Origin of the sequence: Nonomuraea sp. MTCD27 (assembly GCF_041950495.1) — a bacterium.
GTDB lineage: Bacteria > Actinomycetota > Actinomycetes > Streptosporangiales > Streptosporangiaceae > Nonomuraea.
The window spans coordinates 1-57,671 of the sequence record NZ_JBGNUW010000041.1; the positions used below are offsets into that span (position 1 = coordinate 1).

46 protein-coding genes (1 of these 46 running past the window's edge) are annotated in these 57,671 nt (G+C 72.8%); 27 read left to right on the forward strand and 19 right to left on the reverse strand.

Going from position 1 to position 57,671, the window contains the following annotated elements:
* The coding region (locus tag ACBJ59_RS59450) for a VWA domain-containing protein (protein WP_375118781.1) at positions 1–1,018 on the forward strand (1,018 nt) is incomplete at its 5' end.
* 3 nt (positions 1,019–1,021) lie between these two features.
* Here the strand turns inward: ACBJ59_RS59450 and ACBJ59_RS59455 are convergent.
* A complete protein-coding gene (locus tag ACBJ59_RS59455) occupies positions 1,022–2,467 on the reverse strand; it encodes an MFS transporter (protein WP_375118782.1) in 1,446 nt (481 codons plus the stop codon).
* Between the two features lie 98 nt (positions 2,468–2,565).
* On the opposite strand from ACBJ59_RS59455, the gene ACBJ59_RS59460 reads away from it, so the two are divergent.
* The 3 genes from ACBJ59_RS59460 (at position 2,566) to ACBJ59_RS59470 (ending at position 5,789) form a co-directional block, all read left to right on the forward strand.
* Positions 2,566–3,312: a TetR/AcrR family transcriptional regulator gene (locus ACBJ59_RS59460; protein WP_375118783.1), complete on the forward strand. Its 747-nt coding sequence runs from the start codon at positions 2,566–2,568 to the stop codon at positions 3,310–3,312.
* Positions 3,313–3,396: 84 nt separating this feature from the next.
* Complete coding sequence (locus tag ACBJ59_RS59465; RefSeq protein ID WP_375118784.1) at positions 3,397–4,773, forward strand: MFS transporter; 1,377 nt, start codon at positions 3,397–3,399, stop codon at positions 4,771–4,773.
* Between the two features lie 11 nt (positions 4,774–4,784).
* Positions 4,785–5,789, forward strand: coding sequence for an enolase C-terminal domain-like protein (locus ACBJ59_RS59470; RefSeq protein WP_375118785.1), 1,005 nt, complete (start codon positions 4,785–4,787; stop codon positions 5,787–5,789).
* Positions 5,790–5,949: 160 nt separating this feature from the next.
* Here ACBJ59_RS59470 and ACBJ59_RS59475 read toward each other — a convergent pair whose 3' ends face one another.
* From ACBJ59_RS59475 to ACBJ59_RS59495, 5 genes are all read right to left on the reverse strand, one after another.
* Positions 5,950–6,426: a hypothetical protein gene (locus ACBJ59_RS59475; protein WP_375118786.1), complete on the reverse strand. Its 477-nt coding sequence runs from the start codon at positions 6,424–6,426 to the stop codon at positions 5,950–5,952.
* A gap of 13 nt (positions 6,427–6,439) precedes the next feature.
* Positions 6,440–6,781, reverse strand: a complete 342-nt coding sequence (locus ACBJ59_RS59480) for a toxin-antitoxin system YwqK family antitoxin (RefSeq protein ID WP_375118787.1) — start codon at positions 6,779–6,781, stop codon at positions 6,440–6,442.
* Positions 6,778–8,424, reverse strand: coding sequence for a hypothetical protein (locus ACBJ59_RS59485; protein ID WP_375118788.1), 1,647 nt, complete (start codon positions 8,422–8,424; stop codon positions 6,778–6,780). The genes ACBJ59_RS59480 and ACBJ59_RS59485 overlap by 4 nt, the downstream gene beginning before the upstream one ends.
* A gap of 90 nt (positions 8,425–8,514) precedes the next feature.
* Entirely contained in the window at positions 8,515–8,712 is a 198-nt protein-coding gene (locus tag ACBJ59_RS59490; protein ID WP_375118789.1) for a hypothetical protein, read from the reverse strand.
* A 276-nt stretch (positions 8,713–8,988) separates the two neighbouring features.
* Complete coding sequence (locus ACBJ59_RS59495) at positions 8,989–10,125, reverse strand: ROK family protein (protein ID WP_375118790.1); 1,137 nt, start codon at positions 10,123–10,125, stop codon at positions 8,989–8,991.
* A gap of 107 nt (positions 10,126–10,232) precedes the next feature.
* Here ACBJ59_RS59495 and ACBJ59_RS59500 point away from each other — a divergent pair, with 107 nt between their 5' ends.
* Genes ACBJ59_RS59500 through ACBJ59_RS59515 form a run of 4 tightly spaced genes read left to right on the forward strand, consistent with a single transcriptional unit; the run spans position 10,233 to position 13,531 of the window.
* Positions 10,233–11,138 carry a glutamate ABC transporter substrate-binding protein gene (locus tag ACBJ59_RS59500; RefSeq protein ID WP_364117494.1) on the forward strand — a complete coding sequence of 302 codons (906 nt, stop codon included), beginning with the start codon at positions 10,233–10,235 and terminating at the stop codon, positions 11,136–11,138.
* On the forward strand, positions 11,138–11,782 hold the full coding sequence (locus ACBJ59_RS59505; protein ID WP_364117495.1) for an amino acid ABC transporter permease: 645 nt from the start codon (positions 11,138–11,140) through the stop codon (positions 11,780–11,782). The genes ACBJ59_RS59500 and ACBJ59_RS59505 overlap by 1 nt, the downstream gene beginning before the upstream one ends.
* Positions 11,779–12,594: an amino acid ABC transporter permease gene (locus tag ACBJ59_RS59510; RefSeq protein WP_375118791.1), complete on the forward strand. Its 816-nt coding sequence runs from the start codon at positions 11,779–11,781 to the stop codon at positions 12,592–12,594. The genes ACBJ59_RS59505 and ACBJ59_RS59510 overlap by 4 nt, the downstream gene beginning before the upstream one ends.
* Positions 12,587–13,531 carry an asparaginase gene (locus tag ACBJ59_RS59515; protein WP_375118792.1) on the forward strand — a complete coding sequence of 315 codons (945 nt, stop codon included), beginning with the start codon at positions 12,587–12,589 and terminating at the stop codon, positions 13,529–13,531. Before ACBJ59_RS59510 ends, ACBJ59_RS59515 begins: the two co-directional genes overlap by 8 nt.
* Before the next feature lie 19 nt (positions 13,532–13,550).
* Here the strand turns inward: ACBJ59_RS59515 and ACBJ59_RS59520 are convergent, their stop codons facing one another.
* Positions 13,551–15,008 (reverse strand): LCP family protein, encoded by a 1,458-nt coding sequence (locus tag ACBJ59_RS59520; protein WP_375118793.1) that lies wholly within the window; start codon positions 15,006–15,008, stop codon positions 13,551–13,553.
* A gap of 191 nt (positions 15,009–15,199) precedes the next feature.
* Here ACBJ59_RS59520 and ACBJ59_RS59525 point away from each other — a divergent pair, with 191 nt between their 5' ends.
* Both ACBJ59_RS59525 and ACBJ59_RS59530 read left to right on the forward strand, forming a co-directional pair.
* Positions 15,200–16,087, forward strand: a complete 888-nt coding sequence (locus tag ACBJ59_RS59525) for an enoyl-CoA hydratase-related protein (protein WP_375118794.1) — start codon at positions 15,200–15,202, stop codon at positions 16,085–16,087.
* A 1-nt stretch (position 16,088) separates the two neighbouring features.
* On the forward strand, positions 16,089–17,018 hold the full coding sequence (locus ACBJ59_RS59530) for an alpha/beta hydrolase (RefSeq protein WP_375118795.1): 930 nt from the start codon (positions 16,089–16,091) through the stop codon (positions 17,016–17,018).
* Here the strand turns inward: ACBJ59_RS59530 and ACBJ59_RS59535 are convergent.
* A complete protein-coding gene (locus ACBJ59_RS59535) occupies positions 16,991–18,484 on the reverse strand; it encodes an alpha/beta hydrolase family protein (RefSeq protein WP_375118796.1) in 1,494 nt (497 codons plus the stop codon). The genes ACBJ59_RS59530 and ACBJ59_RS59535 overlap by 28 nt on opposite strands.
* A 107-nt stretch (positions 18,485–18,591) precedes the next feature.
* On the opposite strand from ACBJ59_RS59535, the gene ACBJ59_RS59540 reads away from it, so the two are divergent.
* From ACBJ59_RS59540 to ACBJ59_RS59550, 3 genes are read left to right on the forward strand one after another with little or no spacing between them, the layout of a single operon-like run.
* A complete protein-coding gene (locus tag ACBJ59_RS59540) occupies positions 18,592–19,701 on the forward strand; it encodes an exonuclease SbcCD subunit D (RefSeq protein WP_375118797.1) in 1,110 nt (369 codons plus the stop codon).
* Entirely contained in the window at positions 19,702–23,589 is a 3,888-nt protein-coding gene (locus tag ACBJ59_RS59545; RefSeq protein WP_375118798.1) for an AAA family ATPase, read from the forward strand.
* Positions 23,590–23,642: 53 nt separating this feature from the next.
* Positions 23,643–24,527 carry an NAD-dependent epimerase/dehydratase family protein gene (locus tag ACBJ59_RS59550; protein WP_375118799.1) on the forward strand — a complete coding sequence of 295 codons (885 nt, stop codon included), beginning with the start codon at positions 23,643–23,645 and terminating at the stop codon, positions 24,525–24,527.
* Positions 24,528–24,530: 3 nt separating this feature from the next.
* On the opposite strand, the gene ACBJ59_RS59555 is transcribed toward ACBJ59_RS59550, so the two are convergent.
* On the reverse strand, positions 24,531–25,166 hold the full coding sequence (locus ACBJ59_RS59555; RefSeq protein WP_375118800.1) for a dihydrofolate reductase family protein: 636 nt from the start codon (positions 25,164–25,166) through the stop codon (positions 24,531–24,533).
* Between the two features lie 26 nt (positions 25,167–25,192).
* Entirely contained in the window at positions 25,193–25,825 is a 633-nt protein-coding gene (locus ACBJ59_RS59560; RefSeq protein WP_375118801.1) for an HAD family hydrolase, read from the reverse strand.
* A gap of 96 nt (positions 25,826–25,921) precedes the next feature.
* Here ACBJ59_RS59560 and ACBJ59_RS59565 point away from each other — a divergent pair, with 96 nt between their 5' ends.
* Both ACBJ59_RS59565 and ACBJ59_RS59570 read left to right on the forward strand, forming a co-directional pair.
* Positions 25,922–27,208, forward strand: a complete 1,287-nt coding sequence (locus ACBJ59_RS59565) for an MFS transporter (protein WP_375118802.1) — start codon at positions 25,922–25,924, stop codon at positions 27,206–27,208.
* A gap of 123 nt (positions 27,209–27,331) precedes the next feature.
* The gene (locus ACBJ59_RS59570; RefSeq protein WP_375118803.1) at positions 27,332–28,807 is read left to right on the forward strand and encodes an FAD-dependent oxidoreductase; all 1,476 of its coding nucleotides are present in this window, start codon (positions 27,332–27,334) and stop codon (positions 28,805–28,807) included.
* Between the two features lie 3 nt (positions 28,808–28,810).
* Here ACBJ59_RS59570 and ACBJ59_RS59575 read toward each other — a convergent pair whose 3' ends face one another.
* Positions 28,811–30,028: a LeuA family protein gene (locus tag ACBJ59_RS59575; RefSeq protein ID WP_375118804.1), complete on the reverse strand. Its 1,218-nt coding sequence runs from the start codon at positions 30,026–30,028 to the stop codon at positions 28,811–28,813.
* Between the two features lie 70 nt (positions 30,029–30,098).
* Here ACBJ59_RS59575 and ACBJ59_RS59580 point away from each other — a divergent pair, with 70 nt between their 5' ends.
* Positions 30,099–31,706 (forward strand): citrate/2-methylcitrate synthase, encoded by a 1,608-nt coding sequence (locus ACBJ59_RS59580; RefSeq protein WP_375118805.1) that lies wholly within the window; start codon positions 30,099–30,101, stop codon positions 31,704–31,706.
* A gap of 38 nt (positions 31,707–31,744) precedes the next feature.
* Here the strand turns inward: ACBJ59_RS59580 and ACBJ59_RS59585 are convergent, their stop codons facing one another.
* From ACBJ59_RS59585 to ACBJ59_RS59595, 3 genes are read right to left on the reverse strand one after another with little or no spacing between them, the layout of a single operon-like run.
* Positions 31,745–34,984 carry a chromosome partitioning protein ParA gene (locus ACBJ59_RS59585; RefSeq protein WP_375118806.1) on the reverse strand — a complete coding sequence of 1,080 codons (3,240 nt, stop codon included), beginning with the start codon at positions 34,982–34,984 and terminating at the stop codon, positions 31,745–31,747.
* A gap of 57 nt (positions 34,985–35,041) precedes the next feature.
* Positions 35,042–36,508, reverse strand: a complete 1,467-nt coding sequence (locus tag ACBJ59_RS59590; RefSeq protein ID WP_375118807.1) for a hypothetical protein — start codon at positions 36,506–36,508, stop codon at positions 35,042–35,044.
* On the reverse strand, positions 36,508–37,704 hold the full coding sequence (locus ACBJ59_RS59595) for a hypothetical protein (protein WP_375118808.1): 1,197 nt from the start codon (positions 37,702–37,704) through the stop codon (positions 36,508–36,510). Before ACBJ59_RS59595 ends, ACBJ59_RS59590 begins: the two co-directional genes overlap by 1 nt.
* A gap of 163 nt (positions 37,705–37,867) precedes the next feature.
* Between ACBJ59_RS59595 and ACBJ59_RS59600 the strand changes: the two genes are divergently transcribed.
* The 8 genes from ACBJ59_RS59600 to ACBJ59_RS59635 all read left to right on the forward strand — a co-directional run bounded on the left by ACBJ59_RS59600 (position 37,868) and on the right by ACBJ59_RS59635 (position 48,209).
* Positions 37,868–39,985: a fibronectin type III domain-containing protein gene (locus ACBJ59_RS59600; RefSeq protein WP_375118809.1), complete on the forward strand. Its 2,118-nt coding sequence runs from the start codon at positions 37,868–37,870 to the stop codon at positions 39,983–39,985.
* A 13-nt stretch (positions 39,986–39,998) separates the two neighbouring features.
* The gene (locus tag ACBJ59_RS59605; RefSeq protein WP_375118810.1) at positions 39,999–40,997 is read left to right on the forward strand and encodes an AAA family ATPase; all 999 of its coding nucleotides are present in this window, start codon (positions 39,999–40,001) and stop codon (positions 40,995–40,997) included.
* Positions 40,998–42,149: a DUF58 domain-containing protein gene (locus ACBJ59_RS59610; RefSeq protein ID WP_375118811.1), complete on the forward strand. Its 1,152-nt coding sequence runs from the start codon at positions 40,998–41,000 to the stop codon at positions 42,147–42,149.
* Positions 42,146–44,257: a DUF3488 and transglutaminase-like domain-containing protein gene (locus ACBJ59_RS59615; RefSeq protein WP_375118812.1), complete on the forward strand. Its 2,112-nt coding sequence runs from the start codon at positions 42,146–42,148 to the stop codon at positions 44,255–44,257. The genes ACBJ59_RS59610 and ACBJ59_RS59615 overlap by 4 nt, the downstream gene beginning before the upstream one ends.
* A 7-nt stretch (positions 44,258–44,264) precedes the next feature.
* A complete protein-coding gene (locus tag ACBJ59_RS59620) occupies positions 44,265–45,206 on the forward strand; it encodes a winged helix DNA-binding domain-containing protein (RefSeq protein ID WP_375118813.1) in 942 nt (313 codons plus the stop codon).
* Between the two features lie 58 nt (positions 45,207–45,264).
* Complete coding sequence (locus ACBJ59_RS59625) at positions 45,265–45,900, forward strand: RNA polymerase sigma factor (protein WP_375118814.1); 636 nt, start codon at positions 45,265–45,267, stop codon at positions 45,898–45,900.
* A complete protein-coding gene (locus ACBJ59_RS59630) occupies positions 45,893–46,657 on the forward strand; it encodes a hypothetical protein (RefSeq protein ID WP_375118815.1) in 765 nt (254 codons plus the stop codon). The genes ACBJ59_RS59625 and ACBJ59_RS59630 overlap by 8 nt, the downstream gene beginning before the upstream one ends.
* Positions 46,658–46,724: 67 nt before the next feature.
* Positions 46,725–48,209, forward strand: coding sequence for a heparinase II/III family protein (locus tag ACBJ59_RS59635; protein ID WP_375118816.1), 1,485 nt, complete (start codon positions 46,725–46,727; stop codon positions 48,207–48,209).
* Positions 48,210–48,228: 19 nt separating this feature from the next.
* On the opposite strand, the gene corA is transcribed toward ACBJ59_RS59635, so the two are convergent.
* From corA to ACBJ59_RS59650, 3 genes are read right to left on the reverse strand one after another with little or no spacing between them, the layout of a single operon-like run.
* Positions 48,229–49,347, reverse strand: coding sequence for a magnesium/cobalt transporter CorA (gene corA / locus ACBJ59_RS59640; protein WP_375118817.1), 1,119 nt, complete (start codon positions 49,345–49,347; stop codon positions 48,229–48,231).
* 21 nt (positions 49,348–49,368) lie between these two features.
* The gene (locus ACBJ59_RS59645; RefSeq protein ID WP_375118818.1) at positions 49,369–49,842 is read right to left on the reverse strand and encodes a nuclear transport factor 2 family protein; all 474 of its coding nucleotides are present in this window, start codon (positions 49,840–49,842) and stop codon (positions 49,369–49,371) included.
* A 7-nt stretch (positions 49,843–49,849) separates the two neighbouring features.
* Complete coding sequence (locus tag ACBJ59_RS59650) at positions 49,850–50,731, reverse strand: amidohydrolase family protein (RefSeq protein WP_375118834.1); 882 nt, start codon at positions 50,729–50,731, stop codon at positions 49,850–49,852.
* A gap of 99 nt (positions 50,732–50,830) precedes the next feature.
* Between ACBJ59_RS59650 and ACBJ59_RS59655 the strand changes: the two genes are divergently transcribed.
* Complete coding sequence (locus tag ACBJ59_RS59655) at positions 50,831–51,529, forward strand: M50 family metallopeptidase (RefSeq protein ID WP_364117543.1); 699 nt, start codon at positions 50,831–50,833, stop codon at positions 51,527–51,529.
* A 46-nt stretch (positions 51,530–51,575) separates the two neighbouring features.
* A complete protein-coding gene (locus ACBJ59_RS59660) occupies positions 51,576–53,285 on the forward strand; it encodes a serine/threonine-protein kinase (protein ID WP_375118819.1) in 1,710 nt (569 codons plus the stop codon).
* Here the strand turns inward: ACBJ59_RS59660 and ACBJ59_RS59665 are convergent.
* Positions 53,274–55,493 carry a thiamine pyrophosphate-dependent enzyme gene (locus tag ACBJ59_RS59665; protein WP_375118820.1) on the reverse strand — a complete coding sequence of 740 codons (2,220 nt, stop codon included), beginning with the start codon at positions 55,491–55,493 and terminating at the stop codon, positions 53,274–53,276. The two genes, ACBJ59_RS59660 and ACBJ59_RS59665, sit on opposite strands and share 12 nt — an antisense overlap.
* Positions 55,494–55,690: 197 nt before the next feature.
* On the opposite strand from ACBJ59_RS59665, the gene ACBJ59_RS59670 reads away from it, so the two are divergent.
* Positions 55,691–57,022 carry a hypothetical protein gene (locus ACBJ59_RS59670; protein ID WP_375118821.1) on the forward strand — a complete coding sequence of 444 codons (1,332 nt, stop codon included), beginning with the start codon at positions 55,691–55,693 and terminating at the stop codon, positions 57,020–57,022.
* 181 nt (positions 57,023–57,203) lie between these two features.
* Here ACBJ59_RS59670 and ACBJ59_RS59675 read toward each other — a convergent pair whose 3' ends face one another.
* Positions 57,204–57,671: the 3' portion of an ABC transporter permease gene (locus ACBJ59_RS59675; RefSeq protein ID WP_375118822.1), read on the reverse strand. It continues 387 nt past the right edge of the window; only the last 468 of its 855 coding nucleotides appear in the window; the start codon falls outside the window, past its right edge; its stop codon occupies positions 57,204–57,206.

Sequence of the window (57,671 nt, forward strand, 5' to 3'; positions counted from 1 at the left end):
GGGGGGGGGGGGGGGGGGGCGGGCCCTTGGCGCGTCGGCCCCGCGGGTGGCGCGCTGGCTGGGCGACATCCGTACCTACTTCCCCTCCACCGTCGTCCAGGTCATGCAGAAGGACGCGATCGAGCTGCTGAACCTCACCAGGCTCCTGTTGGAGCCCGAGATGCTCGAGGCGGTGGAGCCGGACGTGCACCTGGTCGGCACCCTGCTGGCGCTCAACAAGGTGATGCCCGACCAGGCCCGCGAATCCGCCCGGGCCCTGGTGCGCAAGGTGGTGACGGAGCTGGAGCGCCGGCTGACCCAGAAGACCAGGGCGGCCGTGACCGGCGCGCTCGACCGCTCGGCCAGGACCCACCGCCCCAAGCGGGTGGCCGACATCGACTGGGACCGGACGATCAGGGCGAACCTCAAGAACTACCTGCCCGAGCGGAACACCGTGGTCCCCTCCCGGCTCGTCGGCTACGCGCGCAGGCAGCGGTCGGTGCAGCGCGAGGTGGTGCTGTGCATCGACCAGAGCGGGTCGATGGCGGCCTCGGTGGTCTATTCGAGCGTGTTCGGGGCGGTGCTGGCGTCGATGCGGTCGCTGAAGACGTCGCTCGTGGTGTTCGACACGGCGGTGGTGGACCTCACCGACCGGCTGCACGATCCGGTGGAGCTGCTGTTCGGGACCCAGCTCGGCGGCGGCACCGACATCAACCGGGCCATCGCCTACGGCCAGGGGCTCATCACCCGGCCGGCCGACTCGATCTTCATCCTGATCAGCGACCTGTACGAGGGCGGCGTCAGGCAGGAGATGCTGCGCAGGGTGGCGGCGATGACGCAGGCCGGCGTACAGGTGATCGTGCTGCTCGCGCTGTCCGACGAGGGCGCGCCGTTCTACGACCACGAGAACGCGGCCGCGCTGGCCGCGATGGGCGTGCCCGCGTTCGCGTGCACGCCCGACGCCTTCCCCGACCTGATGGCGGCCGCCATCGAGCGGCGCGACATCGCCCGGTGGGCCGAACGCCACACCGCTCCCTGACCGTCAGGCACCCTGCTGTTCCGGCCTGGCCCGCCGGGGCAGCAGGTACGACAGCGCGAACGTCAGGGCCAGCAGTCCCACCTCGACCCACACCGTGGCCTGCATCGAGGCGCCGAAGCTCCATTCGCTGCCGAGCAGGTTGAAGAACAGCGTGCCGAGCACGGCGGTGCCGAGCGCGCCGCCGAGCTGCTGGACGCCGGTCAGCGTGCCCGAGGCGGAGCCCGACTCGTGCGGCTCGACCCCGGCCAGCACGATGTCGAAGAACGGCGCCATGGTCAGGCCCATCCCGATGCCGACCAGGGCCAGGCCTGGGGCGAGCTGCCAGCTGCCGACCTCCATCCCGGCCAGGTGGATGGTCATCGCCAGCACGGCGGCGCCGGCGGCCATCACGACGGTGCCGATCTGCAGCAGGCCGCGGCCGAGCTTCTCCTGCAGCCCCGCCATGGCCAGGCCGAACCCGACGACGCCGCCCAGCGCCTGCGGCAGCCCGGTCAGGCCGGCCTCGAGCGGGGTGAAGCCGAGCCCCGCCTGCGTGTAGAGGCTGAAGACCAGGCCGAAGCCCATGATGCCGGAGAAGAAGGCCAGGCCGGCCACCATCCCGCCGGTGAAGGCCCGCTTGCGGAACAGGGTGGGCGTGATCAGCGGGTCGCGGCCGGAGGCGGCGCGGCGGGACTCGTACCGGCCGAAGACGGCGAACATCACGATCGAGGCGGCCATCGAGGCGAACGTCCAGGCCGGCCAGCCCAGCTCGCGGCCCTGGATCAGCGGGAAGACCAGCAGGAACGCGGCCGCCGAGACGAGCGCCACGCCGGGCAGGTCGAGCCTGGTGGCGTTGGCCAGGCGGTGTTCAGGCAGGAAGCGCAGCGCGGCGAGCACGGCGGCCAGGCCGATCGGCAGGTTGATCAGGAAGATCATGCGCCAGCCCGTGCCGAAGAAGTCGGCGTCCACCAGCCAGCCGGCCAGGACGGGCCCGCCGACGGAGGAGATGGTCATCACCGGCCCGAACATGCCGAACGCCTTGCCCAGCTCCTGCGGCGGGAACATCTCCTTGATCAGCCCCAGGCCCTGCGGGATCAGCACGGCCCCGAACAGGCCCTGCAACACCCGGCTGGCGATCAGCATCTCGGGGGTGACCGACACGCCGCACAGCAGGGAGGCGACGGTGAAGCCGCAGGCGCCGATCACGAACATGCGCTTCCTGCCGTACAGGTCGCCGAGCCGGCCACCGGTGATCAGGCCGACGGCCATGGCCAGGGTGTAGCCGGCGCCGAGCCACTGCACGAGGCTCTCGGAGCCGCCCAGCTCCTTCTGGATCGTGGGGGCGGCGATGGTGGTCACGAGCGCGTCGAGCAGATCCATGACCTCGGCGGCCAGGATCACGAACAGGGCGACCCAGCGCCAGCGATAGGGCTGGACCTCGGTCGTCGCCGCTGAGGCGGTGACTGTCATCGGCAAACTCCTTCATAACGGTGTTCTATGGACGAACGGTGTTCGTCACGAACACTGTTTTAGTGACGAACAGTGTTCGTGTCAAGTACAGTGTTCGTATGGCGGATGGCAAGGAAGACGGTCGGAGCGAGGTGCCCGCGCCCCCGTGGCGCAAGGCGCGCCGGACGGCGCAGCCCAAGCGGCAGCTCAGCCAGGACCTGATCATCGAGACCGGCCTGCGGATCCTCGACGCCGAGGGCCTCGACGCGCTGAGCATGAGACGGGTGGCCCAGGAGCTCGACACCGGCCCCGCCTCGCTCTACGCGCACGTGGCCGGCAAGGACGAGCTGCTCGAGCTGGTCTACGACCGCGTGCTCGGCGAGATCCGGCTGCCCGAGCGCGACGCGGGCCGCTGGAAGGAGCAGCTGCGGACGTACGCCATGGAGGTGCACCGCGTGCTGGCCGCGCACGCCGACGTGGCCAGGGCGGCGCTGGCCAACATCCCGTCGGGGGAGAACTCCGTCCGCGCCGGCGAGTTCCTCTTCGGGCTGCTGATCGAGGCCGGGATGCCCCCGAGCGAGGCGTCCCTGGCGATGGACCGGCTCTCCCTCTACATCGTCGGCGACGCCTACGAGGGCTCCCTGCACTACGCGCGGATGCGCGCGGCCGGGCTGCAGAGCAAGCAGGAATACTTCGAGGCGTTCGTCGGCCAGATCGCCGGCTACTACCGCGCGCTGCCCTCGGATCGGTTCCCGCACGTGAGCAAATACGTGGACGACCTGGTCGCCGGCGACGGTGAAGATCGCTTCCGCTACGGCCTCGAACTGCTGCTGGACGGCATCCAGGCCCGCATGCCCACGTCCTAGACCCGCCTTGGGGCCCGCCTTAGGCCCAATTCCCTAGGCCCCGCGCCCGATGTGCCGGGCCGGGCCCGGCCATAGCTTTCGGTCATGACAACGACGACTGTTGAGAAAGCCGCGGCGGGCGTGGTGTCCCCGCAGTACCGGGCGCTGAGCATCGGCCTGGTCGCCCTGGTCATGTTGCAGGCATTCGAGGCGATGGCGGTGGCCACGGCGATGCCCGTGGTGGCGCGCGATCTCGACGGCATGCCGCTGTACAACCTGGCCTTCAGCGCCACCTTGGCAGCCAGTGTGATCGCGACGGTGCTGGGCGGGCGGTGGAGCGACGTACGGGGGCCGCTCCAGCCCATCGTGGCCGGCGTGGCGGCGTTCGTGGCCGGGTTGCTGCTGGCCGGGTTCGCGCCGAACATGGAGCTGTTCGTGGCGGGCAGGTTCGTGCAGGGCATCGGCACCGGATTCACGCAGGTCGCCCTGTACGTGCTGGTCGCCAGGGTGTATCCACCGGCGATGCATCCCAAGGTGTTCGCCCTGTTCTCGGCGGCCTGGGTGGTGCCCTCCATGATCGGCCCCGCCATCGCCGGTTTCGTGGTCGAGAACCTCGACTGGCGGTGGATCTTCCTGGGCGTCACGTTCATCGTCATCCCGGCGGCGGTGCTGCTCTGGCACGGCACCGCCGGCAAGGTCGACGGCAGCATCGCCACGGAGCCCGCCTCCGGCCTCGGCCGCAAGCTCGTCTACGCCACGCTGACCGCTGTCGCCGCCGCCCTGATCCAGTACGGCAGCGCGCTCGGGCTGGCCGGCCTGCCCCTGCTCGTCATCGGCGCGGCCCTGCTGGTCACGGCCCTGCCCAAGCTGCTGCTGCCCGGCTCGCTCCGGGCCGCCCGCGGCCTGCCGACGGGGCCCGTGCTGCGCGGCCTGGCGTTCGGCTCGTACACGGCGGCCGAGGTGCTCATCCCGCTCATGCTGATGAACGAGCGCGGCCTGAGCGCCACCGCCGCGGGCGTGGTGCTGACCGTCGGGGCGCTCGGCTGGTCCACCGGCTCCTGGATCAAGGGGCGCGGCCTGATCAGCGACATGACGGCCATCCGGGGCGGCGCCGCCATGATCGCCCTCGGGATCGCGATGGTGAGCCTGGTCCTCGTCGACTTCGTGCCGCTCGCGGTGGCGTACGTGGCGATGGCCATCGTCGGCCTCGGCATCGGCGCGCTGCACCCCACCGTGTCGGTGCTGGTGCTGGAGATGTCCAAGGAGGGCGAGGAGGGCAACAACAGCGCGGCCGTGGGCGTGGGTGAGTCGGTGTTCACCGTCATGGCCGTCGCGGTCAGCGGCGCCCTGTTCACCGCCGCCGCGCAGAACTACGCGGCCGGTCTCGCCTTCAGCGTCGCGCTGGCCGTTCTGGGCGTCATCCTGGCCCCGCGTTTTGTGCACTCCCCGGCAGCGGGCACTATGGAGGAAACCGCGTCATAAAAGGGGGGTACATGCCGCGAGTGCGGGAGCTTGAGGTTTTCCGGCTGGTCCTGCCGTTCGGCAGGAGGTCGGAGAGCCTGCTCGTCAAGCTCACCGACCACGGCGGGATGACGGGCTGGGGTGAGGCCACCGCCCCCCAGGCGAAGACCTGGTCCAGACTGGAGGAGTCGCTGGCCGCGCTGCTGATCGGCGTCGACTGGGAGCATCCCGACCAGGTGCCGAGCGGTGACTCCGCGGTGGACATGGCCTGCTGGGACCTGTGGACGCGGATGCGCGGGGTGCCGCTCGCCGAGGCGATCGGCGGCACCCGTACGTCGCTCATCGCGACCGTGCGGCTGGCGCCCGACCCGTCCGTGGAGAGCCTCGTGGCCCGGGTCAACCAGCAGGTCTGCGCCGGCTACGGGCACGTCACGCTGGACGTCCGGCCCGGCTGGGACGTGGAGCCCGTACGCGCGGTGCGGCAGGCGTACCCTGCCCTGACGCTGGCCGTCGACGGCGGCAACGCCTACACCGACCTCGAACAGCTCGTCGCCCTCGACTCCTACGGCCTCGAGGTCATCGAGCGGCCCTTCCCGGTCGCCGACACCTGCTCCCACGCCTCGCTCCAGGACCAGGTGGCCGCCTCGGTGGCGGTCGAGGCCGGCTCGACCGCCGAGCTGGACGACTACCTGACGCTGCGGGCGGCGCGGGTCCTGCTGCTGCGGCCGTCCTCGTTCCCGTCGTTGTCGGAGGCCAGGCGCGCGCACGACCGGGCCGCCGCGGCGGGCTGGGACATCCAGTGCACGGGCGGCCAGGGGGCCGGGCTGGCCCGGGCGGCGACGGTGGCGGTCGCCAGCCTGCCCGGCTGCACGCTGCCGTGCGACGTCACGCAGCCGCCGCGGCAGAACCAGATCGTCACGCCGATCGTGGGGGCGAACGCCGGGGTCATCGCGGTCCCGCTGACGCAGTCGGGGCTCGGGCACGACATCGACGAGACGCGGCTGCGGCGGATGTCCCGGGAGTCCTTCCACGCGTGACGCCCGCGCGATCGGGCCCGCCTGCCGTCGACCCCGGACTTCGGGATCTCAAGGGGGCGGGCCTTGGAGCTGACCCGAGGGCGGATCACACGCGTCCTGCTGACGAAGGACCTGTCCTGCTTCCTGCCCGAACGGGGGAAGATGGCCGTCGGGTCGGTCCTCATCTGCGGTGTGGCGGTCGCTGCCCGCCCCTTCCGCCGAAGAGCTGGGCCGAGAGATGGTCGCAGGCGACGACCTCGTCGGTGAACCGCCGGAGGTCGCGCTTGCCGCCGCGTTCGAAGAAGAAGACCTGCCAGACCTGGCCCTGCCTCCGGATGCGCCAGGTGCTCTCGCCGGGCTGCTCCATGACCCGGAAGTCGCAGGGGCTGGCGCCTCGCCGCAGGAGCGCCGCCCGCAACCCGGCCGCCGTGCCGTCGGCGGGGCGGGTCAGCTGGTCGTAGAGGTGGTGGCAGGCCGTGCTCTCGTCCTTGAACCGCCGCGGGTAGAACGTCTGGCCGCGGTGGCGATAGAACACCTTCCACGCCTGCTTGGTTCGGGTGAGACACCAGGCGTCGTCGGCCGGGCGGTCCAGGATGCGGTACCGGTCCGGGGGGATGCCGGCTGTGGCGAGCGCGCGGCGCAGGCCCTCGACGTTCATGGACGCGAGACGTTCATGGGCGGGAGATGGGGTTCCCGGCCTCGTCCCACCACTCCTGGCTCACCAGCCGTCCGCGATCGAGGTGGACCTCGTGGGCGAGTTGTCCGTTGGCGTGCCATTCCCGCTCGTGAACGGGGAGCCCATAGTCGTAGACGCGCTCCAGCCGCAGCCCGCCGCCGGGCCACCATGCGCGTTCCGGTCCGTCCTGGATCCCGTTCTTGAAAGTCGTCTCGCCGAGCAGTGTGCCGTCGTCCCTGGTCTCGACGGCGACACCCGTGAGCCACACCCCGTTGTAGGTCACACGGTCTTCCTCGGACTCGTACGTGTCATCGAGCGGCACACGAAGCATGATCATGTCGCCTTGCCTGGAATCGAGTCGATCGGGCCCAGAATAGCCGTGCAGTTCGGACAGCAGGGGGCGGGTGATCCGGCGCCGCCGCCGAACAGTCGCCGGTTGTCGATGACGATCTCGGACAGATGGGCCTCGCTGGTGGGGGCGCCGATTGCCTCCCTGGCCCAGAGCGCCTTGTTCGTCGCCACCACCTCCGAGTGCGTGCCGAGTGTGTCCGGATGCGGCAAGCCGCCCTGAGTTCCGTCCCTGTAGGTGTAGGCCGTCGGATTGCGGTCGGCGTAGTCCTGAAGCTCGCCGACCCTGCGCTGCAGTGTTGGGTGCAGGTCGGTGGGGATGTTGTGAGCGATCGTCCCATTGTCGGCTTCGAAGAGCAGTCCGGTCCGCCGATCGAAGGCGAGGGAGTGCATCCTCCCGGTCGCGGAGCGGCGGAAGTTGTCCGGGTCCGTGTGCCGCAGCTCTCGGTAGAGCGCATTGCGCTGATCGATGACCTGCTGCACGTATTCGTGGACCGGCTGTCCGTTCACCCGGTTGATCAGTACACCGAGCCGGGGACGTATCAGCGGCGTGGGTAAGGGATGCTCGGTTCGTTGCAAGGCCGAGGGAGCCTCCGCCAGCCGCCGAGCGGCCCGGTCCGGTCGGAGGCGTGGGGCCCCTGTCAGCGGGCGGCCCATGAGGCGGCCGGCGCCGTGGCGGATCGCCGTCGCGGCGCCCCGGAGGCCGCCGGCCAGCACCATTCCCTGGGCCAGCAGCCCCGCGCTCTTGCCGCCGGGAAACATGCCGATCCCGTCCAGGATGACCTGACCGAGGCCCGCCTTGCCCTGGCGGTACTTGTTCAGCGAGTCGGCGAACACGATCGCGCCCGCGACCACCACCGCGCCCACCAGGAACGCCCCGGCGAGCCCGCCGGTGCCGATGACCAGCAGGGCGATCCCGGCGACCATGGCGACGTTGCGGGCCAGGTTGACGAAGTCGTCCCAGGAGCGGAACGGGGTCGAGACCGTGTCCCATGCCTTGGCCAGCCACGACTTGTTCTGGATGCCGCTCCCGGCCAGCGCCCGCTCGATCTCGTCGACCGCCCGGGACTCGGCGTCCGCGCGCAGGGCGGCGGCCTCGTCGGCCACCCTGCGGGCCCGCGTACGGTCCGCGTCGGCGTTCCTGGCCCGCTGCACCGCCGGTCGTACCGTGGCCTGGACGGCGGGGTCGGCGGCGGTGACGGCCTGCTCGACGTCGGTGAGCGTGCGCAGACCGGCGGCGGCCGGGAGGCGGGCGGAGACCTCGCGCAGCGCCCCCTGATACTGCTCGTGGGCCGCCGCGCCCTGCCGCAGCGCGACACCCGAGCGCGCCTTGGCCTGCTCCAGGCTGCCCGCGTACGTCATCAGCGCGTCCCCCGCGCCCCGGTAGGCCTTGCCCAGCTTGGCCAGCTCGGCCGGCAGCACGGCCAGCGCCTCGGTGTAGGCGGCCGCGTAGTCGCCGCGCATCCGCAGGGCGGAGCTGCCGCCCGATACCGTGTTCAGCCGGGCCGTGTTGGTGTCGGCCAGTTCGGCCTGGTCGAGCAGGCCGCGGGCGAGCGTGCGCACTTGCCCGGGGTCGCCCGGGGCGGGGTCGTCGGCGAGCCCCAGCACCTGCCATCCCGTCGGCATCCCCATGACGCCCCCTCCACGTGGCCGCGCCTATGGAGGGGTGTACGCGTTCGCGGCCACGCCGGGTTCAACGCCGGTGCGAGCAGGTATGGGGCCTCAGGACGGCAGCGAGCGCAGGCTGACGCCCCCGATGATGTCGGTCAGGCCGTAGAGGCGGGCGCCCACATCGAGGAAGGCGTCGTGGACGTGGTGCACGCGCTCCAGCAGCCCACCTGTGGGCGTGCTCGCGGCGGCGATCGGCGCGAGGGCGGTGATGAGGGCGGCGGTGGCGAGCAGGTGAGCTCGGCGGCGCATGTTCGGACCTCCTGAGTAGCGTACGGTGACGACGTCGCCCAGGAGATCACGTTCCGTCGCGACCCCGGCGGGTACGCCACAGCGCCAAGGCCCGTTCTTTACGCACGGACACGCGCCCGCCGCTGTGCCACCTTGGCGGACGAGGCCGTCCAGGTGTTGCACGAGGCGGAGTCGCCGGTGCCGAAGCCCTGCTTGAGCCAGTGGCGCGTGGAGGACGCCTTGCCCCGGAAGCGATCGCCCGCACACCGCCCGGCCTCCCCTGCCGGGAGACCCGCGTCAGGTCAGGGCGGCCTCCAGGAGCAGCGTGCCGGCTCCTTGCAGGGCCGCGTCCCGGCCCGCCCTGGCCGGCGCTATCTCCAGGTCCCTCGTCGCCAGCGGGAGGCAGCGCTCCCACACGGCCGCCCTGATCGAGGTGAGCAGGGGTTCGGCGGCCGAGAGGCTGCCGCCCACCGCCACCACGTCCGGGTTGAAGAAGTTCACCAGGACCGTCAGGACCTCACCCATGCGGCGGCCCGCGTTGCGCACCAGGCTGGTGGCCTCCGGGACGGCGTCGTTGACCAGGGTGACGATGTCGGCGGGGCGGGTCACCTCGATGCCGGCCTCCGCCAGGGCGGACATGAGGGCGGCGCCGCTGGCGTACGCCTCCAGGCAGTCGGGGTGGCCGCAGGCGCACAGGATCGAGGAGTCCGAGCGCACCCGTACGTGGCTGATGTCCCCGGCCGCGCCCCTGCCCCTGTGCAGGTGGCCGTTGACGATGACGCCGCAGCCGATGCCGGTGCCGGCCTTGACGACCATCAGGTTCTCGCTGCCGGGCCACCATCTGGCCTCGCCGGCGGCCATCAGGTTGGCGTCGTTCTCCACGAGGACGGGCAGGTCGTAGCGGGTGGCCAGGTGTTCGGCGACCGGGAACTCGTTCCAGCCGGGCATGCGGGACGGGGTGACGACCCGCAGGGTGGCGGGGTCCACGGGGCCGGGGATGCCGGTGCCCACCCCGCGCAGCGGGACGTCGGCCGGGACGTGCTCGGCCAGCAGGGCGTCGAACGCGTCGGCGATGCGGTCGAGGGTGCGGCGGGGGCCCTCGGCGATCTCGCAGCGGCGTTCCTCGATGACGATGGGGACGCCGCTGAGGTCGAGCAGGCCGAGGCGTACGTGATGCGCCCCCAGGTCGGCCACGGCCAGCACGCCCGCGCCGGGGGACAGGCGCAGGCGGCGGGGGCGGCGGCCGCCCCGCGAGGTGCCCGCGCCCTCCTCGGCCAGGAGGCCCGCGTCGATGAGCTCCTCGACGCGGAGCGAGACGCTGGAGGCCGCCAGACCCGATAAGCGGGCCAGGTCGGCGCGGGACTCGGCCCTGCCGGTGGCGACGAGTCGCAGCAGGTCGCCCTGTGCCCCCTGCACGGGCAGCCGCTGGTTCATGTGAGATAACTACCATGTCCAGACTTCCGCCGACAACGTATTGACTTGCTACGAAATTTCCCACTACGGTCCCGCTTATCTTCGAAATCGAAGGAAGTGAGCTGTTCATGAAGAGATTCGTCGCCGTCGCCGCCGTCTCCCTGTTAGCCCTGGCGGCCTGCGGGGAGTCGAGCAGCCCAGCCGTACCGGGAGAGCCGAAGCAGCAGAGTGACGTGCTCGCCAAGGCACCCGTCGCGGCGGCCGCCGACATCCTGCCGGGCTCGACCATGGAGAAGATCAAGCAGCGTGGCGAGCTCCTCGTGGGCGGCTCGCTGGACGCGCCCCTGCTCTCCCAGCAGAACCCCGTCACCGGCGAGGTCGAGGGGTTCGACGCGGAGATGGGCAAGGCGCTGGCCAAGTACATCCTGGGCGAGCCCAAGGTCAAGATCGTCAACTCGGCGTCGGAGACCCGGGAGGCGCTGCTGGCCAACGGCACCGTGGACGTCGTCTTCCAGACGTACACGATCACCGAGGAACGCGCGAAGCAGGTCGCGTTCGCGGGCCCGTACTACACCTCGGGCCTGACGATCGCGGTGAAGAAGGGCACGACCGGCATCGCCAAGCCGGAGGACCTCAACGGCAAGAAGGTCCTGGCGGGCGCGAACACCCCGGCCATCCCGGCGATCAAGAAGCTGGCGCCGCAGGCGGAGATCATCACGTTCGGCAGCGACCCCGAGTGCGTCCAGGCGCTCAAGCAGGACCGGGGCGTGGCGTACGTGCAGGACGAGACGATCCTCATCGCCGACGCGAAGAAGGACCCGTCGATCGAGATCGTGACGAAGCCGTTCACCGTGGACCCGTACGGGATCGGCCTCAAGCACGGCGACGACCAGTTCAAGAAGTTCGTCAACGACTGGCTGAAGAAGACCCAGGACACCGGCGTCTGGCAGGAGATCTGGAAGAAGTCCATCGGCACCGTGGTCACCGGTGAGGCTCCACAGCCGCCGCAGATCGGCTCCGTGCCGGGATCCTGATGTCCGTCCTCCTCGAACACCTGCCGGAGCTGTGGCAGGGACTGATCGTGACGTTCCAGCTCACCGCCGCGTCGTTCGCCGGCGCGGCGGTGCTGGGCGTGCTGGTCTGCGCCCTGCGCGTGAGCCCGGTCGGGGTGCTGCGCGCGATCGGCACGGCGTACGTGGAGACGTTCCAGAACCTCCCGCTGCTCGTGCTGCTGGTCCTGGCCTTCTTCGGCCTGCCGGAGATCGGGATCAAGGCCGAGCCGCTGGTGACGGCGTTCGTGGTCATCGCCGTGTACGAGGCCGCCTACATCGGCGAGGCCCTGCGCTCGGGCGTGAACTCGGTGTCGAAGGGGCAGGGCGAGGCGGCCAGGGCGATCGGGCTGACGTTCGGCCAGTCACTGCGGCACGTCATCCTGCCCCAGGCGCTGCGCACGGTCGTGCAGCCGCTCGGCAACATCTTCATCGCGACCACCATGAACACCGCCCTGGCGGCGGCCGTCGGCGTGGTCGACCTGACGGCGGCCGCGCACCGCGTGAACCTGGTCGAGGCCCAGCCCATCCCGATCTTCGTGGGCGCGGGCGTGGCCTACGCGCTGATCGCCGCCGCCGCCGGGTTCGTGACCGGCCGGCTCGAACGCAGGCTGGTGATCCTGCGATGAGCGTGCTCTTCGACGAGCCGGGGCCGAAGGCGCGCGGGCGCATCCGGATGGCCACCGTGCTCGGCACGCTGGCCGCCGTGGTGCTCGTCGTGCTGGCCGTGCGGCAGTTCGCGGCGAACGGGCAGCTCGACGCGGCTCGTTGGCAGCCGTACGGGACCTGGCCGATGTGGCGCTACCTGCTGGACGGGTTGTGGTCCACGTTCCTGGCGGCGGTCGTCTCGGCGGCGCTGTCCATGGCGCTGGGCGTGGCCCTGGCGCTGGGGCGGCTGTCGCCGCGGGCGTGGGTGCGCCTGCCGTCGGCCGCGTACGTCGAGGTGGTCCGGGTCGTCCCGGCGCTGCTGCTGGTGTACGTGGTGCTGTTCGCGCTGCCGCGCTACGGGCTCGACCTGCCGCTGTTCTGGAAGCTGGTGGTGCCGCTGACGGTCTCGAACGCGGCCGCGTACGCCGAGATCTTCCGCGCCGGCATCGGCTCGATCGAGCGCGGCCAGACGGAGGCGGGCCTGGCCGTCGGCCTGACGCGGTTCCAGGCGATGCGCCTGATCGTGCTGCCGCAGGCGGCCCGCCGCGTGCTGCCGTCGATCGTCAGCCAGTCGGTGGGCCTGCTCAAGGACACCTCGCTCGGTTTCGTCGTCAGCTACGGCGAGCTGCTCTACAGCGGCAAGGTCCTGGCCGCCTACAACGGCCTGCTCATCCAGACGTATCTGGTCGTCGCGCTGATATACCTGGTGGTCAACGCGTCGCTGTCCAAGCTGGCCCGCACGCTGGAGGCCCGCCAGCCCGTCACGCTCAGAAGGAGAACCGCAGGTGCCTGACCTAGCCGTGCTCGCCGAGGTGGTCCGCTCGGGATTCGTGGAGAGCGTCCACTACGGCAGCGCCGTCGGCCTGGATCCGTCGGGACGCGCCGAGGTGGCGCTCGGCCGGGTGGAGGCGCCGGTGCTGCCGCGCTCGTCGGCCAAGCCGTTCCAGGCGCTGGCCTGCCTGAAGGCGGGCGCGGCGCTGGCGGGCCCGCGGCTGGCGATCGCGGCCGGCAGCCACACCGGCGAGGACTTCCACGTGAGCCTGGTTCGCGAGCTGCTCGCGGACTACGGCCTCGACACCGGCGCGCTGGCCTGCCCGCCGTCGTGGCCGGAGGACCGGGCCACCATGGAGGAGCTCATCAGGCGGGGCCAGGACGTCTCCCGCGAGCGTATGAACTGCTCCGGCAAGCACGCCGCCATGCTGGCCGCCAGCGTGGCCAACGACTGGGACGTGCCCGGCTACCTCTCGCCCGACCACCCCCTGCAGCTCGGCGTGCGGTCGGTCACCGAGGAGCTGGCCGGGGAGAAGGCCGCGCACGTGGCGGTGGACGGCTGCGGGGCGCCGCTGTTCGGCCTGTCGCTCACCGGGCTGGCGCGGGCCGTGCAGGCGCTGGTGCTGGCCGCGCCGGGCAGCGCGCCGCGCCAGGTCGCCGACGCGATGCGCGAGCACCCCGAGTACGTCGGCGGCACCGGCCACCAGAACACCGAGCTGATGCGGGCCCTGCCCGGCGCCGTGGTCAAGGGCGGCGCGGAGGGCGTGCTGGTGGCGGCGCTGGAGTCGGGTCACACGGTCGCCGTCAAGGTCATCGACGGCAGCCCGCGCGCCACCACGGCCGTCGCGCTGTCCGTGCTGCGCCTGATGGGGTGCGACGTGAGCGGGGCGGCGGCGTACGAGCAGGTGGACGTGCTGGGCGGCGGCGTCCCGGTGGGACGGATCGTCACCCGTCTCTGACGCCCTTCGGGCCCGGTTTCTAGCCCTTGGCCGACGAGGGGCCGCACCCCTCCGTGAGCCCCTTCGTCGGGTCGTCCTCGCCGGGCTGCTTCTCCTGCTTCTTCGCGGTCCTCCGCGGTGAGGGAGAGACCGACGGCGAGGACGAGGGGCTGGCTGAGGCGGCGACGGGCGCCTTGGGACGGGCCGAGTCTCGCACCGCCTTCTCCGCGATGTCCCGGATCTTGTCCCAGTCGGGATAGCCGGTGTTGATCACCGGCGGTACGAACTGCACGCTCGACACCTCGGCGTTCTTGACCTTGAGCGCCAGCGGCACGAGGTGCTTGAGCATCGGCCGCGGGATGTCGGTCCTGATCAGCTCCTTGGTGGCCAGCGCGATCTGGTTGAACCTGGTCAGCACCGTCGCCGGGTCCGCCTGGGTGAGGATGGCGCCGAGCACGCACCGCTGGCGGCGCATGCGGGTGTAGTCGTCGCTGTAGGTGCGCGAGCGGGCGTACCACATGGCGTCGGCGCCCTTGAGCTTGCGCGTGCCGGCCTTGACCAGGCCCTCGTTGTACTTGCCGAACACGACGTCCTGCTCGACGGTGATCGTGACGCCGCCGATGGCGTCGATGAGGCGGGCGAAGCCCCACATGTTGACCAGGGCGTACCAGTCGACCTTGAGGCCGAGCGTGTAGCCGATCGTGTCCATCAGCACCTTGGGGCCCTGGTGCTGCTTGCCGCCGAAGATCTCCGGGTGCGCGTCGGCGTACTCCCAGACGCTGTTGAGCAGGTCGCTGCTGCCGCCGTTGGCGTCCTTGGGCAGGTCGAAGCCGTTGGGGAAGTGCCGTGCCATCGGCGTGCCGGGGCGGAAGCGGACGTCCTCCAGGTTGCGCGGCAGGCTGAACAGCACGGTGTTGCCGGTCTTCACGTCGACGCTGGCCAGGTTCATGCTGTCGGTACGCACGCCGATCCGGTTGTCGTCGGCGTCGCCGCCCAGCAGCAGGATGTTGACCCGCTCCCGCCCCGCCCAGGGGTCCTCGGGCTTGGGCTCGGGCGCCGGGCTCTCCCCCTCGTTCTCGGGCGTCTGGAAGATGTCGTTGAGGGCCTGCCGCGACGCGGAGGCGGTCTGCGCGGCCCACCCGAACGGCACCACCACCACGACGGCGAGCAGCCCCGCCATGGTGCCGGTGAGGATCTGCCCCGACTGCGGCAGCCGGCCGGGCCGCAGCACGACGAACGAGTGCACGATCAGCCCGAACCAGAGCAACCCCAGCACGATGGTGCCGACCATGATGGAGGTGAGCCAGGAGTCCTGGGTCGCCGAGCCGGCCAGGGCGCCGATGTCGTTCATCAGGACGAACGCGAGCAGGCCCAGCAGCGCGGCGGCGTAGCAGGAGATGAGGACGAGGCCGGTCCTGCGCCAGCCGGCGCGCAGATGAGCGGCCCCAGGCACGAGTGCCGCCAGCACCAGCCACCCGAGGACCGCTCCGGCGCCCATCGGTTCCTTACCCTGCCGCACGCCTTCCCCGTTTCCCCGCGAATTCCACCATAGGCGCAAACTCCGCAACCTGCGGTGAACCGCACGGGTGCGGTCGCCTCAGGCCGCCATAGAGGCGGCAGCCTACGCATCAGATACGAAATATGTCTTTATCAGAGGGTGAACATCAGTAACCGAATAAGATTCGGGGCATGGCCTTCTCTGAGATCGAGTACGGGGTGACCGATCGCATCGCCACCGTCACATTGAAGCGTCCGGAACGGCTCAACGCGTTCACCTTTACGATGCGTGGAGAGTTGATCGAGGCGTTCGACCTGGCCGACGCCGACGACGACGTACGCGCGGTGGTGGTCACCGGGGCCGGCCGCGCGTTCTGCGCCGGGGCCGACCTGGGCGGCGGCGGGGGCACGTTCGGGCACCGGGGCGGGCACCGGGGCGGGCACCCGGGCGGCGAGGGCGAGACCGTGGACGGCGCTCCGCGCGACGGCGGCGGCACGGTCGCGCTCAGGATCGCCCGCTCGCTGAAGCCCGTCATCGGCGCGATCAACGGCCCGGCCGTGGGCGTCGGGGTGACGATGACCCTGCCCATGGACGTCCGGCTGGCCTCCGAGACGGCCAAGTTCGGGTTCGTGTTCGCCCGGCGCGGCATCGTCGCCGAGGCCGCCTCCAGCTGGTTCCTGCCCAGGATCGTGGGCATCGCCCAGGCCATGGAGTGGGCCACGACCGGCCGCGTCTTCCCCGCCTCCGAGGCGCTCGAAGGGCGGCTGGTCTCGCGCGTCCACCCGGCGGAGGAGCTGCTGCCGGCCGCGTACGCGCTGGCCCGCGAGATCGCCGACAACACCTCGGCCGTCTCCGTGGCCGCCATCCGCCGGCTGATGTGGTCGGGCCTGTCGGCGTCCTCGCCCTGGGAGGCGCACGCGGCCGACTCCCGGCTCATGGCCGAGCTGGGCGGGGCGCCCGACTCCATCGAGGGCGTGACGGCGTTCCTGGAGAAGCGGCCGGCCGACTTCCCGATGAAGGTCGGCAAGGACCTGCCGCCCGGTGTGCCGTCGTGGCCGGACGATCCCTATGGTGTCTGACATGTACGAGATCACCGTGCTGCCGATGCCCGACGACTTCGAGGGCGAGGTCGTGGCCACGCTGGTGTCCAGGAGAGCCGCGGCCCCTTCCCGCAGGGCGGTCCTCTACCTGCACGGATTCACCGACTACTTCTTCCAGGACCACCTGGCCGAGCACTACGTCCAGCGCGGCATCGACTTCTACGCCCTCGACCTGCGCAAATACGGCCGCTCGCTGCTCCCGCACCAGACCAGGGGCCTGATCAGGAGCGTCACCGACTACTTCCCCGAGATCGACGAGGCCGTCCGCCTCATCCGCGCCGGCCACGACGAGCTGACGATCAACGCCCACTCGACCGGCGGGCTGATCGCGCCCCTGTGGGCCGACCGGGTCCGGGGGCGGGGCCTGGTGCAGGGGCTCGTGCTCAACAGCCCGTTCTTCGACCTCAACGTGTCCACGCCGCTGCGGCTGGCCACCGACCTGCTCAGGACGCCGCTGTCGTACACGCGCCGGGTGCTCCCGCTCGGCGTCAGCACCGTCTACGGGCAGACGCTGCACCGCAGCGAGCAGGGCGAGTGGGACTACGACCTCGAGCTCAAGCCGCTGGGCGGCTTCTCGGTGCACGCCATGTGGCTGGCCGCCATCCGGCGGGCGCAGCGGCGGCTGCACGCGGGCCTGTCGGTGGACGTGCCGGTCCTCGTCCTCGCCTCCGCCAGCGGGCTGCAGGTGAGCGACTTCGTGCCGGAGGCGCGCTCGGCCGACGTCGTGCTCGACCCCCGCCAGATCGCCCGCTGGTCCACCGCGCTCGGGCCCCACGTGACCTGCGTACGCATCCCGGACGGCCTGCACGACCTGGTGCTGTCGGCCGAGCCCGCGCGCAAGCAGGTGTTCGCCGAGATCGACCGCTGGATGAGCGCCTATGTCTACCAGGGGAACGAGAACAACCCGTAGTAGGCCGCCGCCACCAGCAGCAGCCCGTTGCCGCCGAGCACGCCCGCGACCGCCACGTGCTGCCACCGGCTCGGCTGCATGCCCTCGCGCAGCGCCGACACGAACGCCGCCACCGCCGTGACCTCCTGGATCAGCATCAGCACCGCCAGCACGCGCACGACCAGCCAGCCGGCCAGCACGGCGGGCCAGGCCCCGGCCTGGTTGACCGAGAACAGCACCAGCACCGTGATGAACGCCACCACCGAGGCCAGCAGGCCCAGGCCGGTCCACGCCATCCGGCTCAGCCGGCGCCTGATCGGCCGCCACAGCCTGGCGTTGGTCTCGACGGGGGTCTGCTTGCGGTGGCGCAGGCGTACGACCATGGCCGCGACCGGGCCGGCCACGTAGCCGACGGCGGCCAGGCAGATCGTCAGCCCGAGCATGGTGCCGCCGGCGTACCAGGGGGCGGCGGGCACGTCGCTGGCCTCGAACCGCTGGACGGGAGTGGCGCCCGCCATGTGCACCGCGGGCCGGGCCGTGTCCGGCAGTCCCTTGATCCAGTTGGCCAGGGTCTCCAGGTAGCCCTTGGTGAAGGGACCGCCGTGGACCCGCATGGCGTGGTCGCCGTCGGCCATGAAGCGGATCGTGTAGTTGTCGTTGCCCGCCTTGCCGAGCGCCGTGATGAGCGCCTTGGTCGACTCGACGAAGGGGATCGAGGGGTCGGTGGTGCCGTAGAACGCCAGGACCGGCTGCTTGACCTGGCTTAAGGCGGGCATCGCGTCGTAGCGCAGGAAGTGGAAGCCGACCCCGCCCATCGCCCTGGTCAGCAGGTCACGGGCACCGATCGGGGCCCGCAGCCGCAGGAGCTGCTCGTTCAGCGCCCAGGCGACCTGGCGCAGCGGGGAGACGTTCGGGGACGACACCAGCACCATGAAGCCCACGGCCGAGCTCTTGGCCGCCGCGATCGGCACCACCCAGCCGCCCTCGGACACGCCCCACAGGCCGACGCGCGTGGGGTCGACCTCCGGACGCGTACGCAGGTATTCCACCATCCGCAGCGCGTCGTCGGCGAGCAGCCCGAAGTCCCGCTCGCGGAAGTTGTAGCCGATCGTGCGCTTGTCGAACGCGATCGTCACCACGCCCGCCTTGGCCAGGAACTCCGCCTGCGGCGTGAACTCCGTACGGGAGCCGTTGCCCGACCCCGACACGAACACCATCGCCGGATGCCGCCCGGGAGTGAGGGGCGCCCGGAGCGTGCCTTCCAGGCGCTGGCCCTCTCCCTGGAGGGAGATCTCCTCGCGGCGGATCGGATCGACGGCCACCACCGGCTTCAGCTCGCCCGCCGGCTGCGCCGGGATGGCCTGGAAGGCTGGATCGGCCTTGAGCGGCGGCGGGTCGAACGCGGGTGGCAGGACGTAACCGACCGACGCGAGAGCCACCAGCACCAGACCGGCGGCCACGCTCAAGGTGCCACGGCCAGTGCGCATTGGCCTCCCCATGTGCGTTGGTTTGCCCGCTGATCTTCCAGCGTACTCCCGGCGCGTGGGACAGGAGAGACCGTATTTGTCGGTGAGAGCTGTTAGCTTGCTGCGACATGCGGATCCTGCACACCTCCGACTGGCATCTGGGGCGCTCCTTCCATCGCGAGAGCCTGCTCGCGGCGCAGGCGGCGTTCGTCGACCACCTGGTGGAGACGGTGCGGGCCGAGCGGGTCGACGTGGTGGCGGTGGCCGGCGACGTCTACGACCGGGCGCTGCCCCCGGTGGACGCGGTGGCCCTGCTCGACGAGGCGCTCGGGCGGCTGCGCGGGGCCGGGGCTCGGGTGGTGCTGATCAGCGGCAACCACGACTCGGCGCTGCGGCTGCGGTTCGGCTCGGCGCTGTTCGAGGCCGCCGGGGTGCACGTGCGCACCACGCCGGACCAGTCCTGGGAGCCGGTGCTGGTCGACGACGTGGCCTTCTACGGCATCCCCTACCTGGAGCCGGAGCTGGTGCGGGCGGCCTGGGAGCTGCCCGACCGCGGCCACACCGCCGCGATCACGCACGCGATGACGCGCATCAGGGCCGACGCGGCCCGCCACCGCGCCTCCGTGGTGCTGTCCCACTGCTTCGTGACGGGCGGGCAGGCCAGCGACAGCGAGCGCGACATCAGCGTGGGCGGGGTGGCCCACGTGCCGCTGACGGCCTTCGACGGGGTCGACTACGTCGCGCTCGGGCACCTGCACGGCCGGCAGCGCATGTCGGAGACCGTGCGCTACTCGGGCTCGCCGCTGGCCTACTCCTTCTCCGAGGTGGGCCACGTCAAGGGCTCGTGGCTGGTCACGCTGGGGGAGGAGGCCGACTTCGTGCCCGCCCCCGTGCCCCGCCCGGTCGGCCGGCTGCGCGGAGACCTCGACGACCTCCTGGCCGACCCCGCATACACCCGCTACGAGGACCACTGGCTCCAGGTGATCCTGACCGACGCCGTCCGCCCCAAGTCCGCCATGGACCGGCTGCGCGCCCGCTTCCCCCACACCCTCGCCCTCTCCTTCGACCCGGTCGGCGCCGCCCCCGCCGCCCAGCCGGTGGCCGTCAGCGGGCGGCCGGAGGCGGAGGTCGCCCTCGATTTCGTCCGGGAGGTGCGCGGCGAGCCTGCCGCACCTGAGGAGGAAGACCTGCTAAGACAGGCCATCGAGGCATCGAGGGTGAAGGAGACGATGGCGTAGATGCGGCCGCACCGGCTTTCGCTGACGGCGTTCGGGTCGTTCCCGGGCACCGAGACGGTCGACTTCGACGCCCTGGCCGAGGCGGGCCTCTTCCTCGTCCACGGCCCCACCGGGGCCGGCAAGACCACGATCCTCGACGCGCTGTGCTTCGCGCTCTACGGCCAGGTGCCCGGGCAGCGCAACAGCGCCCGCAGCCTGCGCTGCGACCACGCCCCGCCCTCGGCCGGGCCGTCGGTCACGCTTGAGGTGACGATCCGCGGCCGTTTACTGCGCATCCAGCGTTCCCCGGCCTGGCAGCGGCCGAAGCTGCGGGGGTCGGGGTTCACGGAGGAGAAGTCCAAGGTCGTCCTGTCGGAATGGCGGGGCGCTGACTGGCACGGGCTGACCACCCGCCTCGACGAGGCCGGCGACCTGGTGGGCGGGCTGCTCGGCATGAACGCCGCCCAGTTCTGCCAGGTGGCGATGCTGCCGCAGGGAGACTTCGCCAAGTTCCTGCGCGCCGACGGGGACGAGCGGTCGAAACTGCTGGAGCGGCTGTTCACGGTCAAGATCTTCACCCAGGCCGAGTCGTGGCTGGCCGAGCACCGCAAGCTGGCCTGGCGGGAGGCGCAGGAGCTGCGGCAGCAGGTGGACTTCGCCATCAAGCGGGTGGAGGAGGTCGCGGGCACCGACCTGCCCACCGCCCTGCCCACCGCCCTGGCCCGTCCCACGGAGACCCCTTCCGGCCCGCCCCCACCTGAGACACCGTCGGCCCTCTTCGACTGGCCTGCCTCAGCGGGCAGCGGTCCCGGCCCGCGCGACGGCACCTCCGCCACATCGCATGCCGCGTCCGCCGGCCGGCAGACCGCCATGACCTCGGATGGCGGCGGCGCGCGGGCCGGTGGGCCTGCCACCGGGCTGACAGCCGATGAAGGCGACGGAGACCCCGGCGACGTGCCGACGCCCGACTCCGATCCGTTGCGGTGGGCGGGAGCGCTGCTCGACGCCGCGCGGGCCGTCGTGGCGCGGATGGACGAGGAGCACGCCGCGGCCGGTCAGGCGGTGCGCGGGGCGCGCATGCGCTTCGAGGCCGCCGCCGCCCTGGCCGAGCGTCAGCGCCGCCACGCCGAGGCGCTCACCCTGCGCCGGACCCTCGACGAGCGCTCCGACGAGCGCGCCGACCTGCAGGCCATCCTCGACGACGCGGCCAGGGCGGACCGCGTGGTCCCGCTCATCACGGCGGCCCGGCAGCGCGCGGAGGCCGCCACGAAGGCCCGCACCATGGCCGCCGACGCCCTCGCCCGAGCCCGCCCCCTGCTGACCGCCACCCGCACGACCCCGCAACGCCATGCGGACACCCCCGCCACCGGCCCGGCCACGAGCCCCGGCTCACCTGCCGCGGGCCCCGGTCGGCCCACCGCGGGCCCCGGTTCGCCCACTGCGGGCACCGGCTCGCCGGCCACGGGCATCGGTTCGCCGGCCACGGGCATCGGTTCGCCGGTGGGGAAGGAGCCGTCCGTCGCGGAGCTCGCGGCGTTGGAGCGGCAGCGGCAGGACGAGATCGCGCGCCTGTCGGAGCTGCTCACCGAGGAGGCCCGGCTGTCCGTCGTACGCCGTGACCTGCTCCGCGTCGAGGCCGAGCTGGCCGAGCTGGTCGGTGCCGACGAGGCCGTGGCCGCGCGGCTGGCCCAGCTGCCCGAGCTCATCGAGCGGGCCGAGGCCAGGCTCGCCGAGGCGCGGCTGGACGCCGCCAGGATCCCGGCCGCCCGCACCGTACGCGACGCCGCCGCCCACCTGATCGAGATCGACGAGGAGCTGGCCCGGCTGGCGGTGGAGCTCGACGCGCTGGCACAGCGCGAGGCCGAGGTGGCCGCCGCCGAGGCCGAGCTGCCCGAACGCATCGCCGACGCCGGAGCCGCCCTGGCCGAGGTGCGCGCGCAGGCGGCGGCCATCCCCGCGGCGGCCGCCGGTCTCGACGCCGCCAGGGCCGCCCTCGACGCCGCCCACCGCCGCGACGCCCTGGCCGCCGAGCTGGAGGTGGCCGTCGCCACCCACCAGGTGCTCGTCGACCAGGCACAGAGCCTGCGGGAGCGCTGGCTCGACCTGCGGCAGGCCCGCATCGACGGCATGGCGGCGGAGCTGGCCCGCGACCTGTCCGACGGGCAGCCGTGCGCGGTCTGCGGCTCCGAGCACCACCCCCACCCGGCCTCCCCGGCGCCGAGCGCCCCTTCCCCCGACGACGAGCACGAGGCCGAGACCGCCCACGAAGCCGCCCTCGCCGAGCGCGAGGCCGCCGAGCGGGGCCTCGCCTCGCTGGAGTCCCGGCACGCCGCCGCCGTCGAGACCGCCGGTGACCTCGACGTGGACACGGCCGGGGCGAGGGTGGAGCAGGCCGAGGAGGAGGTGGCCCGCCTCCGGGCGGTGGCCGACCGCGAGCCCGCCCTCACGGCCGCGCTCGAACGCGTGGAGACCGAGCGGGAGCAGGTCCGCGACCAGGCCAAGGAGCTCGCCGAGACCCTGGCCGCCCACCGCGCCCACCACCGCCACCTGCGGTCGGAGCGCGCCCGCGGCCACGCCCAGCTCGCCCAGGCGGGTGCGGCCGGGGACGCCCGGTTCGCCGCCGAGGGCGCGAGCGGCGCCGAGGTGGACGGGGCCGCGGTGCTGGCGGCGGCGGAGCGGGAGCTGCGGAGGCTGGAGGGGTCGGCGGGCCAGGAGCCGGCGCTGGCCCAGGCGGCGGCCGGGCTCAGTCGGGAGCGGCAGGAGCTGGAGGAGCGCGGTCGCCGGGTGGCCGCGCGGCTGGCGGCGTGCCGCACCCGGCACGAGGAGCTGAGCGGGGACGCCGGGCGGCTCACCGCGCGGCTCGACGCGGCGCGCGGCGGCGACGACACGCTGACCGCCCGTCTGTCCAGGCTCAACGACGAGGCCGAGCTGCTGCGCGAGGCGCTGGAGGCCACGCAGGCGGCGGTGGCGGCCCGGGACGAGCTGGCCAGGGCCAGGGCAGTGGCCGAGGAGGCGGCGGCCGAGGTGGGGTTCGGGGACGTGCGGGAGGCGGAGGCCGCCTACCGGAGCGTGGCCGAGCGGGAGGGCAAGGCGGAGCTGCTGCGCAGGCTGGACGACGAGCATGCCGCCGTCAGCGGCGTGCTGGCCGATCCCGAGCTGGTGGCCGCCGCCGCGGAGCCCGCGCCGGACCTGGCGGCGGTCCAGGCCGAGCGCGACGTGCTGGAGGAGACGTACACGCGGTTGTCGAGCGCCCGCGACCGGGCGGCGGCCAGGGCGCGGCGGCTGGAGGAGCTGCACGCCGAGCTGTCGGCCCACATCGAGCGCTGGCGGCCGGCGGCCGACCGGCACCGGCTGGCCGAGCGGATGGCGGCGCTGGCCAGCGGCACCTCCGGCGACAACCAGTGGAGCATGAGCCTGTCGTCGTTCGTGCTGGGCGAGCGGCTGCGGCAGGTGGTGGACGCCGCGAACGAGCGGCTCGACCACATGTCGGCCGGCCGCTACCTGCTGCGGCACGACCTGCGGAAGACGGCGGGCTCCCGGGGGCGCGCGGGCGGCGGGCTGGGGCTGCGTGTGGCCGACGGCTGGACCGGCGTCGACCGCGACCCGGCGACCCTGTCCGGGGGCGAGAGCTTCGTCACCTCCCTGGCCCTGGCGCTCGGGCTGGCCGACGTGGTCACGGCCGAGGCGGGCGGCGCGGAGCTGGGCACGCTGTTCGTGGACGAGGGGTTCGGCACGCTCGACGAGGACACGCTCGACAGCGTGCTGGACATCCTCGACGGGCTGCGGGACGGCGGGCGCGCCGTGGGCATCGTCAGCCACGTGGCCGAGCTGCGGTCGAGGATCACGGCGCAGCTCAGGGTCACCAAGACCCGTACGGGATCGACGGTGAGCGCGGTGGGAGTCGGCTGAGCGGCTTGGCGCTACCCTGGACCGCGCCGAGATCTACGAAGGAGCTGGCCGAAATGCGCGTCGTCGTCACCGGAGCCCATGGCAAGGTCGGCAGGGCGGCCGTCAACGCCCTGGTCGAGGCGGGTCACGAGGTGACCGCCACGGACCTCACACGTCCGGTCTGGGAGCGGCACGACCCGGGCACCCCCCGCTACGTGCAGGCCGACCTGACCGACGCGGGAGAGGCGTTCGCCGTGACGCGCGGGGCCGAGGCGGTGGTGCACGCCGCGGCCATCCCCGACCCCACCGCCCACCCGCCGCAGGTGGTGTTCCAGAACAACCTGATGGCCACGTTCAACATGATCGAGGCCGCGGTGCGGTTCGGCGTCCCGCGGTTCGTGAACATCTCCAGCGAGACCGTGCCCGGGTTCTTCTTCCCGGAGCGGCCGTTCCTGCCCGACTACGCGCCGGTGGACGAGGAGCACCCGATCCGGCCGCAGGACCCGTACGCGCTGGCCAAGCACTTCGGCGAGCAGCTCATGGACGCCGCGGTGCGCCGCTCCGACATCAGGTGCATCTCGCTGCGGCCGAGCTGGGTGCAGCACGAGGGCAACTACGAGCGCAATCTAGGCCCGCAGATCCGCGACGCCGCCCAGATCGGGGCGGGGCTGTGGAGCTACATCGACGTGTACGACCTGGCGGACGCGATCGTGCTGGCCGCCGAGTCCGACCTGCCCGGCCACGAGGTGTTCTACATCGCCTCGCCGGACAACGCGGGCGGGCACGACTTCGCCGAGGCGCTGCGCCGATACCACGGCGACCGGATCGAGCTGCGGCCGCTGGCCCGCCCCGACGCCTCGGGCATCTCCTGCGCCAAGGCCCACCGCCTGCTGGGCTGGGCTCCGAAGCGGTCGTGGCGCGACTACCTCGACGAGGACGGCCACGCCCGCCAGAGGTGAGCGTCAGGGGCAGGGGTGGTAGCGCAGCCAGACCAGGCCGTCGGGCAGGCTCTGCGCGGCGACCAGGGTGAGCGGCGCGGCGGCGGGGTGATCGCCCCACCAGCGGCGGGTGGCACCGTCGCCGGCCAGGCACGGGTGGACGAGCAGGCTGACCTCGTCCACCAGCCCGTCCGCCATGAGAGCGCCGATGAGCCCGCCGCCGCTGTCCACCCGTACGACGCCGATCCGGTCCTCGCGGCCGAGCGTGCGCAGTGCCCCGCCCAGATCGACGCGTTCGGCGCCCGTGACGAGCTCCCGCACCTCCCGGCCGGGCGGGCGCGGGGGAGTGTCGCGGCAGTGCAGGGCCACGACGCCGGACCAGTGGCCGGCCGCACGCAGCGCGTCCCAAGCGCTGACCCGGCCGCGGCCGTCCACGACGGCCAGCAGCGGTCCGTCCGCGGCCGGTCCGGGCCGCTCGGCCGTGGCCAGGGCCGGCTCCTGGGCGAGGATGGTGTCGGCCCCGGCCAGGGTGAGGTCTTCCTCCCAGGTCCGGGCGAGCTGGTAGAAGCCGGCGACATCCGGCTGGAATCCCGTGGTCGCTCCGTCCAGGGAAACAGCGACGTGCGCTACCACGTAGGGGCGTTCCGTACCTGAAGGCATGGCCTCACGCTACTCAACGCGGCCGATCAGTCGAGGGAGCCGATCAGGTCGGGCAGTGCGGCGGGGTGGTGGAAGAGCGTCGCGCCCAGGCCCGTCAGGCGGGAGGCGGGGGTGAGGCCGCCGGCGAAGGCCAGGCAGCGCATGCCCGCGCTCACCGCCGCCGCCACCCCGAACGGGCTGTCCTCCACCACCACGCAACGCTCCGGCTCGGCCCCCATCGTGGCCGCGGCGTGCAGGAACAGGTCGGGCGCGGGCTTGCCCCTGGCCACGTCCTCGGCGCTGAACACCCGCCCGGCGAACCGGTGAGCCAGCCCGGTCAGCTCCAGGCTGCGGCGGATCGTGGTGTGGCGGCCGTTGGAGGCCACGCAGGAGGGGATGTCGAGGGCGTCGAGCGCGTCCTCGATGCCCTCGATCGCGCACAGCTCGGCCTTGACGGCGGCCGCGAAGTCGAGATTGACCTGCTCGCGCCAGCCCGGCGGCGTCTGGCCGACCTGCTCCTCCCAGTATTCGGGAGTGCAGCCGACGAAGCGCTCGGCGTACTCGGCCTCGTCGATCGTCCAGCCCAGGCGGCGCAGCGCGGCTGTGCCCACGCGTACGGCGATGGGCTCGCTGTCCACGAGCACCCCGTCACAGTCGAAGATCACCAGTTCGACGGCCAAGTCATGTTCCCTCCAGGTATGTGAAACGTAACATTGCGCAGGTGGTAGCGTCTTCGTACCACTTCACAAGACGCTAGTCCGCATAGTGAGACCTGTATGACGACCTCCCCCCTGACCGCGGCGCCGAGCAGGACGAGGATCGCGGCCGCCAGCCTCATCGGCACCGCGATCGAATTCTATGATTTCTACATCTACGGCACCGCGGCGGCCCTGGTGCTCAACACCGCGTTCTTCCCCGGCATGGACCCGGTGGCGGGCAGCCTGGCGTCGTTCTCGACGTTCGCCGTGGCGTTCATCTCCCGGCCGCTCGGCTCGGCCGTGTTCGGGCACTGGGGCGACCGGGTCGGCCGCAAGTCCATGCTGGTCGTGTCGCTGCTGGTGATGGGGCTGTCCACGGTCGCGATCGGGCTGCTGCCCGGCTACGCGGCGATCGGCGTGCTCGCGCCGGTGCTGCTCGTGCTGCTGCGCTTCACGCAGGGCATCGGCCTCGGCGGCGAGTGGGGCGGCGCGGCGCTGCTGGCCACGGAGCACGCGCCGCCGGGCAAGCGCGGCCTGTACGCGATGTTCCCGCAGCTCGGCCCGTCGGCCGGGTTCATCGTGGCCAACGGACTGTTCCTCATCCTCGGCGAGGTGCTGAGCGACGAGCAGTTCCAGGGGTGGGGCTGGCGGCTGCCGTTCGTGGCGAGCCTGCTGCTGGTGATCGTCGGCCTGTACGTACGGCTGAAGATCTCCGAGACCCCCGTCTTCAAGGAGGCCATGGACCAGCACCGGATCGCCAAGGTGCCGTTCGCCGGGCTCATGCGGCACCAGTGGCGGCGCGTGCTGCTCGGCGCCGGCGCCATGACCATCGCCTACACCCTCTTCTACACCGCCACCACCTACTGCCTGGCCTACGGCACCACGACGCTGGAGATCCCGCGGACCACGATGCTCGGCCTGACCATGGTCGGGGTGCTGTTCATGGCGGCGGGCACGGTGGTCTCCGCCATGGTGTCCGACCGGCTGGGCCGCCGCCGCACGCTGATCGCCGGGACGGCCGTGGCCATCGCGTGGGGGCTGGTGATGTTCCCGCTGATGGAGACGCGCTCGGTCGCCCTGGTCGGGCTGGCGCTGACCGGGGCGCTCGCGCTGATGGGGTTGATCTTCGGGCCGATGGGGGCGTACCTGCCGGAGCTGTTCAGGACCGAGTACCGCTACAGCGGCGCGTCCGTCGCCTACAGCCTCGGCGGCGTGCTCGGCGGCGCGGTGCCGCCGCTGGTGGCCACGAGCATGCAGGCGAGCGGGCTCGGCGTAACGGCGGTCGGCGGGTACGTCTCCGCGATGGCCCTGCTGAGCCTGCTCTGCCTGCTCGCCCTGCCGGAGACGGGCGACCGGACGTTGTGACCACGTCCGGCCCTTCCGGCTGGACCTGCCGCGGAAATCTTCCTCGGCGGTTTCCCGGCAGATGTCACAAAACGCTGGCCCTGTCGTGTCCTTGTGGCGGAAAGCCCGAAAGGAGACAGGGCAATGAGGAAGCACATTCTGATCGTCGGTGGCGGATATGTCGGCATGTACGCCGCCAGGGGGCTGCGCAGGCTCATCCGTTCCGGTGAGGCGCGCGTCACTGTGGTGGATCCCCGCGGCTACATGACCTACCAGCCGTTCCTCGCCGAGGCGGTCGGCGGCTCGATCGAGCCGCGCCACGTGGCCGCCCCGCTCGGACAGGTGCTCAAGGGCGTGCGGGTGCTGACCGGGCGCGTCACGCGGGTGGACCACGGGGAGCGCACTGCCGAGTTCCAGCCGCCGCAGGGCCCGGCCAGGACGATCCCGTACGACATCGTCGTCATGGCGGCCGGCTCGATCACCCGCGCGCTGCCCATCCCGGGGCTGGCCGAGCACGCGGTCGGCTTCAAGACCATCGGCGAGGCCGTGCACCTGCGCAACCACGTGCTGGCCCAGCTCGCCGCGGCCACCTCCACCGACGACGAGCGGGTGCGGCGCAGGGCGCTGACGTTCGTGGTGGTCGGGGGCGGGTTCGCCGGCGTCGAGGCGCTGGCCGAGATGCAGGGGCTGGCCGACGAGGCCCTGCGCTACCAGGACGGGATCGAGCCCGGCGACCTGAGCTGGACCCTGGTCGAGGCCAACAACGGCATCCTGCCCGAGCTGCACGGGAACCTCGGCCGCTGGACCGTGGACGCGCTGCGCAAGCGCGCCGTGGACGTGCGGCTCGGCGCCCGGCTGACCTCGGCGGCCGGCGGGGTGGCGGTGCTCTCGGACGGGACCGAGCTCGACGCCGGCACCCTGGTGTGGGCGGCGGGCGGGCGGCCGAGCCCGCTCGCGGCGGCCAGCGGGCTGCCGGTGGACCGCATCGGGCGGATCACCGCGACCGAGTACCTCACGGTGGCGGGCGTCGCCGACGCGTTCGCGGCCGGTGACGGCGCCGCCGTGCCGGACCTGACCCGGCCGGGGGAGTTCACCGCGCCCAACGCCCAGCACGCGGTACGGCAGGGCAAGCTGCTGGGCCGCAACCTGGTCGCGTACGTGCGGGGCCAGCGGCTCAAGGCGTACCGGCACGTCTACCTCGGCTCGGTCGCCGGGCTCGGCCACCGCCAGGGGGTGGCCCAGGTGCACCGGATCAAGCTCACCGGCTTCCTCGGGTGGCTGGCGCACCGGGCGTACCACCTGGGCTGGGTGCCGACGGCGCGTAACAAGGCGGCGGTGCTGGCCGACTGGGCGCTGGCCTCGCTCTTCCGGCGCGGGACCGTACGGCTGGAGGCGATCGAGCACGCGGACGAGGACTTCCGCCAGGCCCTGGCCGCCGAGCAGCCCGGCCCCCTGCCCGCCCAGGCCCCCGCCCAACCCGCCCAGCGCCCCGGCCCTCAGCCTGCCCAGCGCCCCGGCCCTCAGCCTGCCGAGCGGTCTGGTCCTCAGCCTGCCGAGCGGCCCGGCCCTCTGGGCGCCGGGCGGCGTGGCCCGGAGGTTCACCGGCCTCCCGCCGCGTGAGCGTCAGGCGTAACCGGGGAACATCAGCGACAACTCACGCGGGTAGGCCGCGATCAGGCGCAGCTCGTCGTCCGTGAGCGGCCTGCCCGTCATCGCGTTGCAGAGCTGGACCAGCCGGAACGACAGCTCCTCATCGGCCACCTCGACCCCGAGGCCGTCCATGACGTGCCGGAACCCGGCCTTGCCGCCGTACTCGCCGGTCAGCACCACCCGGCCCGGCCGCGCGTGCCAGTCCTCGGGGAACGGGCCCAGCGTCGCCTCGTCGTACAGCTCGTAGTTGCCGTGGTCCTTCAGCGCGCCGTCGGCGTGGATGCCCGACTCGTGCGCGAACGCGTTGCGCCCCACCCCGACCTGGTTGTACGGCAGCGGCTGCCCCAGCGCGTAACTCGCCCACAGCCCGAACCTGCGCGCCCACGCCAAGTTCAGCGCGTCTCCGATCTCGGCCCCGTCGAGCCCGAACCCGTGCCGGAACGCCAGGATCGTCGAGAGCAGGTCGGCGTTGCCGGAGCGCTCGCCGATGCCGTTCACGCAGGTGTTGATCCACGCGTCCTGCCCGGCGTCCAGGTCGCCGAGCGCGCCCGATACCGAGTTGGCCACGGCCATGCCCAGGTCGTTGTGGCAGTGGGTCTCGACCGGCATCGAGGTGCCGGCGGCCAGCTTGGCGAAGCGCTCGCGGATCCGGTCAGGCGTGTCGCCGCCGATCGTGTCGCAGTAGCGTACGCGGTCGGCGCCCGCCTGCTTGGCCGCCAGCGCGAACTCCAGCAGGAACCCGTCGTCGGTACGCGAGCCGTCCTCGGCGTTCACCCCCACCGTCAGCGCCCCCGCGTCCTTGGCCACGCGGACCGCGGCGGTCATCTCCCTGATGATCGCGTCCCGGTCCAGGCGGCCCCGGAACTTGTTCTGGATCATGTAGTCGGACGTCGAGATGGACAGGTTGTAGTGCTTCAGGCCGAGCGGCGCCGCCTTCTCCACGTCCTGCGGCACGCCCCGGCACCACCCGGACAGCCTCAGCTCCCCGAACGCTCCCGCCTCGCTCAGCGCGACCTGCGCCCTGACGTACGGGACCTCGTGGAAGAGGAAGGGGAAACCGATCTCGGACTGCGTCACCCCGAGCTTGGCCAGATAGAAGTTGACCATGGTCTTGCCGAACTTCGACAGCCCGGTGCGCGCGGTCTGCACGCCGTCCCGGTTGGTCACGTCGAGGAAATGGATTTTGGGCATGCCTCCACGTTGACATGCGCATTCAACGTGTATCAATATTGATTTTCGTCAACATGGAAGGCGTGGGTGCATGGTGGAGTGGATCGACGCGGCCACGGCGTCGGAGCGGCTCGGGGTGAAGCCCGCCACGCTCTACGCGTACGTGAGCCGGGGCGTGCTGAGCCGTCGGCACAGCGACGACGGGCGACGCAGCCTCTTCTCGGCCGAGGAGATCGAACAGCTGGCCCGCCGAGGTCGCCCGCGCAGCCAGCCGCCGGAGCTGGTCATCGAGTCCGCCCTGACGGCCCTGGGCGTGGACCGGCCGTACTACCGGGGCATCGACGCCCTCAGCCTGGCCCGTACGACCCCGTTCGAGACGGTGGCGGAATGGTTGTGGACAGGCGACCGCACCCTCTGGCACACCCCCCGCCCGTCTCAGAGCGGCCCCCCGGCCGCCCACGACGGCACACCACCGGTGCAGCCGCACGCCCGCGAGACCGCCCCGTCCAGTGGCCCGCACGCCGGCGACGGCAGGCCACCTGAGCGGTCGCGCACCCCCGAGGCCGGCAGGCCGACCCTGCGGCCGGCCACCGACGACGCCGAGCCGTCCGTGAGGTCGCGCGCTGGCGGCGACGGTGGGCGGCCTGCGCAGTCGGGCATCCCCGGCGCCGACCGGCCATCCGTGCCGCCGGGCACTCCCGAAGGCAGGGGGCCGTCGGACACCCCCGAAGGTGGGGGGCCGTCAGTGCCGTCGGGAACCCCCCAAGGTGAAGGACCGTCGGTGCGGTCGGGAACCCCCGAAGGCGACGGGGCAGCAAGGGTGTGGGGTTCTGAGGTGTGGCGGTGTGAGCCCGAGGAGGGGCTGCGGGCCGCCGTCGCCGCCCAGCGCGGCCTGCCCGCCGACCTCCTGCCCCTCGACCGCCTCCAGGTGGTCACCACGGTCCTGGGCGCGTCCGACTCCCTGCGCTACCAGCTCGACCCCGCCTCGGTCGCCGCCACCGGCCGCCGCCTGATCGCGGGCCTGGTGGACGCGCTCCCCCTGGTCGGCGACCCGCCGCAGGGCGGCTCGATCGCCGAACGCCTGTGGCCCCGCCTGTGCCCCCACCCCGCCACCCCGGCCCTGCTCGGAGCGCTGCGCGCCGCCCTGGTCCTGCTCGCCGACCACGAACTGGCCGCCTCGACCTTGGCCGCCAGGGTCGCCGCCTCCGCCAAGGCCGACCCGTACGCCGTGGTCCTGACCGGCCTCGGCGTGCTCGGCGGCCCGCTGCACGGCGGCGCGGCGTACGGCGCCGAACGCCTGCTGGCCGAGATCGCCGAGCCCGGCCAGGCCGCCCGCGCCATCGCCGAGCGCGTACGGCGTGGCGAGCGCATCCCCGGCTTCGGCCACAGTGTCTACAAGAACGGCGACGGCCGCGGCGGTCTCCTGCTCGACCTGGTCAGGGACGCCGCGCCCGGACACGAGCGCATCGCCGCGGTGGACGCCGTGCTGGACGAGATGCGCCGACGCCGCCTGCCCGACCGCAACATCGACTTCGCCCTCGCCGCCCTCGCCGCCGTCACCGGCATGGTGAGCGGCGCGGGCGAGGCGATCTTCGCGGTGGCCAGGGTGGCGGGATGGCTGGCACACGCGATGGAGGAGTACGAACGCGGCTCCCTCCTCCGCCTGCGCGCCTCCTACACGGGCCCGCCGATCGCTTGAACCCGCCTGCCAAGCCGCCAACCACGCCCCCGGAGGCCTCACGTGAGGGCCGGTGCGGGCGGCACGCCCCGGTCGACGTACGCGGACAGTGCCCGCACCCGCTCGGCGTGCTGGTCGTGCCCGACGATCACCGGCGGCTCGTTGTACGGCATCGCGTCCGACGACCGCCGCAGCTTGATGTACTGCCCGCAGGCGTCGATCGCGTACGGCTCCATGTCGTCCTGCAGCGCCCCGATCACCGTGATCCCGTACGTCTCCCCGATCCGCCTGAACAGCGCCACCGCCTCCCTGCGGTGCTCCTTGCCCAGGTTGCGGCCCAGCTCGTCGAGCACCAGGCACAGGTGCCCGCCCCCGGACGAGGCGATGGCCGCCGCGCACACCAGCTTGACGGCCTTCTCGTCCATGAGCGCCGTGTTGGCCCGCCGGTTGTACGGCACGAACCCCTGCCCCTCGCCGCGCCGCCACTTCGGGGTCACCCGCCACTGCCAGCGCTGCTCGGGATCGGCGGGCGCGGGCGGCACCGGGAACTCCAGCGTCGCCCCGTAACCTCCGTACGACGTGTCGAGCTTGTCGAACTCCTCGGCCACCCGAGTGAGCCGCGCCTTGATCGCCGCCGTCAGCGCCGCCCGGTGCACGGCCGTCGACTGGGCCGCCTCCTCCGCGCCCCTGGCCGCCGCCGCCAGGTCGCGCTGCCGGGAGACGATCTGCGCCTCGATCTGCCGCCGCTGGTGCCGCTCATATTCCTCCTGCCCCCGCAGGTACGACGCCAGCGACCCGCACACCGCCGCGAACGTCGCCTGCTCGCGCGCCGTGCTGCCCTCCCGCTCGCTCAGCAGGAAGCGCAGCTCCTCCGGGACCTCCGCCTCCTCCTCCGGGAACGTGTCGCGCAACGCCTGGTCGAGGTGGCGCTCGGCGATCCGCCACCACTCCTCGGCCGCGCGGGGCCGCTCGTCCTCGGGCAGCGCGGCGAGCCATTCGCGGGCGGTCTCGGTCGTGCCGCCCCAGTCGGCGGCCAGCGCGGCCAGCTTGAGCGCCTCCCGCTCCGCGCCGACCTTCGTCTCCTGCTCGCGCGCCTGGGCCCGCTCGGCCTCGTGCCGCTGCCGGCGGCCCTCCAGCCGCTCGATCTCCATGTCCCTGGTACGCGCCCGGAAGTCCAGCGAGCCCGCCTGCCGCTCGGCCTCGGCGACCTTCGGGGCCAGCTCTTCGATGGCCGCGTTCAGCTCGCCGAGCCTGGCCCGCCGCTCGCCGAGCTTCGCCTCCAGCTCGGCCAGCCGCACCCCGGCCCTGGCCCCCTCCAGCCGCCGCTGCGCCTCCGCGACGGCCTCCTCCCCATCGCGTACGGCCTGCGCGGCGCTCTCCTGAACGTCCTTGGCCCGGTTGAGCCGCTGCTCAGCGGCCTTGATCCGGGCCTCCCGCCCGGTCGCCACCCCGTCGAAGGCCCCGACGACGCTCACCCCGGCCGCGCTGACCAGCACGGACCCCGGCAGACCGGCCAGGGCGGAGGCGGCGGCGTCGAGCTGCGCGGCATCCACGATCACCGCATGCTCGTTCGGCCACCCCCGCAACTCCCCGATCGCCACGGCCCCGGAACCGGCGACCCGCGCGCCGCCGTCAGCCGTGGCGGGTGCGGCGGCCTGCGCCTTGCCGTAGCGCGCCCTGAGCACCTCACCCAGCGCCTGCCCGCCACCTTCGCCATCAGCGCCACCGCCGTCGGTGCGGAGGTGGGTGGAGGAGGGGGTGTGGGCGGCGTCGCGGGCCTGCTCGGCCACGTCGAGCGCGTCGAGCAGGCCGGTCGCGCCGATCCCCGCCGCCGCCAGCGCGTTGAGCTGTGCCGCTGCGGGTCCGCCCTCGGCGTCGTCCAGCGCCGCCTGCGCCGAGGACACCTCCCGGTCGGCCACCCCGAGCGCCTTGAGCGACTCGTTGAGCCGCAGGCGTACCTCGCCCAGCTCCCTCTCCGCCGTGGGCACGTCGCGCCCGTCCGCGAACCGGCGGGTCTCCTCCAGCGCCGGGATCAGCCCGCGCAGCTCGTCGGCGGAGTTCTCCGCCACGGCGCGGTCGGCGTCGAGCTTGGCCGCCCGCGCCTGCATGGCCGTCAGCTCCTTGCGGGCCTGCGAGACCTGCCGGTCGAGGGTGTCCTCCCGCAGCGTGCCGATCTCCGCCTTGACCATGGCGATCGCCTCGGCGGCCGCCTCGCCGGCCGCGCGGTGCCGCTCCAGGTCGGCGGCCAGCGTCTCGTCCTTGCCCGCGGCGTCGGCCAGCTTGCGCGCCTGCCGCCCGCGCCAGCACCGCAGCGCGTCCGCCAGCCGCACCCGCGCCTGGTCCCGCCGGTCGAACGTGCTCAGCAGCGCCTTCGACTCCGCCTCGAACTCGGCCAGCCGGTCCGCCGCCTGCGCCGCGCGTACGCGCTTGGCGTGCTCGTCGCGCCGGGCCTCGCGCTCCTGCTCCAGCTCGGCGTCCAGGCCGGTGAGCGCGGCGATGGCCTCGAAGACGCGCTCGGGGGAGATCTCGTTGAGCGGCTGGGAGAGCAGGTTGGTGGCGACCTTGCTGCGTACGGAGGTGGACAGGAACGACACGCACCTGACCCGGTCGCCGTAGAGCACCTTGGTCAGGTCGCGGGCCACGACGTCACGCCGCCCGGCCGACTTCGGCAGCGACGCCCAGATCTCGTCCGCCCGCGCCACCCGCTCGGCCTCGGACGGCGACGCCGCCAGATGCACCCCGTCCCGCCAGCGGATCTCGAGGTGCGGCGCCTCCTGGTTGACCTTCAGCCACACGGTCAGGGCCCCGCCGGAGGTGTCAGGCACCTCGAACAGCTCTCCCCCCGCCTCCGCGGCGTCCCCGAGCACGAGCTCCGCGCCCGCCCCCTCCCCGGACCCGCCTCCCGGCCCAGGGCCGCCGTCGGCAGCCCCGTCGGCAGCCCCGTCGGCAGGCGGGGCGGGGGCGAAGCCGTCCATGCCGGGCGGGCCGAAGACGCCCACGATGTAACCGTGGTCGGCGCTCGCCCACTGCCGAGCCCCTGCGCCGCTGGCCAGCTCCGCGTTGAACAGCAGCTCCGACACCGCCTTCGCGCCCGAGGCGAAGCGCCACTGCTCGTCACCGAGCAGCGCCGTGATCGAGGCGATGAACGACGACTTGCCCGCCCCGTTGGAGTCCTTGGGCCCCGCGCCCGCCACCACAATGAGCGTGCCGGGGACGGTGGGCACCGGATGGGTGGACAGCCGTGAGATGTTGACCGCCTGCACGGCGATCAGCACCCGGTCCCCGACGACGTTCTCCACCTGCGACACCTCTTACCCCCGTAACCCTTCCATCCGTGTTCAACGCCGGCCTGCCCGTCACCGGGCAGATCTTCGAGCCAGTACGGCGGCCGCCAGCGGCGTGCTCGGCCCCGCCGCCAGGATCAACTCCTCCTGCAGCCGCCGCCGCGCGGCCGGGGTGAGCCGGTGGAACTGCGGCCCCGGCACGTAACCGCCCGCCTCCTCACCTGCCTTCACCTGGCCGAGCAGCCCCGCGTGCCGCAACGTCCGCAGCGCCGCCTCCAGCTCGCCGATGGGGAGCTGGGTGTGGCGGCGCAGCTCGTCGACCGGCGTGGGGTGCGGCGACAACCATGAGTCCTCGGGCAGCAGCCCCTCGGCCCTCGGGATGGCGACGGAGTGCACGAGCACGAGCGCCAGCACCGCCCGCTCGCTCACCCCGAGCCGGGTGCCCGCCGCCGCTTCGGGCGCGCCGATGCGGGCGGCGACGGTGTCGGCGTAGCCGGAGGTCCAGCGGTCGCGGTGCTGGATCAGCGTACGGCCGCGCCTGGCCAGCATCTCGCCCAGCGTGTGGCGCAGCGCCGGGTCGCGCAGGGCGGCGAACCGCACCTCCTGCACCGGCTCCGCCGCATGCTCGACCACCATGAACGCCGCCACCAACTCGGCCCGCCGCCGCTCGTCGTATCCGCCCAGCAAATCGTCGAACTCGGCCGGCCCCCCTTCGACCCGCCCTCCGGCACCGGCGGCCTCGCCGCCGCCGGTCACCGCCAGAGCCCCGGCAGAGCCGGAGCCGCCACCCGCCGCACCGAGCCCGGATCGGTCGTCCGCGCCGGGTCCGGGGTCGTGATCGTCGTGTGCCGCGGACGGTCCGGGCCGGTCGTCCTCGCCGTCCAGGGGCTGCCCGGGGCCACCGGCCGCGCCGTCCGCGGCGAGGTCGGGACCGGCGGTGCCGCCCGGCGGGGTGAGCCCCGGGCGGGCAGCGGCGATGATGTCGGCGTCGCCGACCACGGTCAGCTCGGGGCGCGCGGGCTCGGGCAGCCGGCGCACCAGCTCCTGCAGTTGCGCGTGCGACTCCACCGGCCACAGGGCGCAGCGCGGCCCGAGGACGACCAGACCGTCGTCCATCACGATCCAGGCGGAGTCGTGCAGCCGCCGCAGCGCGCCGACCGCCCAGTTGCGCATCAGGTCGTCGGTGCGGCCGATCAGCTCGCGATAGGTGTCGAGCACCAGCTCCACGGGCGCCGGAGCCCCGGGCCACGGATCCACGGACAGGTCGGTCCAGCAGCACTTGAGCACCGCCGCCAGGACCCGCCGGGTCTCCCCGGACCGCTCCACGGGGAGCGGCGCCACCTGGTATTCGTCCAGGAGAGAGGGCGTCACCCCGTCGGGCCACCCGGGCAGGGCCTCGCCGGTGGAGTCGGGCCGGGTCAACCGCACCATCCCGGGCGCCGCCGCCACCCCGGCCCCGAGCCGCAGCGGCCCACCGGCCCGCGCCTGAGCATGCGCCAGGGCCCGGGCGCGGGCCTCAGGGTGCTGTTCGTCGGTCATCAGCTGCGCTCCAGGTAGCCGTGCGAGAGCCACGCGGGCTCGCGATCCGGGTCGATCGTCAGCCCGTCCGCCCAGGCCAGCCGATAAGGCAGCTCGGGCCGCAGGTCCACGGTCGTCAGGTCGGCGAGGAGACGGCGCGCCGAGGGCCAGTCGGAGCCGAGCACGTCGCCCAGCGCCACCCGATCGGCCGGCCCGAGCAGCGACTCCGCCACCTGCGCCAGGCGTTCGAGGGCAGCGTTGGGCGAGGAGTCGAGCGCGGACTCCGGCCCCGGATCGGGGAGGTTGGAGCGCGGGGGAGTGGGCTGGGCGGGGGCGGGGCGCGGGGCCTCGTCCACGGCGCGGGCGATGGCGGCCGGGTCGTGCCACGGCGCCGGCGCGTCGAAGACGAACCCGTCGAGCACCGCCGCCAGCCGCTCCCTGGACGCCGTCTGCGCGAACGTGCGCCACGTCTCCGTCGGCAGCAGCGTCAGGTTGCGGGTGGTGCCCGCCGAGTCGGCCAGGCGGCCGGCCGCCCGGCGGGAGGCGTCGCTGTAGGCGTAGATGGCCGCCCGCAGGTCGGTGCAGGTCCGGTCGAGCTCCGGCCAGCGGGTCAGGATCGTGCCGTGCAGTCCCTGCGCCCGCCGCGCGATCTCCTCGGTGCCCCACAGCTTGGGCGCCTGCTCGCGCAGCTCCTCGATCGTGCCCGTGCTGAGCGTGATCAGCTCCAGCGCCCACAGCCGGAAGGCGCGCGCCAGGTTGACCGCGCTCTGCCGGGCCTCCTCCATCGTGGTGCGCGGGTCGGCCACGTTGAGGTCTTCCAGCGCCAGCAGCCGGTGCATCTCCGACTGCCCGCCGTCGTCCATCATCCGCCGGATGAACATCAGCCCGACCACGCTGGTGAACGAGGCCCGGTAACGGAGCTGGTTGGGCTTGGGGAACACCTCGCGGATCGCCCCGAGCCCCTTGAGCACCCGCAGCCGGTTGTCGAACTGGTCGGCCGGGTAGGCCCGGCAGGCGAAGCGCATCTGCTCGTGGGTCAGCCACTCCTCGCCCGCCTCCGCGAACGCCGCGAACAGCGTCTCGGCGATGTCGACCAGGGCCGGGTCGTCGACCACCGCCCCGCTGTCGCGGGCCAGCGCGGCGAACATGCGGCGATAGGTCGACAGGACCGCCTCGTCGGTGAGGACGGAGTCGAGGGTCAGGGGCTGTTCGGACACGGGCACTAAGGTACGGCGTCACACCGACACTCTTGGCACTCGCGCACCACGACGCCCACTGCTACCAGCCAGTACCTACGTGTGAGGGACTGCTGAACGCTAGGGTGATGCCCGATAATACGGGGGCAAACGCTTAGTAATCGTACATACGGGGTGAGTGACGGTGCGCGTGCTCCGAGGCGATCGGATCACGGCGGTGATCGCCGGTGCCGTGGCGGCGATCCTGGTGGCCGCGGCGGCCTGGTTCGGCGTGGGCGTGTCCAGCGCCAACCCCAAGCTGGCCGACGTCGGAGCCTGGCTCTGGACGAAGGCCAGGGGCAAGATCGTGCACGTCAACGGCCTGTCCGGTGAGGTCGACGGCTACCTCGACGACAAGGCGGGCCGCCGGCTGCGCGTCGTGCAGGACGGCGGCAACGTGCTGCTCGTGGACGACGGCACCGGCTACGTCAGCCGCATCGAGCCCAGCCAGCTCAGCGTGGCCCAGACCCGCGACTTCGGGGCGGCCGGGCTGCAGCTCGCGGTGTCCGGCGCCGCCGCGTACGCGGTGGACCCGGCGGCCGGCCGGATCCAGCAGATCGACCCGCTCACGCTCGACTCCGTAGGCTCCCCGGTCACCCTGCCCGGCCCGCTCGGCGCGGCCCGCATCGACAGTGGCGGGCGGCTGTGGGTGCCCGTGACGGCCAAGGGCGAGGTCGTACCGGTCGCCGGGGGCGTGGCGGAGAGCCCGGTCAGGGTGGGCGAGCCCGGCGAGGAGCTGTCGGTCACCATCGCCGGTGACCTGCCCGTCGTGGTCAACACCCGGGCCGCCACCGCCACGATCATCGGCGCGGACGGCGGCATCGGGGAGATCACGCTGCCCAAGGGCGTGGCCCAGGCCGCCAAGGGCGGCGTGCTCACCCCGGCCGCCACCGAGGGCGCCCTGGTGCCGATCCTGACGTCCGGCGACTCGGGGCTGCTCGTGGTGATCGACACCGGCTCCAATTCCGTGCTCAGCACCAAGTTCGCCGTGGACGACCCCGCCCAGCTGGGGGTGCCGCAGGTGCTCGGCTCCAAGGTGTACGTGCCGCACCAGGGCCGCGGCTCGCTGATCGTCTGGGACAGCGCGGCCGGCGGCCAACCGACCACGCTCCAGGTGACCCAGAGGCCGGGCCCGGTGGACGTGTTCGTCAAGGACGGCCTGCTCTGGGCGAACGACGAGAACGGCGACAAGGCCGTCGTCATCGACCCCGAGGGCCGCAAGCACGACGTCGCCAAGGACGACTCCGACGTACCGGGGCCGACCAACACCCCCAAGCCCAAGACGCCGCGCCCCGAGCCCACCAAGACCGAGACCCGGCCCGACCCGGTGCCGGAGCCGGACCCGGACCCGGTCAAGAGCACGGAGCGGCCCCGCCCCACGCCGACGCGCGAGCCCACCAGGGAAGCGAGCCCCAGCCCGACCTCGACCCCGACCCCGTCGGCGAGCGCGCCCTCCGCGCCCGGCGCCGTCAGCGCCAGGTCGGGCCCCGGCAGGGTGACGGTGATCTTCAGCCCGTCCGCCGGTGGCAAGGGCGAGCGGTACACGCTGAAGCCGTCGGGCGAGGGCAGGTCCGTCCCGCAGTCGGTGGACGCGAACGGGCCGTTCCAGTTCGAGTTCACGGGCGGGGACTGCGCGAACGAGTACACGTTCGTGGTGGTCGCGCACTGGCGGGGCGGCGAGGTCGAGTCCGAGCCGAGCCCCGGGGCCAAGCCGTGCGTGGCGCCCGGCTCGCCGACCGGGTTCGCGGCCAAGGCCAAGAACCGGGGCGCCGAGCTGAGCTGGACCGCCCCCGAGGGCGCCGACGACGCCACCACGTACGAGCTCACCGGCGCGGCCACGAACAACGCCATCAAGGGCACCACGTTCACCGTGGACGGCCTGAAGAACAACCAGAAGCACACCTTCAAGCTCAAGGCCAGGAACGCGGCCGGCGAGAGCCCCGACGTGGCCACCACCGAGGTGGACCTGGCCTACCCGAGGCAGCAGTACAAGAACGCCAGCAACGAGGACACCAACACGCTCATCCGCCCGGGGCCGTCGCCCAGCGGGGAAGCTGGCAGGATCCCGCAGAAGGTGTACATCACCCTGACGGTGATCTGCCAGGTCAAGGGCGCCTCGTACACCGACACCTCCACCGGCAGGTCCAGCGACATCTGGAACCGGATCGAGAGCCAGTACGGCAACGGCTACCTGAACGACACCCTGGTGGCGACCCCGGACGGCGGTTTCCCCGAGGGACCGCTCTTCGAGTGCACCGACTGAGAAGGGGACTCAGTTGACCCACTACAACTACCCGGACCAGCAGCAACAGCCGCAACCTCAGCAGCAGCTCGCCGGCCAGTTCGCCCAGCGGTTCCAGCTCCTGGCCACCAACATCGAGCGCATCATCCGGGGCAAGCACGAGGCCATCGAGCTGGCCCTGGTCTGCCTGTTCGCCGAGGGGCACCTGCTCGTGGAGGACGTCCCCGGCACCGGCAAGACCACGCTGGCCCGCTCGCTCGCGGCCAGCGTGGACGCGGAGTGGCGGCGCATCCAGTTCACCCCCGACCTGCTGCCCAGCGACATCACCGGCGTGTCGATCTTCAATCAGGCGCACCAGAAGTTCGAGTTCCACCACGGGCCGGTCTTCGCCAACATCGTGCTCGCCGACGAGATCAACCGGGCCTCCCCGAAGACCCAGGCCGCGCTGCTGGAGGTCATGGAGGAGCGCCGGGTCACGGTGGACGCCGAGCCGCACCCGGTGCCCCGGCCGTTCCTGGTGGTGGCCACGCAGAACCCGGTGGACATGGACGGCACGTACCCGCTGCCCGAGGCCCAGCTCGACCGGTTCCTGATGAAGATCTCCGTCGGGTACCCCGACCACGTCTCCGAGGTCGAGGTGCTCAAGGGCATGCCGACGGGGCCGCAGGTCGAGCGGCTGCCGGTGGTGGCGCGGGCGTCGGACGTGGCCGGGATGATCGACTTCGCCTCGCGGATCCACGTGGCCGATCCGGTCTACGACTACATCGTGGCGCTGTGCGGCGCCACCCGTACCAGCCCGCACCTGCGGCTCGGCGCCAGCCCCCGTGGCAGCCTGGCGCTGCTGCGCGCGGCGCGCGTCAAGGCGGCCGCGGCCGGGCGGCACTTCGTGGTGCCGGAGGACGTGAAGGCGCTGGCCGTACCGGTGCTGGCGCACCGCCTGATCCTCACGCCGGAGGCCGAGCTGCGCGAGGTTACCGGGGCCGCCGTGCTCGGCGAGATCCTCGCCGGGATGCCGGTGCCGCAGGCGGCCTAGGTGCACCCCTCGCCACCCGCCGCCCGGACGCGGCTCACCGCGGTGCTGACCCCGCTGGGCCGGGGCACGCTGGCCGGGGCCGTCGTGCTGTACGCGGCGGGGTTCGCGCTCGGCTACCCCGAACCCGTCGTGCTCGCCACCGGCGCGCTGCTCGCGCTGGCCACGGCCCTGGCGTGGACCGCTCCGCGGCCCAGGCTGGAGGTCCACCGGGAGGTCACGCCGCTCAAGGTGCCGCGCGGGGACGCCGCCGTGGCCGTCCTGAACGTGACCAACCTCGGCCGCCGCAGGCTGTCGGGGCTGCGCGCCCAGGACCGGATCGGCGCCTCCGAGCACACGATCGACCTGCCCAGGCTGCCCAAGGGGGCCGGGCGCACGGTCACGTACGCGCTGCCGACCGGGGCGCGCGGGGAGATCCCGGTCGGGCCCCTCATGCTCGTCCGCGCCGACCCGTTCGGGCTCACCCGCCGGGTCCGCGAGTACGGCCTGCCCGCCACCCTCCTGGTACGCCCCCGCACGGTCGCCCTGCCCGTCCCGCCCTCCGGCAAGGCCCACCACCTGGAGGGCCCGGTCAGCGACAACGCCCCCAGCGGCACGGTCACCTTCCACACCCTGCGCGAATACGTGCTGGGCGACGACCTGCGCCACGTCCACTGGCGATCCAGCGCCCGCACGGGCACGCTCATGGTCCGCCAGCTCATCGACGCCAGCCTGCCGACCACGACGATCCTGCTCGACACGCGAGGTCTGACCGAGCCCGCGGTGGACGCCGCCGCCTCGGTCGCGGTGGCCGCCGCCCGGGCCGGTTACCCCGTACGCGTCCTGACCGGCGACGGCGCCCTACCGGGCAGCAGGCCGGACAGCAGGCCCGATACCAGGACGGACGCCGAGACGGTTCTGGACCGGCTGGCCCTGGTGACGGCGGGCACGTCGGGGGTCTCGGAGGCGCTGCGGGCGGCGCGCGGCGGCGGCTCGCTGGTGCTGGTGACGGGCGATCCCTCGGAGGCGGGCCGGGTCGCGGGGGTGCGGCGCCGCTTCGACCGCGTCATCTGCGTGTACGTGGGCACCGCCCCCGCCCCGGCCGCCCCGCCGGGCGTGCGGCTCATCCGCATCACGTCCCTGGACGAGCTCCCGCTCGCATGGGGGGCCCGATGACGTCGGGCGGCCACGGCCGGGCGGCCGCGCGCCGCCGCCCGCCGACCGGGCCGCGGGCGCGGGAGGGGTCGATGTGGCGTCGCCTGGCCGGGCTCGCGCTGGTCGCGGCCACGGCCGCCACGGCCGGATGGGGTTTCCACCGCGTCTTCCCGGGCGCCGAGCTGCTGCTCGCCGTGATCCCCGCCGCCACGGCCCCCGCGATCGTCGCCGCCCTCACCCGCGCCCGCCCCCTCTGGCTGGCCCTTGCCCTGGACCTGGTCCTCTGGCTGGCCGGAACCGTCCCCCTCTACCGGACCCTCACCCCCGCCCTCCTGACGGACGTCGCCGACTCCTGGCACGCCCTGCTCACCACGCTCCTCCCCGCCCAGCCCGACCCCGAGCTCCTGGTCCTCGTCCACACGCTCGTCTGGGCGGCCGCCACCGTCGGCGCGGAGACCCTGAACCGCACCGGGACGAGGATCGCCGCCGCCGTCCCCGCCCTGGTCGTGTACGGCGTTGCCCTCCTCCTCGGCGTGGACGGCACGGGCTCCAACGTCCTCGTCACGGGCGCGCTGTTCGTGCTCATCGCCGCCCTCGCCCTCCTCCGCGACGACCGCCCGCCGGCCTGGCTGCTGGCGGGGATCCCGGTGGCCGCCGCCCTGGCCGCGCTGGCGCTGGTCGCGGGCCCCCTCCTGCCGATCGCCGCCCAGCCGTACAACCCCCGGGACGACGCCGACCTGCCCCCGCCGGTGCGCGTGGACAGCGTCAGCCCGCTCGACCGCGTCTCGGCGTGGTTGCAGATCCCCGACCGCGACCTGTTCACCGTCAAGGCGGACAAGCCGCTCAACTGGCGGCTGGCCGTGCTCGACCGGTACGACGGCGTGCGCTGGACGTCCGCGGCCCGCTTCCAGCCCACCGGCGGCCGGGTCCCGGCGGGGGAGTGGACGGGCGAGGCGGACGTCGTACACCAGGAGGTGACCTTCGACGGCCTGCCCGGCACCTGGCTGCCCGCCGCCGAGCGGCCGCAGGAGGTCACCGGCGTGCGCGGCCTGGCCGTGGACCCCGGCAGCGGGGCGCTGCTGGCCGCCGCCAAGCCCGCCAAGGGGTCCGGGTACGAGGTGACCTCGCGCGTGCCCAAGCCGTCCAAGCGGGACCTGCTCGCCGCCACCCCCGTGTCCGACCCGGCCCTGACCGCCTTCCCCGACGCCCCCCAGGAGCGGCTCTTCCGCAGGCTCGCCCAGGAGGCCACCGAGGGCGCCGACGCGCCGATCAAGCAGGCGTACCGGCTCCAGAGCTACCTGCGCACCAACGCCACCTACGACGTCACCGCGCCGCCCGGCCACTCGCTCAAGGGGCTGGAGTTCTTCCTGCAGACCACGCACCGGGGGACGTCGGAGCAGTTCGCGGCCACGTTCGCGCTCATGGCCAGGACGCTCGGGCTGCCGTCGCGGGTGGTCGTGGGGTTCCGGCCGGGGCAGGCGTCCGGCGGGGTGTACCACGTCAAGTCGGGGCACGTGATGGCGTGGGCGGAGATCAAGTTCGACGGGCTGGGCTGGCGGCCGTTCTATCCCACGCCGGGCCGCGGCGGCGCCAAGGACGACCACGACGTCGTGTCCTCGGCGATCGAGGAGAGCGAGGAGCTGGAGGACGAGTTCGCCAAGGGCGGCAGCGACCGGCCCACGACGTCCCGGCCGCAGGCCACGGGCCAGGACGAGCAGGCCGCGCCGGGCCTGTCCCCGTGGACGGTCGCGGCGGCGGCGGGCGGCGGGCTGCTGGTGGCGTACGCGGTCGTGGTCGTCGTGGTGCCGTGGCGGCGCCGGCGCAACCGCCGCCGGGCACCGGGAGCCGAGCAGCGGGTGCTCGGCGCCTGGCGGCAGACGTGCGACGACCTGGGGCTGAGCAGGGAGCCCACGCTGACGGCGGGCGACGTGGTGTCCCGCGAACCGGGCGAGATCTCAACACATCTCCGGCCGTTGGCCGAAATTTCCAACTTCATCAGGTACGCCCCCGAATCCGGCACCGAAGCGGCGGCCACCGAGGCGTGGCGGCACAGCGACGCCATCCGCCGGGCCGTACGAGCCCGCACCCCCGTCATGGCCCGCCTGCGCGACCGCCTCCTCCTGAGATGATGCGCGCGTGAGAAGCGTCGAGGCCCAGCTCCTGCACCGCCCGCCCGGCCTGGCCGCGGGCGAGATCGTCCGGCACCTGGCGGCCATGCAGGCCCAGGACGTCCCCTCCGCGTTCCTCGCCTTCCGCGCCCGCTCGGCCACCCTCACCCCGGCCGACGTCGAGGCCGCCTGGCAGGCCCGCGAGATCGTCAGGACGTGGGGCCCGCGCGGCACCCTGCACTTCGTCCACGCCGACGACCTGCCGTGGATCCACGCCCTCACCCGCCCCGCCACGAACATCCTGCGCCGCCTCGCCGAGGAGGGGGTCACCGGCGACGACCTGCTCCCGCTGATCACCCGCGCCCTGGCCGGCCAGGGCCCCCTCACCAAGGCCGACCTGGAGGAACGCCTCAAGGGCCGGGCCCAGGGCCAGGGCATCGTGCACCTGGTGGCGCTGGCCGCCCACCACGGCCTGGCCGTCCTCGGTCCGCTGCGCGCCGGCAAGCCCACGTACGTGCACGCCGCCGACTGGCTCGGGGCCCCCGTCACCCGCGAGCCCGACCGGGAGCGCGCGCTGAAGGAACTGGCCACCCGCTACCGCCGCGCCCACCACCCCGCCACCCCCGAGGATCTGGCCGCCTGGTCCGGCCTGCCGCTCGGCGAGTCCCGCACCGCCTGGCGGCTGAGCGGCCACCCCACGCCGCCCCCGGAGGAGCCCCCGGTGGTCCGCCTCGCCCCCGCCTTCGACGAGTACGTCATGGGCTGGCGCAGCAGGGACCCCGTCCTGGCCGCCGAACACGCGAGGAAGGTGTTCCCCGGAGGTGGCATCCTGCGCCCGGTCGTGCTGGTGGACGGCGTGATCAGGGGCGTGTGGGGGCGGAAGGGCGCCCAGGTGACCGTGCAGCCGTTCGGCGAGCTCCCCGACCTGTCCGACGAGACAGCCGACGTGCGCCGCTTCCTGGAAGCGTGAAAGCAGATCCGTGTATCGGGTGATAACAGATGACCACTGATACATCGGAAGGTTGCACATGACGGGGGAGACCATCGCGGCCACGGTGCCCTGGGCGGCCCGCGCGCCCGGGATCCTGGACGGCGCCCTGCACGACACCCTGCACGACACCCTGCACGACACCCTGCACGACACCCTGCACGACACAGAGGCGTTCGCCGCCGTGTTCGACGCCCACTTCGGCGAGATCCACGCCTACGTCGCCCAGCGGCTCGGCCCCGACCTCGCCGAGGACATCGTCGCCGAGACGTTCCTCACCGCGTTCCGCAAGCGCGCCCAGTACGACCCGTCCCGCGCCGGGGTGCGCGCCTGGCTGTACGGCATCGCCACGAACCTCATCGGCAAGCACCGCCGCCTGGAGGCCCGTACGCTGCGCGCGCTCGGACGCTTCGGCCCCGACACCGACTCGCCGGGCCACGAGGAGTCTGTGGCCGTGCGGGTCAGCGCCCAGAGCCTGCGGCCGGAGTTGGCCGCCGCCCTGGCCGGCCTGGACCGGCGCGACCGCGACGTCCTGCTGCTGGTCGCGCTCGCCGGGCTCAGCCACGACGAGATCGCCACGGCGCTCGGCATCCCGTACGGCACCGTCGGCTCCCGGCTGAACCGGGCCCGCAGGAAGCTGCGCGCCCTGCTCGGGGAGGTGGCCGCCGGTGGATGAGCTGATCCGCGAGCTGTACGGCGAGCCGCGCCCGGACCCGCGGGCCCAGCACCGGGTGTGGCGCCGGGTCACGGCCCGGCGCCGGCGCCGGCGGCTGACCTGGCTGGCGATCCCCGTCGCCGCGGCCCTCGCCGGGATCGTCCTCTACGCGACCCCGCCCGAGCAGCCGATGGAGGCGGGCCGGACGATCCTGCTCACGGCCGCCACCTCGGCCGCGTCCACCGCTTCCGGGGGCACCTACTGGCACGTCAGGAAACTGCACGACGGCGGCAGGGAGACCGAGCTCTGGGTGACCAGGCAGGGCCGGGCATGGACCGCCGAGCAGGGCCGGGTCAGCCGGGTCACCGGCCGCTCGCCGTTCAGCATGGCGGGGCGCGACCTGACGTACGAGCAGATCCGGGCCCTGCCGTCCGACGCCGCCGCGCTGCGCGAGCGCGTGGCCGCGATGCTGCCCCCGGGCTCTGCCGGGCTGCTCGCCGACGCGCTCGGCGGCCTGCTGTGGACCAAGCCGTCCGCGCCCGGCGTGCGCGCCGCCGCCTACCGGGCGCTGGCCGACCTGCCGGAGGTCCGCTACCTGGGCGCCGCCACGGACGCGCGGGGGCGCGCCGGGGAGGCGTTCGCGTTCGGCCTGCCCTCCGGCGTCGAGCGGACCCTGATCATCGACCCGGCCTCCTCACAGGTGCTGTCCAGCGTGGACGGCACCGGGAGCTCCGAGATCGTCCTCACCGCGGGCTGGACCGACCAGGGTCCCGCCTGAAGCCCGCCTTCTGACGCGCCGCGCGCGGGACGGTGGGTCTCGCGCGCCCTGAAACTGGAGCCAAGACGTGTTCTGGCGTGCCCGCACGACCTCCGGCAGGGCCATCTGCCTGAGCGACCAGTTCCCACAGACCAAGGTGGAGGAGGTGATGCGCGGCCTGGTGACGTTCGTCGGGCTGCCGCCCGTCCGGCTCAATCCCGGCGGGGAGATCGACTGGACCGCGAACCCGCACGGAAACCGCTCCTGGGCCCTGAACCTGCACGCGCTGCGCTGGCTGGGCCGCCTGGTCGCCGAGTACGAGCGCACGGGCGCCCAGGCGTACCTCGACCGCGCCGCCACCGTGGCCGACCACTGGCTGCGCTCGAACCCCCGCGGCGCCCGCGGCATCAGCCCATGGGCGTGGGCCGAGCACGCGGTCGCCCTGCGCGCCCCGGTGCTGGTGTGCCTGAGCGAGCACGTACGAACCGGGCGCCTCTGGGACGGCCTCGCCGAGCACGGCGAGATCCTGGCCGACGCCTCGCTCTACCGCGAGGGCCACAACCACGGTCTGGACCAGGACATCGCACTGCTGGTCGTCGGCTGCCGCCTGGGCCGGGCGCGCTGGCGGGACCTGGCCGTACGCCGGATGACCGCCTCGGCCGAGCTCGCCATCGACGCCCAGGGAGTCCTGCACGAGCAGGCCCCCCGCTACGGCCTGTACGTGCACCGCCGCCTCGGCGTCGCCCTGCGCGCCATCCGTGAGAGCGGGGCCGAGCTCCCGGAGCGGCTGGTGGCCAGGCGGCGGGCGCTGGAGGCGTACGTGTCGCACGCCACCCGGCCCGACGGCCGCCTCGTCCCCATCGGCGACAGCCCCGCCGACACCCGCGCGGACGGCTTCCCCATGTCGGGCCCGCCGGTGCGGGTCTTCGACGGCGGCTACGTCTTCGGCAGGACCGCCTGGAACGACCCGGCAGCCACCCACTACTCGATCAGATTCGGCCCCGGCCGCCGCCTCCACGGCCACGAGGACCACCTGGGTATCACGTACTTCGCTCACGGCCGCCCGATCCTGGTGGAGGCCGGGTTCCACTCCTACGAACGCACCGGCTACGTCGACTGGACGCGCTCCCCGGAGGCCCACAACGTCCCCATCCCCACCACCGCCCCCTTCCACCCCGGCACCCCCACCGACCTGCTGGCTTCCTCCATCACCCCGTCACACCAGTCGTTCACCCTGGCCGACGACGCCTACGCCGTCCGCCGGACCCGCCACATCCTGATCACCCACAACCCGCCCATGCTCGCCGTGGCGGACTCGGTCCCCTCAGGCGCCCTGCGCAGCCTGTGGCACTTCGACCCGACCCTCGGAGTCCTGTCCCAGCGCGACGGAGCGGTGGTCCTGGGTGACGACGGCGGCTTCCGGGTGACCCTGCTCCAGTCTCCCGGCCCGGGCCAGGCGATACGGCCGGGCCTGGTCGCGACGGGCTACCTGCGCACGGCCGAGAACGTCACCGTGCTGTCCCCGGAGGCGGCGACCGTGCTGACGGTGATCGTGCCTCATCCGCCCGGGTAGCGGCGTCACCCGGGCGGGGTCAGAGCCAGTCGCGGCGTTTGAAAACGGTGTACAGCACCAGGCAGACGGCCCCCATGAGCACGACGGCGAACGGATAGCCGAACGCCCAGTGCGTCTCCGGCATGAAGTCGAAGTTCATCCCGTAGATGGTCCCGACCAGCGTCGGGGCGAAGAGGATGGCCGCCCACGCCGAGATCTTCTTGACCTCCTCGCCCTGCCGGATGCTGGCCTCGGTCATCCGCGCCATCTCCGCGTTCTGGGCCTGCGTCACCAGCGTCGAGTTGACGACCAGGATGTTCTGCAACATCTGGCGGAACGACGAGATCCGCTCGGTCACCGTGATCGCGTGGTCGGCCACGTCACGCAGGTAGCTCTGCAGCTCGTCGGTCACCCCGTACTTCCGCGCCCCCGCGATGAACCCGTGGATCATCCCGACCAGCGGCGCCGTGGCCCGCTGGAACTCGATCACCTCGCCCGACAGCTCGTACACGCGCCGCGACACCGACGGGTCGCCGCCGAAGACCTGGACCTCGATCTCCTCGATGTCCTTCTGCAGCCCGGCCACCACCGGCGCGTAGCCGTCGACGACGGCGTCGAGGATGGCGTACAGGACGGCCTGCGGGCCCTGCCGCAGCAGGTCGGGGTCGGACTCCATGCGCTTGCGCACGGAGTGCAGGTTGGGCGCCTCCGCGTGGCGTACGGTGATCACGAAGTTGGGGCCGACGAAGACGTGCACCTCGCCGAACGCGACCTCCTCCACGTCGTCCAGGTAGCGGGCGGCCCGCAGCACCACGAACAGCGTGTCGCCGTAGCGGTCGGCCTTGGGCCGCTGGGAGCCGACGATGGCGTCCTCCAGCGCCAGCTCGTGCAGCTCGAACTCCTCGCCGAGCTTGAGCAGCTCCCGCTCCTTCGGCCGGTAGAGCCCGATCCAGGCCATGGCCTCGGGCATCTGCTTGAGGCGTTCGAAGGCGTCGGCGAGCGAGCCGGGGTTGTCGACCCGCTCGCCGTTCCGGTAGATGGCGTTGTCGATGACCGTGGGCCGGTAGGGTCGCGTCTCCGTGGCACGCGGGTCCATCGAGTGCTCGGGCGCTTCCTCGCGTACGTCTCCGCTGCGCCTGAACCCCTTCACCCTGGCCATGGAAAACCCTCCACTAACGCCTCATGACGGACGGAACTCTTCGAGCTGTCGTGTCGCGCGGTCCCTGATGCTCTTGCGCCACATGGGTGTCCAGCCGAACAGCAGCCCGTGCGGCTTGCCCAGCGCCATCTTCGACCACCGCTTGAAGTCGAACTCGTCGTGGTGGCGGACGATCAGGTCGTCCTCGAACCTGAACAGGGCGTCGATCTCGTTGACGACCTCACGTCCGGTGCTGGAGAAGGTGTAGTGGGCCGTCCAGTGCGCGGTGCCGCTGAAGTCGCCGGCCGTCACGTCGCGGTATTCGGACTTCAGCCCGTTACGCACTCCGAGCTGCAGCCGCCACATGCTCATCACCCTGTCGCGCCCCTCGACCTCCTGGAAGATGGGATCACCGAAGCTGACCTCAGGGTGGTAGCAGCGCTCCATGGCCGCGAAGTCAGCGCGCCCCAGAGCGTCGTAGAAGGCGCTGATGAGCGCCACGTGCCGATCGTTCACCCCTCTATCAGATCATGGCCGCACCGTTGTGCCAGCAGACGGCCCGTAGCCAGGCGTCGCCGAGGTCGAGGCGGGCCAGCGCGTCGAGCTGATGGGCATATGGGTACGGGATGGTCGGGAAGTCACTGCCGAGCACCACCTTCCCCGCCAGCCCGAGATCAAGCAGCGCGGGCCGCAGCCGGGCCGGGAACGGCATGCCCCGCTCGCTGAAATCGGTGAACGCCATCGTCGTGTCCAGCGCCACCCGCTCGTGGCGCGCGGCGAGCTCGAAGAACGCGTCGTACTCCGGCATCCCCAGATGCGCGATCACCACCCGCAGCGCCGGATGGTCGCGCAGCACCTCACTGATCGGCCCCGGCCCGACGTACCCACCCGGTACGGGCACCGAACTGGCGTGCACCACCACCGGCACCCCCGCCTCGGCCAGCAGCCCCCACACCTCGTCCAGCTCGGGAGCCCGCGGATCGAACCCGCCCACCTGCAGGTGCACCTTGAAGATCCTGGCCCCGTCCGCCAGCGCCCGCCGCACGTACGCCACCACCCCTGGCTCGGGGAAGAAGGTCGCCGACGGGAGGCATCCAGGTGTCCGCCGGGCGAAGTCCAGGGTCCAGGCGTTGAGATCGGGCGCCATGTCGGGCTTGTGCGCGTAGGCGAGGGCGGGGAACGAGCGCACCCCCAGCTCCCGCAACCGCTCGACCCGCTGCTCGACCGGCCACTGGTACGCGATCCGCCACCCGTCGCCCATGAGCGGCCCGCCGTGGTCGAAGTGGTGCCACACCCGCCGTTCCATCCGCTCGGGCAGGAAGTGCACGTGCAGATCGATCAGCCCCGGCAGGCCCAGCCCGCCCCACCAGCCGGGCACCCGCGCGTCAGAATCCGGTTCTGTCACCACGGTGCCGACCTTACCGACACGCCCCCTGCGGGAGCGCCCTTCTCATAGGAAGGACCGAGCCCGGGAAGGGTGCCGAGAGGCTAGGGTTTCTCCTCGATGGACAAGTTCTGGGCGCACCTCATCAAGGTTCAGCCTGACCCCGACCCCTGGATCGTGGGGGTCTCGGCGCTGGCCGCGTTAGTGATCGTCGGCTTCCGCATGCCCTGGCAGGTCTCCAGGGGGCTGATCACGATCGCCCACGAGGGCGGCCACGCGCTGATGGCGCTGGTCACCCGGCGCAAGCTCGAGGGCATCCGCCTGCACTCCGACACCTCCGGCGTGACGCTGACCAGGGGCAGGCCCACCGGCCCCGGCATGGTCCTGACCGCGCTCGCGGGCTACCTGGCGCCGCCGCTGCTGGGGCTGGCCGCCGCGTGGCTGACCGAGCAGGGCCGCATCACGCTGCTGATCTGGACCGTGCTGCTGTTCCTGGTCTGCATGCTGCTGCTGATCCGCAACCTGTACGGCGCGCTGATCCTCCTGGTCACCGGCGGCGCGGTGTTCGCGTTGATCATGTACGCGCCGGCCGACGTCCAGCAGGTCGTGGCCCTGGTCGCGGTGTGGTTCCTGCTGTTCGGCGGGATCCGGCCGATCATCGAGCTGCAGCGCAAGCGGAGCCGGCGGCAGGCCAGGGACTCCGACGCCGACCAGCTCGCCCGGCTGACGTTCCTGCCCGGCGGGTTCTACGTGTTCTTCTTCCTGCTGATTTCTGTGGTGTCCATGGCGTTCGGCGCTTACCTCATGAACCCGCTCTAGTCTCGAAATTTCGCACTAAACTCCTCAGCAACAGGGGGAGAGTGGAGTGCTGCCAGCCGAGGACGCACCCGGCTACCGGGTCCTCGATCAGGCGGGTCAGGGCGGGTTCGCCGTCGTGTACCGCGCCTACCAGGAGCGTCTCGACCGGGTCGTGGCGCTCAAGGTGCTGTCCGTCGACCGGGTGGACCAGCGCACGATGCGCAGGTTCCAGCGCGAATTGCAGCTCACCGGCCGCCTCACCGGGCACCCGAACGTCGTGACCGTCTTCGACACCGGCGTGACGCGGTCCGGCAAGCCGTACATCGCGATGGACTTCTTCGAGAACGGCTCCCTGCGCGACAAGGTCCGCAAGGAGGGGCCGCTGCCGGTGCCCGACGTGCTGCGGGCCGGGGTGAAGCTGGCCGGCGCGCTGGCCGCCGTACACGAGGCCGGGGTCCTGCACGGCGACATCAAGCCGCAGAACATCCTCATCTCCCGGTACGGCGAGCTCGCGATCGCCGACTTCGGCGTGGCCAGGGTCGTGGACGCGGCGGAGATCTCGGCCACCTCGCAGGCGTTCACCCCGCTGCACGCCGCCCCCGAGGTGCTCACCGGCCGGCCCCACTCGGCCTCGACCGACCTCTACTCGCTCGGCTCGACCCTCTACCACCTGCTGGCCGGCCGGCCCGCCTTCCACAACCCGGTGGACCCGTCGATCGCGCCGCTGATGTACCGGGTGCTCAGCGTCGAGCCGCCGCTCATCAACCGCGCGGACGTGCCACCGGCGGTGTTCGCCACGATCGTGCGGGCCATGTCCAAGCAGCCCGAGCTCCGGTACGGCTCCGCCCGGGAGCTCGCCCGGCACCTCCAGGAGCTCCAGGCCGAGCTGGGCCTGTCGGTGACGGACCTGGTCGGCCAGGACCCGGGACCCGGCCCGGGGATGTCCACGGTCCCCCGCCCGCGTCACGACCCCGCCACCCCACCCCCGAACATCCCCTTCCCGCCCACCACCGGCAGCCCCGGGCCGCCGGGCGCCGGCGCGCTTCCCACGACGGGCAGCCACCTGCCACCGGGTGGGGGTGCCCTTCCGACGACCGGCCACCACCTCCCGGCGGGCGGGGGCGCGCTTCCCACGACGGGCAGCCACCTGCCGCCGGGTGGGAGTGCGCTTCCGACGACCGGCCACCACCTCCCGCCGAGCCAGGTGCCGACCGTCCCCCCTTCCGCGCCGGGCGCGCACGCTCCCGGCCGGGCGGCGACCGTCCCGCCGTCCCCCTCCCGCGCCCGCAGGAGCCTCCTGATCAGCGGCGCGGTGGCGGCCGTGGCCGCGACGGGCACGGCGCTGGCCGTGTACCTGTCGATCGAGCCGCCGGCCACCCCCGAGGCCACCCCCCAGACCACCGCCGCGACGGCCACCGGCACCGCCCGATCCCAGCCCCCGAGCAGCAGCGCCATCGACGAGCAGGACATCGCCGCCCTGGCCCCCAAGCGGGTCGAGGTGACGGCGGACCAGGGCGCGCTGGTGGAGCTGCGATGGACGCTGCCCGCCGACGCCCGCCGCTACCCGGTGGTCGTCCAGCGTTCCCCGGTCAAGCAGGGCGAGCAGGCCATCACCGCGCTCGGCCAGGGCGCCACCTCGACCCGCGTGGCCGGACTCGACCCGGACAGCGGCTACTGCTTCCTGGTGGGCGTGCCGCTGCGCATCTCCGAGAACTCGACGGTCGCCTGGTCGAAACCCGCCTGCATCAGGGGCGCGGTGGCCAGGTCAGCCCAGTAGCTTGCGCGCCGCCTGCTCGATCTCCTCCTCCGACAGCAGCACGTGATCGGCCGCCCCGCCGAGCGGGATGAAGCTGTCGGCCGAGGTCACCCGCGCGATCGCCCCGTTGTACCCGGCGTCGAGCAGCTCGGTCATGATCCCCTCGGAGACGCCGCCGGTGTGCCGGGTCTCGTCCGCGATGAGCACGTTGCCGGTCAGCTCGGCCGCCCGCAGCAGGTCCTCGACCGGCAGCGGGGCCAGCCAGCGCAGGTCGAGGACGCGGCAGCCGTACCCCTCCTGGGTCAGCCGCACGGCGGCCCGCAGGCTCATCCGCAGCCCGTTGCCGAACGTCACGATCGTCAGGTCGCGCCCGTCGCCGTAGGAGCGCGCCCGCCCGATCGGCACGTGGGTCTCCGGCCAGCGGGCGGGCGGCGCGTACGGCGCCAGCCAGCCCCCGTCGCCCGCGTCGAACAGGTCGCGCGTGTGGTAGAGCGCGATCGGCTCCAGGAACACGCAGACGGACCCGGAGGTGCGGGCCGCCGCCAGGCACGTGCGCAGCATGGCGGAGGCGTCGTCGGGACGCGCCGGTGAGGCGATGACCAGCCCGGGGATGTCGCGCAGCGCGGCCACCGCGTTGTCGTTGTGGAAGTGGCCGCCGAACCCCTTCTGGTAGGAGTAGCCGGCCACCCGCACCACCATCGGGTTGGTGTAGGCGCCGCGCGAGAAGAACGACAGCGTGGCCGCCTCGCCGCGGATCTGGTCGAGCGCGTTGTGCAGGTAGGCCAGATATTGGATCTCCGGCACGGGCAGCAGCCGCGTCACGCCGGAGCCGAGCGCCAGCCCCAGGATGGCCTGCTCGTCGAGCAGCGTGTCGAACACCCGCGCCGCCCCGAACCGCTTCTGCAACCCCCTGGTCACACCGTAGACGCCGCCCTTCTTGGCGACGTCCTCGCCGAACACCGTCATCTCCGGGTAGACGGCCAGCGCGTCGGCGAGCGTGCGGTTGATGGACTGCGAGAGCGTCATGGGCTTGTCGTTCTCGGGCAGCGCGCCGGCGAACGCCTTCTCCCTGACCGAGGCCGAGGCCGCCATCGGGCTGATCTTGGCGATCAGCTCGGGCCGGCGCGGCGCGATCGGCTCCATGATCTCCTTGGCCGTGCCGAGGCGCGGGCTGCGCGTCGTCTCCAGGGCGATCCGCAGCACGTGCTCGCGCGCCAACTCGTACATCTTGAGCAGCTCGTCCGGTGTCTCCAGCCCGGCCTCCACCAGCAGCGCCGCCGTGCGCAGCAGCGGGTCGCGGGCGAGGTCGCCCTTGATCTCGCGCTGCGTGCGGTACGCCGACTCGACGTCGGACCCGGCGTGCCCCATGAGCCGCACGGTCGACAGGTGCAGGAACGCGGGGGAGCGCCGCTCGCGTACGTGTTCGGCGGCGCGGACGGCGGCGTCGTAGGCGGCGGGCAGGTCACAGCCGTCGGCGGCGAAGTATTCGATCCCGGGGCGCCGCGCGGCCGCCTCCACCCAGCCCTGGGGAGTGCGGACGCTGATGCCGATGCCGTTGTCCTCGCACACGAACAACAACGGCAGCGCCTGCCCCTGGTAGGTGGCGTAGGAGGCGGTGTTGAAGCCGGACAGCGCGCTGGCGTGGTTGATCGAGGCGTCGCCGAAGCTGCACACCGCGACCGCGTCCTCCGGCCAGGCCGAGCGGACCCCGAGCGCCCGCGCCCGCTCGATGGCGAACGCCACTCCGACGGCCCTGGGCAGGTGGCTGGCGATCGTGGAGGTCTGCGGGATGACGGCCAGGTCGGGATGGCCGAACACCTTGTGCCGCCCACCGGCGATCGGCTCGTCGGCCGCCGCGGTCAGACCCTTCAGCACGTCGCGCAGGCCCTGCTCGGGCAGCCGCCCGGCCTGTTCGGACCTGGTCAGGTAGAACGCGCCGGAGCGGTAGTGGAGCAGCGCGGGGTCACCGGGCCGCAGGGCGGCGGCGACGGCCGCGTTGCCCTCGTGACCGGCGGAGCCGATCGTGTAGTAGCCCTCGTCCTGCTCGCGCAGCCAGCGGGCCGCGATGTCGAGCAGGCGGCTGTCGAGCTGGCGGCGGAACAACGTCCGGCACTGCTCGCCGGTCAGCGTCGTGCCCTCGCGGACCGGGAGCCCCGGATCTCGCGCGGGGCCCGTCTCCAGTGTCGCAACCGCCTCGGTGAAGTGAGTCTCAACAGTGTCGCGCGCCACACCTCGATTATGTCTTTGATCGGCCCTGACGTCTGCCGGACGCCGGTGACACGTTGTGGACCGGTCCGTTTGACACCCGCCTATAACGGTTTGTCAGAATCCACAACCTTCCCCGGAGGCTGCACGTCTACTTATATGACACACGTGGCACCCTCAATGCCGCGTTGAACCAATGGGGTCTCCAGAAAGGAACCCGCATGTTACAACGCATTCGTGTCGCCGCCCTCGCCCTCGTACTCGCCGCCGGGGCACTCGCCTCGGCCCCCGCGACCGCGACGGCGGCACCCGCCCCAACCATCAGCGATGTGGGCATCAGCCCGGCCCCTCCGATCGTCGTCTTCGACACCGACGTCAGCGTCACGTTCACGTTCACCACGACGAATGCGACCACGGCCGACCTCAAGCTCAACGGGGACCCGGTCACCGTCACGTCGGCGGCCGTCTCCGGCGGCCTGAAGTGGACCGGCACCAAGTCCTTCGGCGCGGGCGCCGTCGGCAAGTGGAGCTACACCGCCACCGCGCACGGTGACGGGGACGCCTCCAAGTCCGGCACGTTCGACGTCGTCAGGGCACTCGACACCAAGATCGCCGACTTCGACGCCGGCCCCGACCTGGTCGACAGGGGCGACACCATCCGCGTCACCGGCCGCCTCCTGGCCGGCGGCAAGGGGTACGACGGCCAGTCCGTCTCCATCACCTTCCGCGGGCGCGGCTCCGACTCCTACCGTGAGGTCACCAAGGTGACGACCGGCCGCGGCGGCTGGTTCGGCGCCCGGGTGCGGGCCGACGCCACCGGCTGGTGGCGTGCCGAGTTCGCGACCACGGCCACCGCCAGAGGCACCGTCAGCGACGCCGACAGGGTGGACGTCAGGCGTGGCAACCGGGCCAGCAGCATCGCCGGCTTCGACGCCCGCCCCGAGCCGGTGGACAAGGGCGACAAGCTCACCTTCACCGGCGCCCTGCGGGTGGAGGGCCGCGACGGCGTGTCCGGCCAGCGCGTGGCCGTCTACTTCCGGGCGGACGGCTCGCACCGGTGGGAGTACGTCACGAGCGCCGTGACCGGCCGCCACGGCCGCTTCTGGGCCTCCGCGTCCGCGCAGACCTCCGGCTGGTGGCGCGCCGAGTACCGGGGCGCCCGCGGCGTCAACGGCTCGGTCAGCGACGCCGACTGGGTGCGCGTCGTGCAGCCCGCCCCGCCGCCGTCGGTGGACAAGGCCGACACCCGGCTGATCAAGTTCAACGCCTACCCGGAGCCGATCAAGCGCGGCAAGTACCTGAGGTTCAGGGGCGCGCTGCAGATCGACGACGAGGGCTCGTGGGAGGGTTACGCGGGCAAGGTGGCGCTGTACTTCAAGCCGGTGGGCTCGAAGAAGTGGCAGTACGTGAAGTCGACCTGGTCAGGCGACAGCGGCCGGCTCTACACCAAGGTCCGGGCCTGGAAGTCGGGCCACTGGAAGTTCGTGTTCGGCGGTGACGAGGACACCTACGGCGACGACAGCCGCCGCGACTACGTCCGCGTGAAGCGCTGACCATCCGGCACCGAACGAGGCCCGGGGCACACCACCCCGGGCCTCGTCCTCGTCTGCGGTCGTCTCCAGCCTCGAGACCCTGACTTCAAGGTCACGACACTTCTCCTGGAGATCGAACTTCGGAACTGCGCTCCTTAACCCTCCGTGCAAGATCGATCGCAGTCGGATGCGAAAGCCAGTCCTATTCCGCCCGTTTGAACTCCGCGACCGCCACCGCCAGCAGCGCCGCCCCCAGGGCCGCCACGATGCCCAGCTCCAGCGCCACCGGCACCTGGAAGTCGAACCACCGCACCCCGGGGTTGAGCACCGCGTTGACCTCGGCCGGCACGTTCAGGTGGGAGAACACCGCCTCCCGCATCGGGTCCACCGCGTACGTCATCGGGTTGACGACCGTCAGCACGTGCAGCCACGAAGGCAGGTTGGCCAGCGGGAACATCGCCCCGGACAGGAACATCATCGGCATGATCGCCATCTGCATCAGCCCGAAGAAGGTCTGCATGTTCTTCATCCGGGCCGCCAGCATGACCCCGAACGCCGTGATCGTGAACGCCGCCAGGAACATCTCCGCCAGCAGCGTGGCGAACAGCGTCGGCGAGTACGGCACCCCCACCAGCCCCGCCATCGCCAGGATGACGACGCCCTGCCCGGT

Bases quoted from the DNA above. Each gene is read 5' to 3' on its own strand.
- ACBJ59_RS59535 (WP_375118796.1), bottom strand. From the start codon at position 18,484: ATGCGCACTGGCCGTGGCACCTTGAGCGTGGCCGCCGGTCTGGTGCTG.
- ACBJ59_RS59615 (WP_375118812.1), top strand. From the start codon at position 42,146: ATGACGTCGGGCGGCCACGGCCGGGCGGCCGCGCGCCGCCGCCCGCCG.
- ACBJ59_RS59530 (WP_375118795.1), top strand. From the start codon at position 16,089: ATGTACGAGATCACCGTGCTGCCGATGCCCGACGACTTCGAGGGCGAG.
- ACBJ59_RS59540 (WP_375118797.1), top strand. From the start codon at position 18,592: ATGCGGATCCTGCACACCTCCGACTGGCATCTGGGGCGCTCCTTCCAT.
- ACBJ59_RS59470 (WP_375118785.1), top strand. From the start codon at position 4,785: ATGCCGCGAGTGCGGGAGCTTGAGGTTTTCCGGCTGGTCCTGCCGTTC.
- ACBJ59_RS59550 (WP_375118799.1), top strand. From the start codon at position 23,643: ATGCGCGTCGTCGTCACCGGAGCCCATGGCAAGGTCGGCAGGGCGGCC.
- ACBJ59_RS59590 (WP_375118807.1), bottom strand. From the start codon at position 36,508: ATGACCGACGAACAGCACCCTGAGGCCCGCGCCCGGGCCCTGGCGCAT.
- ACBJ59_RS59485 (WP_375118788.1), bottom strand. From the start codon at position 8,424: ATGGGGATGCCGACGGGATGGCAGGTGCTGGGGCTCGCCGACGACCCC.
- ACBJ59_RS59500 (WP_364117494.1), top strand. From the start codon at position 10,233: ATGAAGAGATTCGTCGCCGTCGCCGCCGTCTCCCTGTTAGCCCTGGCG.
- ACBJ59_RS59670 (WP_375118821.1), top strand. From the start codon at position 55,691: ATGTTACAACGCATTCGTGTCGCCGCCCTCGCCCTCGTACTCGCCGCC.
- ACBJ59_RS59465 (WP_375118784.1), top strand. From the start codon at position 3,397: ATGACAACGACGACTGTTGAGAAAGCCGCGGCGGGCGTGGTGTCCCCG.
- corA (WP_375118817.1), bottom strand. From the start codon at position 49,347: ATGGCCAGGGTGAAGGGGTTCAGGCGCAGCGGAGACGTACGCGAGGAA.
- ACBJ59_RS59480 (WP_375118787.1), bottom strand. From the start codon at position 6,781: ATGATCATGCTTCGTGTGCCGCTCGATGACACGTACGAGTCCGAGGAA.
- ACBJ59_RS59565 (WP_375118802.1), top strand. From the start codon at position 25,922: ATGACGACCTCCCCCCTGACCGCGGCGCCGAGCAGGACGAGGATCGCG.
- ACBJ59_RS59625 (WP_375118814.1), top strand. From the start codon at position 45,265: ATGACGGGGGAGACCATCGCGGCCACGGTGCCCTGGGCGGCCCGCGCG.
- ACBJ59_RS59495 (WP_375118790.1), bottom strand. From the start codon at position 10,125: ATGAACCAGCGGCTGCCCGTGCAGGGGGCACAGGGCGACCTGCTGCGA.
- ACBJ59_RS59460 (WP_375118783.1), top strand. From the start codon at position 2,566: ATGGCGGATGGCAAGGAAGACGGTCGGAGCGAGGTGCCCGCGCCCCCG.
- ACBJ59_RS59520 (WP_375118793.1), bottom strand. From the start codon at position 15,008: ATGGGCGCCGGAGCGGTCCTCGGGTGGCTGGTGCTGGCGGCACTCGTG.
- ACBJ59_RS59655 (WP_364117543.1), top strand. From the start codon at position 50,831: ATGGACAAGTTCTGGGCGCACCTCATCAAGGTTCAGCCTGACCCCGAC.
- ACBJ59_RS59455 (WP_375118782.1), bottom strand. From the start codon at position 2,467: ATGACAGTCACCGCCTCAGCGGCGACGACCGAGGTCCAGCCCTATCGC.
- ACBJ59_RS59545 (WP_375118798.1), top strand. From the start codon at position 19,702: ATGCGGCCGCACCGGCTTTCGCTGACGGCGTTCGGGTCGTTCCCGGGC.
- ACBJ59_RS59570 (WP_375118803.1), top strand. From the start codon at position 27,332: ATGAGGAAGCACATTCTGATCGTCGGTGGCGGATATGTCGGCATGTAC.
- ACBJ59_RS59490 (WP_375118789.1), bottom strand. From the start codon at position 8,712: ATGCGCCGCCGAGCTCACCTGCTCGCCACCGCCGCCCTCATCACCGCC.
- ACBJ59_RS59525 (WP_375118794.1), top strand. From the start codon at position 15,200: ATGGCCTTCTCTGAGATCGAGTACGGGGTGACCGATCGCATCGCCACC.
- ACBJ59_RS59575 (WP_375118804.1), bottom strand. From the start codon at position 30,028: ATGCCCAAAATCCATTTCCTCGACGTGACCAACCGGGACGGCGTGCAG.
- ACBJ59_RS59505 (WP_364117495.1), top strand. From the start codon at position 11,138: ATGTCCGTCCTCCTCGAACACCTGCCGGAGCTGTGGCAGGGACTGATC.
- ACBJ59_RS59475 (WP_375118786.1), bottom strand. From the start codon at position 6,426: ATGAACGTCGAGGGCCTGCGCCGCGCGCTCGCCACAGCCGGCATCCCC.
- ACBJ59_RS59580 (WP_375118805.1), top strand. From the start codon at position 30,099: ATGGTGGAGTGGATCGACGCGGCCACGGCGTCGGAGCGGCTCGGGGTG.
- ACBJ59_RS59510 (WP_375118791.1), top strand. From the start codon at position 11,779: ATGAGCGTGCTCTTCGACGAGCCGGGGCCGAAGGCGCGCGGGCGCATC.
- ACBJ59_RS59555 (WP_375118800.1), bottom strand. From the start codon at position 25,166: ATGCCTTCAGGTACGGAACGCCCCTACGTGGTAGCGCACGTCGCTGTT.